This is a genomic window from Ruegeria sp. AG1 (genome assembly GCF_056541705.1).
This window is the reverse complement of the sequence record NZ_JBQFYU010000001.1, coordinates 1-57,671: the sequence shown is the minus strand read 5'-3', so window position 1 is coordinate 57,671 and position 57,671 is coordinate 1. Positions and strand designations below refer to the sequence as shown.

The following is a 57,671-nucleotide window of genomic DNA, read 5'->3' as shown; positions in this document are numbered from 1 at the left end:
CGCTGATGCTTGTCGGGCATTTTCTTGGTGGCGGTCCCGGCTGGCTGTTTTTCCTCGGCGTGCCCGCGGTGACACTGGTGATCACATTCCTGTTCGTGTTTCCATGGGTTTGGGTCCATATCGGCCTGCGCAACCAGCAAAACACCGCCCGCTACTATCCGATCTCCGAAGCGCAGCAATTCATCAACCCATCCGCCAGTGTTCTGGTGATTGAAAACAACGGCCACGCGCGGGCGCACTCCGACGCCCAGCTGATGCGCCCTCATCTGGCCGGAAACGATAAGGGGTTGGGTGGCGACGACATCGTCATGACCTATTGCGCCATGGCCAATCTGGGGCAGGCCTACAAACCCGAGATCCACGGCAAACGTCTGGATCTTGAAGTGATGGCCCAGCACGGCAACAACTTGATCCTACGCGACAACACCACCGGAGAGCCGATCCAGCAGATCTATGGCCGCTTCGACAGCGACGCCTCGAAAACAGCAGCGATGCAGCCATGGCCCACTTTTCGGATGAGCTTTCGCGGGTTTCAGAAGGCCTATCCAGATGGTGAGGTCTTTCTGAACAAGCCCTCCTCGAACCCGCTTCTCAGGTTGTTCGACACCTTTACTGAAACGGTTTTCTCCTCGGGCATCGCCAAGCAGCACCAAGAAGAAGCGCCCGTCATGGACAACATGAGCCACAGCGACAACCGTCTGCCCAACAAAACCTATGTCTGGGGCATCACGATCGGTGACGACGCAGTTTGCTGGACCGATGATTTCCTGGCTGAAAATAAAGGGCTGATCAACGCCACGGTTGGCGGGCGTGACGTCGTGGTTTCCTACGACCCAATCTATGAAAGCGTTGGCGTCTGGTACAATGACAGCGGCGCGCCCATCACCCATGTCGATTTCTTCGGACACGCGGATTGCGGCCAACTGACCCGCGTTGAAACCCTTCGATCGGGCATGTTCTGGCATGTCTGGGTCGAGTTCTTCCCCGGCACGGATATCAACCGCTCCGGCCCGCCCCACACCACACCTGACCCCCGCCAGACCCCCGCCCAAAGCGAATGAGGATTGTTGAAATGAAAACCCTATCCAGCCTGTCGGTGCTGCTCTGTCTATCGGCCACGATCTCAACCGCTCAGGACGCGCCGATCATCCATGATGCCGAGTACTACATCCTCGAAGCGCAGAATGCCGAACAATGGGCCGCGGACAATGCCGAGGTTGATCAGTTGCTCGAAGACTTCCGAAACTCGAACGACGGCAAGCCACCCAACATCATCAATATCCTGATTGACGATATCGGCTTTGGCGATCTGGGTATTCCGGAACTCAACGCAGTGCGCGGCTATTCCACGCCCCATATCAACGCCTTCTCGGACGAAGCGATGCGAATGGTGCGCATGTATACCGAACCCTCCTGCACACCCACACGGGTTGCGATGATGACCGGGCGGCTTCCAGTTCGGATGGGCATGGGCGACACCACCGTGGATATCGCCGGGTTCGGCCTGCCCGCAGACGAAGTCACCTTGGCCGAAATTCTGTCGGATGCGGGCTATGCGACGGTGCATGTGGGTAAGTGGCACATGGGCGACATCCCCGAGGCCTGGCCCCATAACCAAGGCTTCGATTGGGCGGGGTTCCCGGTTCACCAGCAGGGCCAACTGACAATCTATAACGATGATGCGATCAAGGAACAGGTCTCGGTCGGGATAGCGGATTTCGATGACCGTTTCGTACTCGACGACTTCTTTCGCCCCGACCCCGCCGCTATGGTCACCGGTCTTGAAGCTGAACGCGGTGGTCTTGCGCGCGAAGTTGACATGACCGCGGGCGAGCGCTGGACCGCCGAAAAATATGACGAAATGAACCAGCGCTATCAGGATCAGACGCTTGAAAAAATGCGCGAGCTGGCTGGCGGGGACGCGCCTTTCTTCCTGCAATATTGGCCACTCATTCCGCTGGATAACACGCGCGCAGGTCGTTCGGGGCCGCAATCGCCGAACGGAGGGCTCTATGTCGACAAGATGCAGCAGCTCGACAGCTGGCTGGGCGATATCTTCAACGAGATGGAGGCGCTTGGCCTGGCCGACAACACCATTGTCATTGTGATGGGCGACAACGGCCATTTCACCAAGTATTCGCCGCAATCAGGTTTCACCCCGATGGTTTTCGCCGGTGGCAAGGGTGATGTGTCCGAGGGCGGCATTCGGGTCGACAGCTTCATCCGCTGGCCCGGTATGATCGAGGCCGACGGCATCGTCGGAGATATCGTCCACGTCTCGGATCTCTATACCACGCTCGCGCGGTTCGCCGGGGCCGAGAGCGGTATTCCTCGGGATCGGTTGGTGGACGGGGTCGACCAATCCTCGCTGCTGCTGTTGGGCGAGACAAAAGGACGGCGCGATCATCTGATCGTCTATTCCGTCCACACACCCCGCGCGGTCATCAAGGATCAACTAAAGCTGCGCATTCCCGGAGCCGGAGAGAGCGCGATTCTAGCCGATTTCTTCGATGTTTACCGCGATACCCACGAAAAATACCCGGTGTCGACCGAGGTTGGAGCTTGGGGCGGGCAAGAGTTTGTCCGCATTCTGGGGCGTCATCTAAAACGCAAGGAAAAGTATCCAGACATCGAACCAGCCCGTGGTGTTCCCTATGAAGGCATCGAAAACCTGCGACCTGAAACCGAAGCCGCTGTCGAGGCATTCCTGCTCAAACAGTCTTCTGTTGGCAGATGATCGTATATCCGGACACTGACGCCTTGAAGCAAGGTCGTCGCGAAATTTGAAAGTAAGGAGATTCACCTATGGCAATCAGATCCACTGCCGCGATAGCGGGCGCCACGGCCCTGTCCTGTCTATTGTCGAGCGCAGCATACGCTCAGTCCCTGCCTGCACCGGGTCAGACCGAAGAGGGCTGGCGACACACTCTTGGCTTTTACCTGTTCACCCCGCTCCGCACGCATGGAACGTCAACCGTCTCGGGCGTTTCAGCCGATATCGACCTCGATCTTGGCGACGTGCTGGATGTTCTCGATTTCGCAGCGGCCGGGCGGTATGAGGCCTGGAACGGGGATTTTGGGATCATCGTTGATGCCAATTATGTAGGTATCGGAGAGGACACCACCCTCTCCGGCCCTGCTGCCACTGCGGTGGATGTAGATGTGCGCCAGAAATGGTTTGCGGTCATGGGTGCTTACCGCGTGGCGGATGGAACTTATGGTGCCAACAACCAGCGCTACACCGTCGATCTGCAAGGCGGCATTCGCTACAACTCGATCCGGCAGGAAATCAGGTTCACAACCCCGGGTCCAACCAATCCACCGACCCAAGGCGGTGATGAAGGCTGGATTGAGCCCGTCGTGGGTGCCCGGGGCATGTGGCGTCTCAACGACCGGTGGACCACCATTGCGTCGCTGGAACTTGGAGGGTTCGGGGCGGGAGGCAACGATCTCCAAGTCGGCGCAAATATCGGCTTTGACTACCAGCCGTGGGATCGCACAGCGATCACCTTTGGCTACAGATATTTCAGCGTCGACTACAGTGATTCAACGTCAACCGGCCCCTTCGCCTATGATGTCACGCAGCAAGGGCCCTATGTGGGGCTAAAGGTCTTTTTCAACTAGATCCAACCGCCTTGCCGTGCCTCGTTCTTGCCGGGCTTGATCACTCTATGCTTAGAACCAGTTTGCCGGTGGTTTCACCGGCTTCCAAACGACGGTGCGCCTCGGCGGCTTGGGCAACGGGTAGGACGGTCACCTGTGGGCGCAGAACACCCGCTTGCAACAATTCAAACACCGCTGCCATATCTGCGCTGAACTGATCTGGGTGGTTGACGAAATAGGTGTATATGTCGCTCACCCGGACCGAGATCGACTTCTGAAGGTGCTTCGCCAAATCCTCGGCAAAATTGCCTGCGGGCGGACCGGCAAGGAACCCGAACAGAACTGCCGTGCCCAAAGGCACCAGAACGTCGAGGTCTGATTTGAGGGTTTCACCCGAGATCGGGTTCAGCGTCAGATCCACGCCGCGCCCTTCGGTGAGGTCCAGCACCCGCTCGGTGACATCCTCGGTGCGATAGTCAATGACGTGATCGGCACCTTGATCCTTCGCATACCCTACCTTGTCGGTGCTGGTCGAAGCGATCACTGTCATGCCAAGATGCTTTGCGATGTGCAGGGCCATGGTGCCAACACCCCCGGCTGCCGCGTGAACCAGAACAGATTTGCCAGCTGCCGCGCCGCCCAGATTGACCAGCATATGGTAGGCGGTCATACCATTGACGGGGATTGCGGCTGCGGTTTCGAACTCGACAGTATCGGCCAACCGGGAGACATAGGGCGCAGCGATCACCGAATGGTTGCCGTATCCACCGGCACCAATCGGTCCCATCCACGCCACGCGGTCCCCGACAGAGAATCCTTCGAGCCCCTCGCCCAGCGCCTCAACCACTCCGGCCCCCTCAACCCCGGGTACATGAGGTAGCTCGGGCATCATCCCCTCGGGCATTCCACCGCGACGAATGATCGTGTCGATGAAATTGACTGCCGCGGCTTTGTTGCGGATCAGAAATTCCCCGGCATTGGGGGTTGGGGTCGCACGGTTTGTTTCGCGCAAAACATCTGGTTTGCCGGTCTGGGTGATTTCAATAGCGAAAGGCATGAGCTGTCTCCTTCTGTTGCGCAGAAGGTAGAGGTCACGCTATCGAATGATAATGGTTGATATCAGGAGAAATAATCCCAAAAATAGAATAATGATCTACAACGACCTTGCCCTGTTTACCGTCGTCGCAAACCATCTCAGCTTTTCCAAAGCTGCGGGGCGTCTGGGGATCCCGCTCAGCCGTGTCAGCCGAAGGATTGCCGAGTTGGAGGACCATCTTGGCACCAAACTGTTTGAGCGAACGACGCGGCAGGTGCGCCTAACGGAAGAAGGCCGCCGCCTTCTGGATCGATGTCAGGACCCGATCGAGGCTCTGCAAGGTATCGCAGGTTTTACCGACGACACGAGACGCCATAGCATCCGCATCACGGCACCTCCGCTGGCCGCGCGCACGACCATTGGACCTCGGTTGTTGGATTTTGCGACACAAAATCCGGATGTGGCGTTTGAGATGACCACAACCAACGTCATGCTGGACTTCTTTCGCGACAATATCGATCTGGCCTTCCGCCTCGGCCCCTTGACGGATTCCAGCCTTGTCGCGAAACGGCTTTGGTCCGTTCCCTACTGCTTTTGCGCAGGACAGGGCTTCATTCGAACGCGCGGGTTGGACAGGTCGATTTCCAGACCAGACTTTCTTGCTTTGCCCGCCCTGAATGCTGGCCAACCCTGGGCGCTGGAGAGCGGGGAAACACTGCACCCGAAGCACATCGCCCACAGTTTGACCGACCTTGATGTCATTGCGCAGGCGGCCCGTCGCAACCTGGGTGTCGCGATGCTGCCTTCAGATATGGTAAACGGCGAACTGCAACGGCTTGAGGTCACGGATGCCCAACCAATGACACGGGACATGTTCGCCGTCTATCCCGGCCGCCGCCTGTTGCCCGCGCGGGTCAGGAAGCTGATTGATTTCATGACGCCCGGCTGAACCTACCAATCAATTGCGACGCCATCGCGAAAGAACCCTCCGGTCGGGCCACCTTTCGGTAAGGTCGCTGCCCAGACAACGCCCCTGGCACCCTCGGAAATCGGACGTCCCCCGCCCCCCATATCCGTGGCAACCCAACCGGGACACAGGGCGTTGACGAGAATGCCCTGAGGTTTCAACGCGGCAGCGGTCTTGAGCGTCAGCGCGTTCAGAGCAGCTTTGGATACGCCATAGCCAGGCGTTCCGGCCGACATGCTGGTCAGCGACCCCGCCCCAGAGGACACGTTGACGATCCGGGCTTCCGTGCCTTGTTTTAGCAGTGGCACCGCCGCAATCGTGGTCTCCCACGGGCCGAAAAGGTTCGTATCAAACGCGCGACGCACCCGGTCCAAATCGGCGAGGTGGACCTGTTGGTCGGTGTCGTAGTCCACACCAGCGTTGTTCACCAAAACATCAAGGCGGCCATAGGCCGATTCAACCATCAAGAAGAAGGCGGCCGCGACAGAGTCCGGACTAGAGACATCCAGTTGCAAGGCTTCCGCCCCATATCCGATCTCATCCACAGCAGCCTGCCCTTTTGCCAAGTCGCGCGCACCCATCAGAACTTTCATCCCATGGTCTCGGGCCAATTGGCGGGAGACTTCTTTCCCAATACCGCGGTTGGCTCCGGTCACGAGTGCGATGCGCTGACTGGTCATGATCCCTCCTTCAATTCGCCTCGGCAGCGCGCTGGCCGGCAAGAGCCACAAGCCCACGGTCACCGGATTCCCAGATTGCCGTCATGGTCATGGATGTGACAACCCAACGGTCGTCTGATTTCTCAAGCTCATAGTCATAGCGGCCACCCAGCACCCACAGACCATCATCAAAACGATGGGTTGCTGTGAAATCAGCCTGTGCCGTGGCGGATGTATCGGACAGGGAGGTGATGGTGTGATTGGTCACCATATGGTGCGTAGCGTCGAAACCAGGAATAAAGGCGGACCAGCTCGCCACAAGCTCGTCGGCGGGTTGTGTGACCGGGTCTCCGCCCCAGAGGCTGGTATAATCCGTCGTGACGGTATCGGAAAACGCGCCGCGCACGCGGGTCCAGTCGTGGCGGTCAGCACCTGCCGCGATATCGGTGATTGCGGTCGAGATATCGGCTTTCTGCTCGGCAAACGCTGCGGTTCCGATCATTGAGACGGCCGCAAGGGTCGATGTGAGTTTTCTACGCATAAGAATGCTCCGAATAGTTGAGGGTGGAAGCCAAACGATTGCTCGGCGTCCTAACAGGGCTTAGTTGCTCGAACCGGCGCGAAAATGGTCAGCGACGGTATCGGCCGCGCGGGTGACATCCTCGGGGTTGTCGTAGAAGTCGAACTGCGTGACTTCCTCAAGCCACTGCGCAGTTGCATCGCCTGCGAAACCGGCAAGGAAGGTCTGAACACCCTGTGGGATCGCAGCGCTTTCCGAGTGCACAATGGCCAGTGGTTTATCCAAACGCTGCGGATTGTCGGCGGGGTGATAGGTCAACCATCCTTCCCAGCCCGCATTGTTCCACTTGTCGTCATACTCCGGGATCCCGCCCCGGTCGGCCTCATAGTAGTATCCGCCGATCGGCATCAGCACGCCCTCGGCACCCTCGGGGCCTGCGGCGGGGATGATCTGACCACCTGCGGCCTCGGCAGCGTGGGACACCTCGATCAGCCCGGCGACACCTTCTGCGCCGCCATAGACCGCTTCGACGATCTCTTCGTTCTGCAACCACGGTGCAACCAGACCCAGCCGCTGAACCAGCGGATTGCCAGAGACCGCATCGACCATGTACCCGGCCGAGGCGCAGATCCCCAGACCGTTGATGTGGTCGGCATCTACTTCGGGCAGGGTCGCAACGAATGCGATGGCCGCTTTGATGTCCGATGTCTTGGCCTCGGGGCTTTCAACGAAGCGTACGTTGTTCGGCAGATCGCCCGATTTGCCCCAACCGCGGAAATCAAAGGTGAAGGCAGCAAAGCCGCGCTCGGCCATTTCTCGGGCATAGTTTGCGGGCATCTGTTCCTGAACAGAGGTCCAGGCCCCGGTCACGACGACAGTCGGCAGAGGCTCGGCTCCGCGCTCTTCCGGCAGGTACAGCGTGCCGGACAGCATAGCGCCTTCGTTCTCGAAGGTAACGGTGCGGGTTTCGACCTGCGCAACAGCGGCTGTCGAAGCCATAAGCGCTGCGGCGGTGTTCAGAGCGAGGGTATTCATAGCGATATCTCCCAAAATCTGTCTGGATGGGCACAAGCCCGATGACACCAGAGATATGCTGCGGTCAGCAGGGATACTTGCACCGGACTGCCGCGTTTTTGAAAGATCCTGCTTTAGACGGCATTTGCTGCGCGGAACGCGCGCGGGGTCTGCCCTACCACCTGTTTGAAACTGCGCGTGAAATGCGCCTGATCCGAAAATCCACAGGCCAAAGCGATATCACCCAGAGGGCGCGTGGGGTCTTCGATCATCTTCATCGCCTGCTCGACCCGGTAGGCCATGACATATTGCATGGGGGTCGAACCCAGCGTTTCCTTGAAAACCCGCGCAAAATGCGAAGGGCTCATGCCCGCCTCAGAGGCCAGTTGATCGACCGTGATCGTCTGGTCCAAACGGTCCTGCACGTAGGCCAGCACCCGTTGATAGTGCTGAGAAGTAAAGCGCGCGGACAACTCGACCTCTTCGGTACGGCGTTTGCCGTTTTTCTGGAGCAGTTTGACGAGAAACACCCTGCTCATGGCTTCAAACATCACAGCTGAGGACATGTCATCCGTTGCCAGCGCATCGCGCAGAATGACACCTGCGGCACACAGGTCAGGATCGGAAAACTGCGGTTGGTCGTGAAACTGCTCCGGCGCCAGAAGCATACCGAGTTCCGACTGCGCAAAGTGCTGGACCTTGTCCGGATGCAAGGTGACTACGATCACATCGGACTGCCCGTACCACCGCCAGCCTGACCGCATACCTGCCGGGGTCACGATGACTTCATCTTTGCAAAAGGTGAAATCCCGCAGCGTGCCGTCCCGCCAGTTTTGCACGCGATGTCCCTTCTCCTGCAGGTTCAGAAGGACGTGGTGTTCCGAAAACACCTCTTCCGGCATCCGATCAGGTTCGGCCCGAAAATACCGCACAGACATTAAACCAGCCGCCGACGGGCGCTGCATCTCATCACTGTTCAGCAAAGGTTCTGAGGGTAGATATCAGCGTATCTTAGGGGCAATGAGCGGCTCCGGCTTGCAATGCTCGATATGTGAGGCCTGCGCGTGCAGGGTCAAACACTATGCTGGTGCTTTATGTGGTCGATGAACAGCCTCAGAGGAATCATGGATTTATACTCGCGTGGGAAATACATGAAAATACCGGGGGTTGGGCCCAAGTGGTCCTCAAGAACTGGCGTCAAAACTCCGGTATCAATCAGTGGGGCGACATAAGCTCTGAAAGTATAGGCTAACCCTAACCCTCTTTTCGCCAGATCGACGGTTGCAGGAAGGGCGTTCGCGATCAGATTGCCCTTCACATCGACTGTATATTCCTCCTCGCTTGATTGAAAGCTCCACGGGGCAATCTGGCCTGAGGATTGAAACCTGTAGCGGATACAAGTGTGCCCCAGCAGATCACGCGGCGTTTTCGGGATGCCCCGAGCCGCCAGGTAATCCGGGCTGGCGACGACGGTCACCGGAAGCGGCGGCGTCAACCGCACTGCCACCATGTCCTGCGCCACACGATCCCCAAGACGAAATCCAGCGTGCAGCTCTTCGCCGAGTATGTCTGACAGCGCATCGGTTAAAGACAATTCCAGTTCGATCTCAGGATACGCGGCGCAAAAACTCTTGAGGATCGGACCCACGTAAAGGTGGTAGGCAAACTCCGGCATCGCCAGTTTCAAAGTGCCCTGCGCGGCGTGACCGGTGCTGCGCGCGCTTTCGACCGCCTCGGAGAGTTGATCAAAGGCAGGCCCCGCGCCGCGGATCAGGGCGCGCCCGGCCTCGGTCAGGCTGATTGAGCGCGTTGTCCGAATGAAGAGCGCAGTGCCCAGCTGGTCTTCCAACGCTTTCAATTGATGGCTAACGGTCGATGGCTTGATACCCAGCGCCTCGGCCGCAGCACGCAGCGATCCGTGGCGCGCGATGGCGGTAAAGATTTCAAGCGTGGCAAGTGGCAGGCGCATAGAGTTCCCGAACAAACTTACTATTCGATATCATACATGAAAGAAGTGCCAACAGGGTGAATTATCACGCCCTATCGGGATTATTATCTTCGTGTCATCGTATTCAGGAGGACACAAGATGAACACTCTGACCAAAGTTGCTGCCCTCACCGCTGCTCTGATCACAGGAGAGACCGCCATGGCCGCATCCCCCGAAGACAATATTAAAGTCGTACAAGACTTCTTCGCCGCCTATGGTGCCAGTGATCTGGACGGTATCGCAGCCGTGATGGACGAGAACGTCAAATGGCACGTTCCGGGCCGCCACCCCTTGTCGGGAACCAAGACCGGTCGGGACGAAGTTCTGGCCTTTTTCGAACAACTGGGCACCGCTGGTTTTCAGGCAGAACCCATCTATTTCGGGGCCGACGAGACCCATGTGGTTGATATCCACCGTGGCTGGTCGAACGCCGATGGCAAACCAAATGTCGATACGACCTGGGCGCTCGTCTATCGGATCGAGAATGGCAAGATCGTCGAGGCAACCAACCTGTCCGCCGATCAGGACGCGGCAAACACGTTTTTCTGGTCCCAATACTCGTTGGCTCCGGTCCCTGAGCGACTGGCCAAGTAAACCATCAACAGGTGATTCAAGTGACCAATTACCCCGAAATCCGCGGTTTCATCGCCGACTGGTTTGCCCGGTTCGACAGGCTGGATCCGATCGACGCGTTCCTGCCTGACCTCCACCCAGATGTGGACTGGGACATGCCTGGCGTCGATGCCACTCTCAGCGGGCATGATCGCGTGCGGGCTTGGTATCGTGGCCTGCTTGAAACCTTGCAACGTCCAACCGAGCATCACGTTAGCAAGATCGAGATCACACCCGGCGCAGCCCAGTTCGAAGTTCTGTTTCGCGCCACGACCGTCGCGGGAGAGCACATTGAAGCCTGCGTTCAGGAAGACTGGCGCTTTGAAACCCGACCCGATGGCCGCCCGCTGATCACCCATTATTCCGCAACATTCCTGCAAGAGGCAGATACATGAAAACCCTCGTCCTCACCGCCCATCCGGACCTGAGCAAATCGCGCATCAACCGCGCCTGGTTTGACGCACTTTCAGAAGCCGCCGACGTGACAACCCGCGATCTGACCGCCATTGGCGGCAGTGAGATGCGCTTTGACATCAAAGCCGAACAGACCCTCTTGCTGGCCCATGACCGGATCGTGTTCCAGTTTCCATTCTACTGGTATTCCGCACCTCCGGTCATGAAAGCCTGGATGGATCAGGTGCTGAACTATGGTTTCGCCTACGGGCCGGGCGGTGACCAACTGAAAGGGTTTGAGTTCCTCATCCTTGTCTCGACCGGAGGTCCCGAGCACAGCTATCACGCGGGCGGATACAACAACTTTACAATGGCCGAGTTTCTGAAACCGTTCCAACAGACGGCGAACCTGGCCGGAATGACGTATCTAAGGCCTTTCGTGGCCCATGGCATGGCGTTGGCAACTCGAGAGCAGATTGAAGAGAACGTGCCCCATATGCTGGCCTATTTGAGCGATCCCGAATTGGACCCCAAGGTGAGACAGGCCCGTTTGCTCAAACAATTGGAAGACAACCCCTCACTGGCAGCGGCGGTAAGCTGAGGTCGACCGATCCTGCGCTGGACAGAAAACACAGGTTTTTCAGCCAGCGCGGGTTCTCCGATGCCCAATGAAAGGTAGACTATCAGCGCGGAACAAGAGTGTGAGACAACGATGGCCGAGACTGATCACCTGAACCACTGGTTGATTTCTGATGGTCGCATGTTGGGCGACGAGAGGCTTATCGTCAAAGGCTATTGCGAAGGATTGACCGCGCTTGGCGTCCCCCTCGCCCGCGCAAGGATCGCGCAGAATTATTCGAACCCTTTGCTCAGCGCTTGGGGGATCATCTGGACACCCGAGGAAACCCGCCGCTATACCGTACCGACCACGGTTTTATCCACCAGCGCGTGGCACGGCAGCCCGTTCGAATATGTCGTCACCCAACGGCGCCCACTACGCAAACGCCTGACCGATCCGGACGTTCTGGCAGAGCATCCGGTCTATGCCGAGCTGGCCGAAGCAGGCGCCACCGATTTTCTGGCCATCCCGCTGGAGCACGGCAACGGCTCGGTTCAGGGCACCAGCTTTACTTCAAACGCAGATACTGGGTTTTCGGACGCGCATATCCGCTACATCGAAGACACGCGATACGCACTTGCCGCGGCTTTGGAACCCATTGCGATGCGCCAGTCGCAAAAGAGCCTTCTTCGGACCTATCTGGGGCACGGCCCCGCCGAAGAAATTGACCAGGGGCACATAAAGCGCGGAGAACACAGAACAGTTTCTGCCGCAATCCTGTTTGCGGACCTGCGGGGCTTTACCCAAAAGGCCTCAACCTGGTCCGAGGGCGATTTGCTTGCCATGATGGGTAAGTATTTCGAGATGGTTGTGTCGCCCATCCAGGAAGAGGGCGGTGACGTTCTCAAATTCATGGGGGACGGCATACTAGCCGTTTTCAACATTGATGATGACGCAGAAGCCTCGTGCCGATCTGCGGTGCGGGCGGCAGAACACGCCCTGACCAACCTGCGCGACTACAACGAGACAGCCCCCGAAAAGGGAAACGAGCCCATCGAGTTCGTCGTCGGCATTGATTTCGGTCGCGTCACCTTTGGCAATATCGGCAGCCCTGATCGCTTGGATTTTACGGTCGTTGGTCAGGCTGTGAACGTGGCCAGTCGCGTTCAGGAACTGTGCAAGAAACTGGACGAAAAGATACTGGTGACTCGGAGCGTCGCAGAGCACATGAATGGTAGCAAACAGTCAGCTGGCTATCATTCTATCCGCGGCTTGCCGAAGAATATCGAGGCTTTTACTATCGGAACATGACGCATTAGAAGCCAACTATTCGCCTAGCGCGGTTGTTTTTGTGGAACTTATCGCGAGAATTCATCTTTTACATAAAGCAGATAGGTGCGCCTGTACATGTACACCGGTCGGAGGAAACTGATAGGCGCGCTGATAGAACACATCCCCGTGGATTTAGAAAAAAATACAGATGATTGATTCTGAGTGTGGGGTCCGGTCTGAAACCGAGTCTTTGCGATTTCCAACCTCTTGAATATTATACTCTTCTTAAAAGCCGTCGGCATCGAACCTCAATGCTATCCGGGTAAGATGCGAGTCTTGTGAGTGTCAAAGACGAAAAATAGGCTGTAGGAGGTGGCCAGAAACAACATAGAATTTTCGGCTTTGTGTTAGAGGTTTAGCAACTAGGACGCCGTATATACTAGAAGACCACCGGCATCTGGAGAAGGACAAATCCCACTTCATTGATGCGTTTCTGGAGATCGCTTTTCCTAATCTGCAACACATGTGCTGAACTGCTCAGTACCTTAAAAACAAACCAAAAACTGATCAAGAGTATTGACGCTCACACTTTTTCGAATTCTCTGGTGGCAACCCGATGGAGTTGGATCGCGCGGCAACAGTTTGAGCTTATTCAACTGTTTCAACTCAGCGTATGGAAACCCCGGACAAATTGGCCGCCGCCGATCCGATACTTCAAGCGAATCGCTGTAACCGTATTGATCTGAAAACGCAGCTGATCACGAGGCGGTCGTTGACTCGTGGATGAAGCAAACCGGCTCAGGAAGTGAAGGGCTAGTGTTCAAACCCAACGCATTCGCCCTGTTGGCGACAAAGGTCTAATCCAACCCGCAATGAAGGTACGGGGACGAGACTATCTTCGGGCAATTTATGGCCCGACCATGACATGCCCGATAGCATCGAACGCATCCGCCAACGCGGACTAGTGCGCAAAATTTTCACTTCCCGAACGGGAATTTATAAGCGGCTTTGCAGGGCTGTATAGATTTGTCGAAGGACTTCCTCTTTCCAAGGTGCATGAGTGGGCATGGGCAGTGCTTGCGCTGGAAAACTAAACTGGCGCCCCAAGACTATAGAATAGATAAGTACCTTACTGGGACAGAAACGCATTCGTTGCTACAATCAACCTGCCAGGGCAGAAGGTGAATTAAGATCTCGAAATGTTTTCGCAAAACCTTATCCGGATAGGGTGTGAATTCAGGCTGTCGTCAACGCATAGGTGTCAGCGTGACATTCAATTTTCATTTTTATATGATGTCCGAAAGAAGCCCAAAACGGACCTAGTCCAACCGCCCCTTATCGTTCAATTCGAAGCTATTATCGAGAAGGCTCAGCTCCGGTCTGAAAAAGCGTGCAAGCGAGAAAAACCTGCGGTCTGGATCAGTTGGAAGCCAGTTGCTCTCCTTGCCTTCTGGAGCGGTTGGGCCGAAGTAGATACGACTGACCCGTCATCGTTCACTTCAACATCAGGCATGGCGGAATCTATGGTGCTGGGATTTATGTCCCGGAGAAAAGACGCGGTGACCAGATCGTAGGCGGTTATCGACCAGAAATCCCGAACGGGAACATTGGCAGGCACAGTCAACTTGTAGCTTCTGCCGCCGTCCAGCTATTTCTGGTCCGGCGTTTCGGCAAGATCTAGATAGTACGTTGAAGTTCCGTAGTTTTTTATGCTGTTGATGATCGCGGAGTACAGTGCGCCGCGGGCATGGCAGTCATAGTAGGATGGGTACTCACAACTCCAATCAGTCTAACGCCACCCGTTCGGGACCAGCGCGGACCAACGTTTCCCTTCAAATACAAAGGGATTCAGCGCACGATGATACTGATCGATCATGTACTCTAACGCCTCTGATCCTGCGGCGTCGTAGATGGCTTGCGTATCCGCACTAGGTTCAAAGGGTTAATTTCGTTTGATACCAATCCGCGCGAGCGCGTCCATCATTGTAATGTCACGGTCAAGCACAACTTCTTCACCGATTATCTCATGGATATGGCCTTATATGCCGCCCTACGTGGCACGCGTCATTTCCAAGTTCACCCCATGAACGTCGACTTATTGGGTTGATACCTCACCGCCTGATTTAGACAACGGGTAAACCTTGATCTTTTTGGTGAGCGCCGTGGCTTTCATAAGGTTTTCTTCGGTGCCGCCGCCGGCAAGGATCGGACGAAGCACGGCAAAGCTAAAGTTTGTGTCCTGTTCATAGACCAGAGCGTTCGGAAGCAGAGGGCCGTTGTACCCCTGCTGCACCAGCAAATACATTGCTCCTGAACCGCGGTCCCGAACGTTGGAACCGACGTCGTCCAGAGGGCGTTGCCACGCTTCCACAATTGTGCCGAAGATTCCGATACCCTCTTCGGATGCAGGCATTTCAAAAACGATCGTGCCGTCTTCGATAGTCCAATGGCTGTGGAAGTAGGGCGTCGTGTTATTCGGTGTTGCAGTCTGGAAACGCCAATCCTAGGCTTCTGAATTATACCCAATGTCATTGGGACCAACCCCTGCATTGGCAAGTGCATCACGATAAAGCTTGAAATTCATCAGTGGCATTGCCCAAACGGCTGCGTCGATAGCTCGATGATAGGTCATCCGCTCGGCAGCGGTTGCATTCGCCAGATCGAACTCACTTGATTGGGCGGTTGTCGCAGCGGCTAGGCTGAAAGCAAGTGCCTTCGCAATTGCGATGTCTTTCTAGCGCATCATGGAGGAGATCTTTCCAAAAGTGTCCACATCTGATGAAGCCAGTTTCCCATTTTGGTCGATCTTAGAAGGGCTGCAAAAATGAGTTTTCTATTCTCGCATTGCAGTAAAGTCGGCTCATTGGAGTGATCGCCATTTTCTACTACGAGGCGCGCCTAGCACAGCTGTTGCCAGCACTTAAACATGCAAAAATAAACATAAGTCTAGATTTGATGGGTCCTCCTATGCTCTCCTCAAACGCTATAGGAGTAGGGGACTTCAAATGAAACGACTGCGCAGATTTAGACTGGTCTGGTTATTACTTTGGTGCGTTGCGGTGTCGTCGAATGGATTTCCTGTTGTCGCTCAAGTCACTGAACCTGAGCAGGAAGTTGTTGTGCTGGAAAACAACAACTTGTTGGAAGAGGTGGTTGAAAAAACAATCCCTGCAGATGACTTGGAAATCCTACTCGTCCCGTTAACGGCTGAAGAGTTATCTGACGTCGCAGGTAGTTGGCAGGGTTACGTGCGATCGCAACTCGAAGACGTCGCACAAATCAACCTGCAGCTTCGGTCAGCAAACGGAGAGCAAGAGGCCAGCTTACGGTCCCAATTGTCTTCCTTAAGTGCATCTGGATCAGATTTTCTGAACAACTACCGACTGGTGCTTGAAGCCTGGACTTTGAAAGGAGCAAAGGCGGAAGAGCTCGAGCCTCATACCGACTATATTCTCGCATTGAAAGCAGGCGCTCTTAAGACGACCGATCTTCAAACGCTTTTTCAGAACGCCTGGACTTGGCTGTTTTCCTGGGATGGCGGCGTTGGCGTGCTGATGGCCGCCCTGGGCGTTTTGTTGGCTGTCTGGGCCATGATGTTTATCGCAAGAATGGTGAGACGGATCACCGAACGCGGCCTCGGCAAAATTCCGACGATTTCCAGGATGCTCAAGCGCTTCATAGCCACAACGGTTTACTGGGTTGTCTTTGTGCTTGGCATACTCGTCGTCTTAGCTCTTTTCGGAGTCAACGTCACGCCGCTGTTTGCGGTGCTTGGCGGTTTGTCGTTTATTCTCGGCTTCGCTTTGCAGGAAACTTTGGGCAACCTTGCAAGCGGTCTGATGATCATGGTTCTAAAGCCGTTCGATACAGGCGACTATATTCAGGTCGGGGGTTCATCAGGTTTCGTGGACGAGATGTCAGTTGTTTCGACCAAGATCAGAACGTTCGATAACCAGATCATAGTGGTGCCAAACAGCAAGATTTGGGGGGATGTGATCACCAATGTGAGCGCATCTGAAGAACGTCGAGTCGATCTGGTTTTTGGCATCGCCTATTCGGACAACGCAGCCGAGGCAATTGACGTTCTGAAAGACTTGGTAGCCCAACATGCGCTGTGTCTAAAGACACCGGAGCCAGAAGTTTTTGTGGGCGAGTTGGGTGACAACTCTGTCAATATCTTTTGCCGACCGTGGTCCAAATCAGACGATTATTGGACAGTCTATTGGGACCTAACAGGGCAAGCAAAGGAGCGGTTTGACGAAGAAGGTATTTCGATCCCGTTCCCACAAAGGGATGTTCACTTGATACCTGTGGAAGGAGCAAACTCATGAGAGCTTTTTCAGTTTGGTTCGTATCATTTCTTCTCTTGTGCAATGTCGCGTTTGCCCAGTCCGAGGAGATCCTCGTTGCACCCGAAGAAAGAGACGATCCCGAGTTCATAGCGCCTGTTGTTGTCGACGGCTCGGAGTTGTTCATGGTTCGAGGATCGAGCGCGTTGCCTGCCATTGAAAGGGCGGCAAAAATCGAAGAGCGAATTGCTCAGGTCGCCGATGCGTCTCAACGCGACACGGTCCAGATGCAGATTTCGGATGCCGAGTTTGGAAAATTAATCCGCGCGGATGGACAAATGGTTACGATCACCACGCAAGCGGATGCTGAACACGAACAAATGGCAATTGAGGTTCTTGCGGGGCTTCAATCCGAAGCGATCGAGGCGGCAATCCTCCAATACCGAGAAGGTCGGTCCAATGAGGGTAGAGTGGGCAGTGCCATGGCGGCATTTGCTTGGACGTTAATCTTTGCTTTGGCTTCGTATGGGTTTTTTGCAAAACGTAAAAAGCTATTGAAATACATAAGAAAAATCTTGGAGAAGAGGGCAGAAGGCGTCGAGCAAGCCACCAAGTCTATCTTAAGGAGCCGGGCTATCGCGTCGATCATCGTCTATTCAATTCACATCTTGATGTGGGTCCTTTTTCTGTTCTTCTTCTACTACTATCTTTCTCTGGTCCTGCTTTCTTTCGCCGAAACACAGGGCATTGCTCAAATCCTTTTGAAGTACGTCAGTGAGCCGCTTATCAGCGTTGTCTTGGCAATTATGAGCTACATTCCAAACCTGATCATGCTCGCCATCATCGCCGCTGTCACAAGAATGGCCATTCGTGGCATCGATCTATTCTTTGAAAACCTCGAGAATGGTGCTTTCAAGATCAAGGACTTTGAAGACCATTGGATTGCGCCTACGAAAATGCTGGTCAGGGCATTGATCATCGTGATCGCGCTCGTATTCGCTTACCCTTACATTCCAGGGTCTGATTCACGAGCTTTTCAGGGTCTGACCATTCTCGCAGGTATCATGGTTTCGCTCGGGTCAAACACGGTTGTTTCAAATATGATGGCGGGCCTGTTTGTTATCTACAGACGCAGTACCAACATTGGCGATCGCATTCAGGTCGGCGACAAGATAGGGGATGTCACCGAAATCAAGCTGATGGAAACACTCATCAAGTCGATAAAAAACGAGATGATTAGTATTCCAAACTCGCAATTGTTAAATTCCGAGGTTGTGAATTACTCGCGCAAAGTGGATGGGCGAGGACTGCTGGTTCACACCTCAGTCGGGATCGGATACGAGGAGCCTCCGAAGAAAATCAAAGCTATGCTTGTGGAGGCAGCGCTTCGAACTCAAGGCTTGAAAAAGTCGCCGGAGCCCTTTGTCCTTTGGACGCAACTGGCTGACTACGCGATCAATTATGAGATCAATGCTTATACGTCGCGTGGATCGAGCTTACCCAAAATCTTGTCCGATCTTCGCGAGAACATAGTCGAAGTGTTCAATGAAAACGGAACACAGATCATGACACCGTCATACATAGCAGATCCGCCTGAACCCAAAGTTTCCACAGAAGAATGGAACGGCAGGCTTGCTCATGAAGTTGAATAGAGTTTTGACCAAACGGCGATACGCGATTCATAATAAATTCTAAAACTGCTATGTAATTATGTGTTAGTTGCTAAGGTAGTCTCATGAACGCGCTTACCAGAATCACCAGAGGGATCCGAACCGCCTTTAAGGATGGCAGAGTGAAAGGCCTTCTGGCCTTCACGGTCGGAATGATTCTATGGGCCTCGGTCTTTTACCACTTTGTAGAAGGTTGGAGTTGGCTCGACTCAATCTACTTTTCTGTCGTTACAATTTCGACCGTAGGTTTTGGTGATTTTTCACCTGAAACCGCAGTGGGGAAAATCTTCACAATGTTTTACATCATTGTAGGGCTGGGCGTTTTTGTGACTGCTGCGACAACCGTGGCTGATACAATCTTATCCCAAGACGACAAGAAAACAGACGAATAAACTGCACCTGGTTTCGTCCAACCGAGTTCGTGCGTAGGCATAAGATTGTCTGCGCATTTCAAACCGTGTTGCGGATTCACTTTTGTCTTCAAATCGATAGGTCATCACCCCAATCTCAAAAAAATATACATATAACGTTTTTTGAGTATAATATTCTGAAAACAAACCCAGGGGGATGGAATGGAAAAAACTCAGGACGCGAAGATTGTCGATCTAGCGATACGACTGCTGTTTCTCGGACTATTTCTCTATAGCGCATTGGTCATGGTGGCCCCGCTCGCAAGCGTGGTCATCTGGGCAACCATCCTTTGCGTGGCGCTCTATCCGGTGTTTGATTGGATGCAATCCAAATTGGGAGGGCGAAAGAAGCTTGCAGCGACGATTTTGGTTTTGTTGGGTCTTGTTCTGACCCTGGGGCCAGTCGCAACAGCGGTTTCCGGTGCTGCGGAATTAGGGTCCGATTTTGCGGAACAGGCCGACAAAGGTGAATTGAAAATCCCCCCTGCGCCAGAAGGTATCAAGGAACTACCGCTGGTCGGCGGGAAAATTGCTGATGTTTGGGGCATGTTCGAGCGGAATCTGGACGGTGCGCTTGCAAAATACGGCACCCAAATTCTTGAAATCACCAAGTCCCTTTTTGGTAAGGTTTTGGGGATCGGAATTGGGCTTCTTGGCCTTGCCCTGTCGGTATTGATAATGGGGGCTTTGTTCAGTCCCGGACCAAGTATGGTTCAGGGCCTTCAGCGCTTTGCCAACCGTGTATTTGCGCCGCGTGGTGGTGAATTCGTTACTCTGGCAGGCGCAACGATCCGAAATGTCACTAAGGGTGTAATTGGTGTCGCCGCCATTCAAGCCGTCGTCGTTTGGATATTGTTGGTGCTGTTTGGGATAGGCTCGGCCGCTACGCTGGCGTTTGTCTGCCTGATCCTCTCGATCATCCAGATTGGACCCGGTTTGGTGCTTATACCAGTGATCATCTATGCATGGAGCTCCATGTCCGGAGGTGCAGCTTTGATCTTCACCATCCTAGCCATTCCCGTGACCATAATGGACAGCTTCCTACGCCCCGTCTTCATCTCAAAAGGCCTTGAAACGCCTATGCTTGTGATCCTCATCGGGGTTCTTGGAGGCATGATGGCCTATGGCTTGATCGGCATTTTCATGGGACCCGTATTGTTTGCGGTCTTCTATGAGTTGTTCAAAGTCTGGATTGACGCACCGCCGGTTAGCGAAGACGCGGCTGAAGGAGCTGCAGAATGAGGAAGACGATCTGGTCGACATTAGCCGTCATTCTCGTTTTTCTCGTCTGGTATCTGGTCGCTGACAGAAAGACACCGTTCACAGGAAATGCCAGAGTAAAGGCCGTGGCGACCCAGATCGTTCCGCAGGTCACTGGGACGGTGACCGAGGTTCTTGTTCAAAACGGTCAGGTGGTCTCGGCAGGAGATGTTTTAGTTCGCATTGATGCCAGACCGTACGAAATTGATCGTGACAAAGCCCAAGCCGATCTCGAGGCAGCCACTCAAGAGGTGGGAGCCTCGTCAGCGGAAGTAAGCGCTGCGCAGGCGAAATTGGCGAGGGCGCAGAGTGATCTCGATACCATGCGCCTCCAAACGGAGCGCGTATTTGCGCTCGAAAAGAAAGGACTGATTGCTGTCTCAAAGGCTGATGATGCGCGAGGGCAGCTGGCGGAATCTGAGGCAAACTTTGAGAACGCAAAAGCGGATCTGGAAAAAGCAAAGCAGAGGCTCGGTGACGATGGGGTTGAAAACCCGAAAATCCAGCGCGCGTTGGCTGCTTTGGCGGATGCGGAACTGAACCTTGAATGGACTGAACTGCGTGCTCCGGCAACAGGCGTCATCTCGAACCTGCTGATAGCCCCCGGTACGTATGCCCGATCCGGGCAAGATCTGTTGACGTTTCTGGATGCAACGGACGTCTGGATCGAGGCGTATTTTACTGAGAACAACCTGGGAAGAGCGTCGATAGGGTCTCCGGTGGATGTGGTATTGGATATGCACCCTGGTAAGATTGTCCCTGGCGTCATTGAGAGCTTCAGTGCCGCTGTGTCTTTGAGTGGTGGTGATGAACCCGGGCAATTGGCAAGCGCACCAAGTACCAAGGGGTTCTTGCGAGAGCCTGAAAGGTTCCCAGTTAGGATCGTCTTACCCGGTTATGAAGCTGGAAGTGCTGAAGATGACCTTCGCTTTCAGCTGAACGGGCAAGCAGATGTGATTATGTATCTAAGTGACAATTCGTTACTGAACCTTGTAGGCCGTACCTATATCCGCGTGGTTTCAATTCTGTCCTATGCGTACTGAAGACCAGCGCTCTGTCGCACGGCTTGCTCTGGGTGTGACCGGCGTCTTCTCCTTGGGCTTGTTTCTTGGTTGGCCACTCGCAGTCGTCGGGGCGGTATTCACTGCACTGTTTCTGCAAGCGCCTGCCGCATTGCCTTTGGCGGCGTTTGGCAAGCTGTTTGTCTTCTCAATTGGATTGATGTTCATTTCGTTCCTGGTGTCCTCAATCTTCTCACCATATCCCGTTGTGTTTCTCATCCTCGTGGCGATTGGAATAATCCTGTCTTTCGTTTGGTCGGTTTCTGGTGCCGGAGTATTGCCGGGTGTCATCGCTCTTATGGGGGCGTTGATGATCCCGAACTTGGTTCTGCAATCGCAGGATTTGGCCTTGGTGCTCGTGTACTGGATACCGCTGAATTTGTTTTTTGCAGGTTTCGTATCGACACTGATGTTCGTGCTAATTCCCGCTGAACCTCCGACGGCCGCTCAGAAGAAAGCAGCAACGTCGTCAGACTTTGACCCACATCGCCGCATCGTCAGGATGTCACTTGTCACAGTTCCGTTTGCTATGGCGTTTTTTGTTTCCGGCGCATCCGCATTGCTGGTTTTGTTTTTTGTCGCGCTGCTGAGCCAGCAACTCGCGGCGATGCCTGCGGCGGGCAAAACCGTAGCGAAAGCAATGCTGACGGCTAACCTTCTTGGGGCGGCAGTCTCCATCATATGTTACGAAGTAAACGTAATAGCCCCGGTCATTCTCACTTCTATTCTGCTGTGTTTTTTCTTTTGTCTGACCCTCGGAGCACTTGGAAAATCACAAGCCCCGCTCGCCGCCGCCGCTGGCTCTGCAATTACGACCGCTTTGATCGTCTACGGTGGGTCAATTGCGCCTTTTTCCGACGAAGCTGACGTAAAGAGTATTACGCGAGTTCTGCAAGTCGCCAGCGCTGCGATCTTCGTAATTGTTGCCTATGTCGTGGTTGACGAATTCTGGCCTGAAAAGAAACGACAGCCTGCATCAGAGGCCTAAAGTGGAACCGTTAGACAATTCACTCCACAGAAGGTTTGAAGGTTTTTTTTTAAGTCGCGTATCATGACACAGAATGCAGACTTCAAGGATGCATCTAAACTCGGGAAGTTTACTTTCCGCTTTTTACGAATTGCCACCGGCCCGCTTCGCGTGCTGGCTACTCTGGACCTGAAAGTTGCCGTTCGTTCAAGATGCAGCCAAAGTTCAAAGCGAGCCCTTAGAAGACGGTCATTTTTTGACCGCAGGCATCCAATTTCGCCAGTCTCGAACGAATGATATCTATAGGGAGCGTCATCATGAAGCGGTTTTCGCGAACATTCCTACTGTTGCTTTCTCTTCTCATTGGGACTGTCGCCGCAGCTCAGGACAAGCCCAATATAGTCTTTATTTTTCTCGATAACTTTGGGTGGGGTGAGCCAGGGTTCAATGGTGGAGGAATAATTCGCGGCACCGCCACTCCGGAAATGGATGCTCTGGCCGCTGAGGGATTAAGGCTTACGAACTTCAACGTGGAAAGCCAATGCACGCCGTCCCGCGCTGCGACCATGACGGGACGGTATGGCATTCGGAGCGGAAACCATACAGTCCCACTGGGAGGCGGCGTTTACGGACTGACCCAGTGGGAAATCACGATGGCCGAGATGCTCAAGGAAGCAGGATACAACACGGCCATGTACGGCAAGTGGCACCTTGGATGGACCGAAGGGCGCTATCCAACGAATCAAGGATTCGACGAGTTTTACGGTGTTGAAACCACGGACGTTACAGTCTGGCGCACGCTTCCGGGATTTGCTGAAGCCAACATGGAAGAGCCTGTCGTGATGCAAGGTATTGCAGGCGAACCGGCGACCGTTGCGCGGGACTATGACTTGGACTACCGCGGCGAGATAGATGGCGACCTGACGAAAAAGGCCGTCGATTTCATTGAAGCTAAGAGTGCCGAAGACGCGCCATTCTTCATTTATCTTGCCTATACGCAGACCCACTATCCAAATATCGCGTCCGAGGAGTTTGATGGCGCAACTGGAAACGGCGTCTGGGCCGATATCTTACTTCAGACAGATACGTACATCGGGCGCATCGTTGATGCGATCGAGGCGGCAGGCGCATCCGACGAAACCGTGGTGATATTTACTGCAGATAACGGCCCCGAAGCTCTTCCGGTTGGAAACGCCAATGTCTCGCCGGTTCCCGCGGTGCATGGTACTGCGGGGCCTTGGCGCGGCACTCTGTTCACCAGCCTCGAAGGAAGCATGCGCGTGCCCTTTGCGATCAAGTGGCCGGGGAAGATCCCCGCTGGTTCAGAAAGCAATGACGTTGTCCACTCGATGGACCTTTTTCCAACACTGGCCGCATTCGCAGGCGGCAAAGTGCCGGACGACCGGGCTTTTGATGGCATCGACCAGTCCGAGTTCTTTCTGGGCGTCCAGCCGAGATCGAACCGAGAAGGCGTGATTGTCTACATGGGCGAGCAGATATTCGGTGTAAAATGGAAGGATTGGAAAGTTCTGTTCAAAGAGAACACAACGGCCTTTGGCGCGACGGAGTCTTTCGACACACCAAGGGTCTATAACCTTCTGAATGATCCACACGAGCGCGAAAGCGTTCTCTTCCCGCACACATGGGCGGCCGAAAAGGCGCTGCCGCAGTTGCAGGAACACCTTGCTACATTCGAGGAGTTTCCTCCGATCCCCCCAGGAACGCCGGATCCCTACGAACCATCCAATGACTGAGTGGTGGCGAAGTCCGCTCTCGGGCCACTAGCAATCTGGTTTTGAGTGTCCGGAACGTGCGACTCGCAACTTGCTGCATGAGCGACGGACGAAAGCGCGATCAACACCTGCTCAGGGCTCAAAGTCGAGCGCGGATCAGACACCGTATAGGACCCTGCCCTATAATCCGAAGTTCTTTGCTGCCGTTCTACGGTAAGAGGGAATGCTGCGATGTGGCCCGTTGAACTAGCCATTCGCTGCAAGCTCAAGGTTGAGCTACCTTCAGCGGTCGACGGAGCAAACTTTGCCGACCTTCCCACTTTGCAATTGAACGACCGCTTTCGGATTTCGAGACAACCCTTCGTCTTGGCCGTTCCAAGCGAATGGGGACGTTACCCTCGCTCTGGCAGCTTGTCATTGGCATTCGCTAGCGGGCATTCCGCGGCGCTCAGACATCCGATTCCGATGCAACCGACCCTTGGTCGATACCACACGATCCTTGGGGAGAGCGTCAAACGCACTCGCAAGTTCCACCAGCGCGGTTTTGGCTGATTTGGCGAAAGCTTTGACCATGGCCTCGAGCAGAAATCAGTTAGCCAGCATTTCCGATAGTTCACCTGCTCCTTTTTGCAGGATGTTCAGAAAGGACAGCAGGCTGGTGACGTCGTGACGTTGGGTTGGAGCATGCACTGAAAGTGTGCCTACCAATCTACCCTGTCCGTCGCGAATGGGCACAGCGATGGCCGTCATTCCGGCCATGAATTCCTCATCATCTGTCGCGTAACCGTTTTCAGCGATTCTGCAGATTTCCTCGCATAGTGCATTAGGGTTCGTCAGGGATTGTTCGGTCTGAGGTTGTAAATTTCCTGCGGAGAGAAACCCATCCAAGGTCTTCTGACGAAGGGTAGACAGGTACATTTTGCCGCTAGCTGTGCAGTGGAAGGGCACCTGAGTACCGATTGGCAATTGGATGCGCAGCGGCCATTTCGTTTCAACCCGGTCGAGGTAGATCATCCCTTCCCGGTCTGGGATGGCTAAGTTACAAGTCTCACCAACCTTTTCAGCGACGCTGCGCAAGATTGCCAATCGCGCCGTACGCAGGTGTTCGGAAGACATGGTATTGACCGAAAGCGACCGCAGCCGGCGCCCAGGACCAAATGAGCGGCCATCCAGATCTCGTTGCAGGAAACCCTCGGCCTCTGCAGTTTGCAGCAGACGGTGGATTGTAGGCTTCGCCAGTCCCAATGTCTCAATCAGGTCCGATGGTTTGACGGCGACCCCGCGCCGCGCCACCTCCTCAAGGATGAGAAGAAGGCGCAGGTTGGTCGGGATCTGAGTTTCTTTGTCTTGTGTTTCCGTCTCGGCCATCCCGCAACATTCTAGTTATTTGGCAGCAGGATCAAGGCCAGATCGGGCACAAGCGACACCAAGATCCATACCGACAGCAAAGCCACCAGATAAGGCACCGTGTATCGCAAAAGCCGGAAATAGGGTACGCCGGTCACTCCTGATGCCACATAGAGGTTCAAACCGTAGGGCGGAGTGATGAAGCCGATAGACGCGCCCACCAGGAAGATCACCGAGAAATGGATCGGATCTATCCCGACCGAAGCCGCGATCGGCGCGAGGATTGGCGCAAGGATGATCGTCACCGGCAAGCTTTCCAACACCATACCCGAGAAGAAGACGATCACCATTGAGGTGAATAGAACCGCGTGGTAGCCGCCCATTGAAGTTACAAAATTCCCAATGGTTTCTTGCGCCCCCAGCAGCGACAGGATTTGCTGCATCACCACTGAAATTGCGATAAGCGGGGCAAGGATACCTGTGATCTGGGCTGACCGGATCACAATTGAGGGGATCTCGGGGATCGTAAAGCCTTCTACCACGAACATCTCGGCGTAGCTTTTTTCGGTCGGCGGAATATCGTTCCGTGCGCCCATGATCCGATTGATCGGATAGCTGACCAACCCGGCGATCACACAGAAACCAACGGTCACACCCGCCGCTTCGGTGGGTGAGAACTTACCTGTGTAGATGCCCCACAGAACCAGCCCGATGGCGAAGAAACCCAGCCATGCGCCGAACGCGGTTTTCAGCACCCGGTTCAGTTGCAGCGGGATCAAGTGGCCCCAGCCGTTCATTCGGCAGATGATCCAGCAGGCAAACTGCATACCAAAAACCATCAACGCACCGGGCAGAATACCCGCGACGAACAGCTCCGAAATCGGCAGGTTCATCAGGAACCCATAGACAATGAAAATAATCGACGGCGGAATGATGATCCCCACCGTGCCCCCCGCCGCCGCAGTGGCCGCGCTGAACCGCTCATCATAACCGCCCTTGACCATCTCCGGGTGCAACATGGAACCAATGGTGGCGGTCGTGGCCGAGTTGGAGCCCGAGATAGCGGCAAACAACCCGCATGCCCCTAGAGAGGCCATCGCCAGCCCGCCGCGTATCCAGCCCAGACAGGCATAGGCGAAGTCGCTGAGCCTCCTCGCGATGCCGGATTTGTTGATCAGGTCTCCGGTCAAGATGAACAGCGGCATCGCCAGCAGGGCAAAACCCTTGTTGAAGACGTTCAGCAACTCGGCGCCCATATTGTCGAGCGTCAAGCCAAGGACAAACGAACAACCGATAACCCAGTAGCCGATGACCAGCAGAACCGGTACGCCCAACATGAATAGAAAAGTGACCCCAAGCGAGATCAGTGTGACCATGGTTCCATCTGTCATTAGTCTGCTCCGATCACGGCCTGCTTGATGAGCGGCTCGCCTGTTTTCCAATTGTGCAGATCATCCGCGAGGTTTTGAAACACGCGTCCAACCATCAAGAAGAAAGACAGCGGTGCAGCCAGAAGAAACCACCACTGCATGACGTTGTCGGTACCCAGTACGATCTGGAAATTTGACGCAGACAGGGCGACCAGTCGGGTTGTGGTGACAATGACGATCACCGCGAAAATAAACCACAGAACCGCATCAAGGATGAGGCAAGTGAGTTGCCCTGCCCTCGGCATCGCGGTGCGGAATTCACTGAAACTCAGATGCGTACGAAGGCGTACGTTGTAAGACGCCCCGAACCACGCCATGACCATAAATAGCAGTGGTGGAATGGTCGTTGACCATGGCTCTTGGTCGTTAAACACGAAGCGGTCGATCACACCCCAGAAGATGATCAGTGCAATGGCAAGATACGAATAAACCATCACTGATCGTTCCAGATGGCGTTCAATGAAGGGCACCTTTCGATAGATCAGCATGACCAGAAGCCCGCCAAGTGCGGAGGCAACTGCACCCAGAACCCAAGCAGCGTCAGATTCCAGAGCGGATTGAATCTCGAACGAATCCTGGCTGAGAAAGGCGCTGAAGATCGCGCCTATGTCTGCCCATAACGACATGTACCCCGTCCTCCCAGTCGGTGTGTTTTTTTGGAACCGGCCCGTTTGAGGGCCGGTTCACATCAGCTTATCAGGCTTGGCCCATCCACCAACGGCGCGGCTCGACGTTTTCCGGCAGGGTATCGGCCGGAATTTCACGCGCGATGTCGTAGATCTCCTGATACGTATCGATGCCGCCTGCCCATTTATTCAGGCGTTCACGCCACTGCGCCCAAGGCTCAGGGTTGTAGTTCGGAGCGCACATCTCTTCGGCCAGTTTGATCTGATCGTCCGGCAGGAAGGCCGGGCGGACACCGTTTTTGGCAAAGATCGTGTTGGGAAGCTGCGGCTCTGAGAAGCCAACTGTGTTCAACAACGCAGCCTCATTCGCACCTTGGATCAACGCCTGAGTGAAGTAGGAAGACTCCATCACTGCGTCCTGCAACTCGCCTCCGAGGCTGTCGAAGACCTTGGCCGACATCGAGGTATGCTCGGTGCCGCAGAAGAACTTCAGGTTTACCGACTGCGAAACCACCGGCGCCATATTTGCGTAAGCCACGGCGGAGGCCCAAGTTTCAGCCCCGTCAATCAGACCTGTTTTCAGAGCGTCCAGTGTCTCTTCCCAGGCCACCGGAACCGGGTTCAGGTTCAACAACTGCATTGCAATCCGGCCCAACTGCGTGCCGGTCACGCGGTTCTTGGTGCCGAACAGCTCTTCCAGTTTGGTTACTGTGGGTTTGTCAGCAAAGGTCGAGCCCATTTGCAGGCCGCGCAGTTCGCAATGGGTAAACAGGAACTTCAGTCCATGCCGTTTCTCCAGGGGGTCGCGGAGAATGCGCTGGCTCGCCGGGCTGTAGAAGAAATGGTACTGCGCCGCACGGCTTGGGAACATATAAGCGTAGTCCAGCACGTTCAGATAAGGCGCACCTCCAGCCGAGTTCTGGGTCGAAGCGGCGTAGATATCGACGATTCCCTGCTGGGTTTTTTCAACACAGCTAAGTTGTCCGCAGATCTGATTGTCGCCGATGAACTCGATCCGAATCTCACCATCTGTACGTTCTTCCAGATCGCGCGCGAACTCGATGGCCCCGGCACGTTCGATCAGAAGGTTGCGAGTATTGAAGCCTGAAGCGCCAAACTTAAGCGTGTGCTTGGGCTCTTTTGAGAACCGTTTTTCGTACGTGGATTCAGCTGCTTGCGCCAGGTTGGCCAAGCTCATCGCTCCACCGAACCCACCCGCTGCCAGCAGAGTCGAACTCATACCGTAACGGCCCGCCACGCGGAAGAAATCCCGCCGCGAAATACCACTTAGTTTCTTACCGATCTCCATTGCTTACCTCCCTGATCGCAATTATTGAGACGTTTTGTATCAAAAAAGGCTAGTATATTTCTTACATCTTGCATAGAGTTTTTTCGACGGCGTGAGGAGGAGGCAGTCATGGAAGTGGATTATGCGGTTGTGGGCGCCGGGTCTTCGGGCTGCGTCATTGCCAACCGGCTGAGCGCTAATCCTAACACGACCGTTGCGCTACTTGAGGCAGGTGGCCGCGATACAAACCCATGGATTCACATCCCCGTTGGCTACTTCAAAACCATGCACAACCCATCGGTCGATTGGTGTTATCGCACCGAACCTGATCCTGGTCTGAATGGTCGATCCATCGACTGGCCACGCGGCAAGGTACTGGGCGGGTCATCCTCTTTGAACGGTTTGCTCTACGTTCGTGGGCAGAAAGAGGACTATGATCGCTGGCGGCAAATGGGCAATGCGGGCTGGGGCTGGGACGATGTCCTGCCCCTTTTCAAGCGCTGCGAAGACCAGGAGCGAGGTGAAGACGAGTTCCATGGCGTTGGTGGGCCCTTGTCCGTATCCAATATGCGTATTCAACGTCCGATCTGTGACGCGTGGGTGGCCGCAGCGCAGGCGGCGGGCTATCCGTTCAACCCTGATTACAACGGCGCGGATCAAGAGGGGGTGGGGTATTTCCAACTGACCACCCGCAATGGCCGCCGGTGCAGCGCTGCCGTTGCCTACCTGAAACCCATTCGGGATCGCCAAAACCTAAACATCATTACAAACGCGCTCGTAACGCGCGTGGTTCTGGACGGCAAGAAAGCAACCGGTCTGGTGTACCGGGATCGCTCTGGAACGGAGAAAACCCTCACCGTCCGGCGTGAAATCATTCTGTCCGGCGGAGCGATAAACTCGCCACAGATCCTGATGCTTTCAGGGATCGGAGATCCGGACCACCTAAAAGAAAACGGCATCGAACCGCTGCACGCCCTACCAGGTGTCGGCAAAGGACTGCAGGACCACTTGCAGGCCCGATTAGTGTTCAAATGCAATGAACCGACACTGAATGATGAAGTCCGCAGCCTGTTCAATCAGGCGCGTATCGCCCTGAAATACGCACTGTTCCGTGCTGGTCCTATGACCATGGCCGCCAGTCTTGCCACCGGGTTCATGAAAACCCGCGAGGATGTAGAGACACCCGACATTCAATTCCACGTTCAGCCTTGGTCCGCCGACAGCCCTGGCGAGGGTGTTCATCCGTTCTCAGCCTTTACCATGTCGGTCTGCCAACTGCGCCCTGAAAGCCGGGGCGAGCTACGTTTGAACGGCCCGGATCCATCTGAATATGTCAAAATTTTACCGAACTATCTGTCCACGGAAACGGATTGCCGAACCATTGTTGACGGTGTGAACATCGCTCGCAGAATAGCTAAGCATAATCCTTTGGCCTCAAAGATTTCAGAGGAATTTCGGCCAACGGCTCAGCTGAGTTGCGACGACTATGAAGGTACGCTGGACTGGGTAAGATCAAACACCGCATCTATTTATCATCCAACCGGCACTTGCGCGATGGGAAGCACCGAAGCATCGGTCGTAGATGCAAAACTAAAAGTACACGGCATAGCCAACTTACGAGTGGCCGACTGCTCGATCATGCCGGAAATCGTCAGTGGTAACACCAACGCGCCAGCCATCATGATCGGAGAGAAGGCTAGTGATTTGATACAGGCGGATGCGTGACCCAAAAATGGAGGGAAAGGTGTTTGATCCCTCAGTTTGGCTGTTTGCTCTTCTCTCTGTAAAAGAAGAAAGACTGACGTTGTACCTCAAGTCATTTACTTCAGCGGCATTTGTTTTTTTTGGGGGGGGGTTGAGAAGGTCGAAATAACTCGAAAACGTAAATCCACGCCCAGAGTCCCGCTGTTTCAACAGTCCGCTTAATTGGCACGATCGTTGATCCGCTAGACAACTTCGCTCAGTGGTACGGTTCGGTCCTGCGGCGGGCTCGTATCGAATAACAATAACGCGGACGCAGCTTCCCTTGGACGGTGCTCCATAAATATCGGCAGTTGTTGTTCGGCGGTGTCCTCAATACTGTTTCCAAATCGAGACTCAAACTTGCGGCAGAGTCAAAAAATCTTCGGCGCACAGTCTCAGCGTTGAGATTGGTTTTCACAATCGCTTCGAATACTTCTGGAACATCGTGCTGAACCAAGGAAATTGCCTCAGATAACAAGTCAAATCTCGTCGTTGCCATGCGCGTTGGCAGCGGTCCCATTTTCAGGCGCACTTTGGCGATGAGGCGCGAGAGTCTCTGGACAACAGCTGCTTCTTAGTCATGTTCTTCTGGTATCTTCACGACAATAGTCAGAACAAGAAACTTGCGAAAAAAGCAGCCAGCCTAAACTACCACCTTCCTTGAACGGGGCAAACTGCAGTTTTCAGACCCTCAATACCTTGCATGGCACTCTGAGGCCCGAACAAGGGATGAGATGCTACGATGCCTACATGGTTCGGTAGCAACCGTATCAGATTTACGAGGAAACCAATTTACTGAGCCAACATCAACAATCAGCGCGCCGGATTTGCAAGCAACCGCGAACTCGCTGACAACGTCCTCAAATGAGGAGACAGATGCCGAAATAAGAGGCGATCAGACTGCGATACATCGCACAACGATGCCAGACGTACTCCGAGTTGCTTTGCTGCCTTGGCAAGGGCCAGGGAGGGATCATGGGCCGATATCTCGAAGTGCTGGCCGATATGAAGGGCCGCAAGTTGTCCAAACGCACCAAACCTCACAACGCCTAACGATGTGTTTTGACTTCTGCTATTGTTTTTCATTTTGCTACCTTTGTATTTTCCACCCAGCACAAGGTCGTTTGCACGTTGACCACTGTCAGGGACAGCGGAAAACCAATGCTGAATTGCCCGCAGCTATCGAAGTTGAGAATAGTAGTTCTGCGATGCAAAGAACGAAGTCAACATAACGTTAGCGATTGAGCGCGCGAGAGAACCCTGTCAACGATGTCGCTTTCTGTCGACCATTGGCTGTGGCAAATAATTCTTGAGGCATGGGCTGCTCCCCAACTTTCTCTGCATCCTGAACGAAATTCGGCTTTTGGGACTCTGAATATCCTGCTCCAATGCAAACTTCGGCATGTAGGCGGACTTTACGGTTCCATACAAATTCACCTGCTAGGTGCACTTTCAAGTCAATCAAACTTAACAACTAGACTCCACGTCCAGGAGCACAGATAATAATAGCTGTAAACTCCCACCTATCGCCGGATCGTCCTGAAGAGCGATGCACATCTATCATCTCAATTAACGACCCGTCTTTTCTAAGACGAGTTAGTGATTTCACATCAGACTATCGCCACTTCTTAGCGCAGGCCTTGGCGGTAACCTCACCTCCTTTCGTGTGGCTAAATTCATCCGCCTCCAGAACAGAAAAAATCCTTTCAAGCAACGCTGCGAAGGCATCATGGTCAGAAATGGGTATGCCCATATCCGACAGCGCACAGAACGCAGGTTCAGAGAAGTATCGGGCGACACTTTGAAAATCATGCCTATTCCAAGAGATCACATATTTGCCAAAGAGCTATTCAAATTCTTTTTGGGCTAAATCAGTTGCGACATGTATGAGCTCTTCAAGTTGCGTGGATCGGAAATTGATGAAGAATGCAACATTCGCCAAAATGGGTTCACTCCCATCATTTGGTCATCCGCCGCGTAGATCGACCGTAGCGCTAGCCGTCACAGGGAGGACGGCCCTAACCGGACATTGAACAAGTGTCATGTATTCTTCAGCGCAGCTGATTGATGCAGGCTTTAGCCCCACCGGCAAACCGCGCTCCAAAATCATCCCATGTGGTTTAAACCTGTCCTGGAAGCCATAAAACGATTGCAGGGAAAGCAACGAGCATTGCGATGGTCGCAGCGTCCGCCAGAAAGAAAGGCGTCACACCTTTGAAGACATCCTGAACGCTTAGATCATCACGTACGCCAGCAACTACAAAGCAATTCAGCCCGATAGGTGGGGTGATCAGGCAAAACTCGGCCATTTTGACAACCAGAATGCCAAACCAGATGGCACACATGGGCCCGGACATACCGAAGGTGCTCTCGGTTGCGCTAACGGCCTCACCACCATTCAACGCCATGACAGCAGGGTAAACGACCGGCAACGTCAACAGCAGCATACCTATCGCATCCATGAACATACCCAGCACTGCATAAGCCAAAAGAATACAGATCAGGATCAGCATCGGAGACATCTCAAGCGAGGTAATCCAGTCGGAGAATGCACTTGGCAACTCAGCGAAACCAAGAAAACGAACGTAAACCAATACGCCCCAGATGATCGTGAAAATCATGACGCTCAGCTTGGCGGTTTCCAAAAGCGCGTCTTTGAGTTCGGCCCAGCGCATGCCCCGATACAGCGCCATCAGGAACACCACGAATGCTCCAATTGCGCCGCCTTCGGTTGGCGTACCCCAGGCATCGCCGCCGAACGGGTTGTAGACAAAGAAAATGATGGTGACGACGACAATCATGATGGGCAGTGCGGGCGGCAACGAGAGGAAACGTTCTTTCCAAGTAAATCCGGTCACTGCGGGACCAAATCCTTTGATCACGACGGCCATGCCGATGATCAGCAAGCCATAAATCACAGCCGAGAACATGCCCGGGATGAATCCGGCCAACAGCAGTTTGCCCACGTCCTGCTCGACGATAATCGCGTAGATGACCAGAATGGCCGAAGGCGGGATGAGCGAGGCAAGTGTGCCGCCTGCAGCGACGACGCCTGCGGCAAAACGCTTGTCATAGCCGATCTTCAGCATCTCGGGGATGGCGATACGGGCGAACACAGCGGAAGTGGCGACCGAGGCCCCGGATACCGCCGCGAACCCAGCGGTTGCGAAAACAGTCGAAACCGCCAGCCCGCCGGGGACCCATGCCAGCCAACGCTTCGCGGCTTCGAACAGGGCTTTGGTGAGGCCCGCGTAGTAGGCGAGGTAGCCAATCAGGATGAACGTCGGGATAAGGCTCAACGCCTGGCTTGAAATTTTGGAGTGCGGCACCTGCCCCGCTGTTTTGACGGCCACAGTCACAGCCTTACCGAACCGCGCCGGGTCGTAACCAAACTTGGCCCAGAAGATCCAGATCAGACCAACCATGCCAGCTGTCGCGGCGGCGAAGGCCACGCGCATTCCCAACACAACAAGAACAAGCATACCGCCCGAGACGATCAGACCAATATCAATGGGTTCCATCAGATTTAACCTCAGTTGTCGTGGCCCGAGACGTGCTCGGCTTCCATCGCAGCTTGAGTGGCTGCATCGGCTATTAGCGGGACGGCGATAGGTGCCTGGTCGGGGTGCCTGATCGCGCGACCGTAGGCCCAGAGCTGTAAAGCAAGCCTTAGGCAAAGCACGCTGAAGGCAACGGGGGCCAACAGCTTTGCGGGCCACAGCGGGATACCTATGTCGATCGAGCTGTCGCGGCTCCAGAGTGGCGCACCAAAGTCAAAGCTGCGTGCGAAATGCGCCCAGCTTCCCCAGATCAACAAGATGATCAGCGCCAGAATGACAACGGTTGTAGTGAACTCAACGATATAGAGCGTCCGGCCTCTAAGCGCTCCAACGACCATGTCCATTCGTATGTGGCCACCATCACGCTGCGCATAAGAAATGCCCATGAAGGCGATCAATGGCATCGCCTGCTCGATCCAGTCCACGTAACCGGGAAGTGGCGCATTGGCGAAGTTCCGGCCACCAACGGAGACCACGGCCATGACCATCAGCGAGAACACTGCAAGACCGCTGATCAGAGCCAGAAAGCTCTCCAGTTTATAGAGGCGTTGATCGAGAATGCTGAGACGGCTGTCGTCGGACAGCACTTGGGATGACCCGGCCATCTTTGTACTCCGCTGTCAGTGGAAAAGGCACCCGACGCCAGCTTGGCCAGCGCCGGGTTGTGAGTGGATTAGCTGCCGTTTGCGATCTTGCCAGTCACAAGGTCATAGAGCTCCTGTGCTGGCAGGCCACGCTCGGTGTTTTCTGCAATCCAAGCCTCGGCCGCGGGGGCGGCAGCGGCTTCCTTGAACGCTGCGATTTCTTCATCGCTGAAAGTGACCCGTTCGATGCCGCGTTGATCCAACTCAGGGCCCCACGCCCCCATCGTTTTTGTCTGGTAGTGGCTCACGTAGTGATCCAGTGCCTCGTCCACCGACCCCAGCAGAGCGTCGCGGTGTTCGTCAGATAGATCTTCCAGCGCCAGCGTGTTCACCACGACAGGGCAGTTGACGGTGCCGGGGTTAAGGTTCGTCGTCCACCAAGTGCCGTTTTCAATAGTGCCGAAGGACATATGCGCGTGTGGCGCAAAGCTGACCGCTTTGACGATACCGCTGTCCATTGCCTGACGCACTTCGGATGCGGACATCGAGGTCGGAACGGCCCCAACCGTCTCCATCGCCTTGCCGATACCACCTGTCGCCCGTACGCTCAGACCTTCAAAATCCGACAGGGATTTTGGTGCTTCACCCACGCCGACAAGGTTGTACTGCGGCAGTGGCGAAGGCATCAGCAGAGTCGCGTCCCAACGGGCTAGATCCTCGACAACGGCCGGATGCTGATAAACGGCCATCGACAGGTCGACTTCCTGTTCAAGGGATGTCACGCCCAGAAACGGCAGTTCCAGAACAGTGATCGAGGGATTCTTGTCGCGGTGATAGCCCGCGCAGAACTGGGCCATTTCAAAAGCGCCAATCGAGATCCCATCAAGGTTTTCTTTGTTTTTCGACAAGCCACCATAGCTGATGTTGAGTGTGAACTCACCGCCCGTCTTTTCGTTCACCAGTTCGGCAAGTTTCTCGACGTGTTCAGTAAAGGCACGACGCTTGCCCCACAGGGAAACGTTCCATTCGACAGCCAGTGCTTCGGATGCAACGGTCAGCGACAGGGCAGCAATGGCTGCCCGGTTCAGATGTTTGCGCATAGTGGCTCCTCCCAGATCACGCAATTCGTTTGGGTGGAGTATTCAGGAGGCGCTGCAGCCTGACTATGAAGGAAAATGCGGGCAGAATTCAGGATACCCTGCGGGATTCCGCAGGGTGGTTTCACTTACAACAAAGCTTCTTTGTCGAGACCGAGCTTGACGATCTTTTCGTTGAGTGTCCGACGCCCAATCCCAAGCGCTTCGGCGGCGGCGTCCATGCGGCCTTTGTGCGCCTTGATGGCTTTACCGATGAGCTCGCGTTCAAACGCAGCCACCGCTTCGCGCAGTGTATCCGGGACATCGTCAATATGCTGGTCGCTTTGGATCGCCTGCGCCACCGACCCTGCTCCGCGTCGCGCCGTCAAAATACGCCGCTCGCAGACATGGCGCAGCTCACGCACATTCCCAGGCCAGTCATGTGCAAGCAAGGCAGTCAAGTCGTCCTGATCGAGTTCTGGCGCGTCTATCTCATAAACCTGCGCGTATTCGTTCAAGAAATGCGTTGCCAACAGAACCAGATCGTCCCGTCGTTGTCGTAGCGGAGGTAAGGACAGAACGACAGTATTCAATCGAAACAACAGGTCCTGACGCAGGCGGCCTTCCTCAGCTGCCAGCACAACATCTTCGTTGGTTGCCGACACGACTCTGAAGCTGACCGGCACCGGCGACACTGCGCCCACCGGAAGCACCTGCTGTTCTTCGATGACCCTTAGTAGCTTGGCCTGCGCCGCTGGTGGGCACGAGCAGATTTCATCCAAAAACAAAGTTCCGCCCGAAGCCGCCAAAAGCCTTCCATCGGATTCACCCGCGACGCCGAACATTTCCGCTTCAAATGTTTCGGAGGACAATGCTGCGCAATTCAGCGCCAGAAACGGTGCCTCCGGCGAGCGCCCCAAATCATGTAAAGCATGGGCAACAAGCTCTTTCCCGGTGCCGGTATCCCCCTGCAACAAAACCGCAACCGAAGTATCGGCAAGATCAAGTACCTCTTGTCGCAAGTCTGCAATGGCGTCTGTTTGGCCCAGCAGGATGCGGTCAAGGCCTGACAGTTTGAATAGTCTGTCTTTAAGGCGGGCATTGCTTTTCCGCATTCGGTTTTGTTCAGCCGCATGCCTCAACACCGTCAACAATCGCCTAGGCTCATATGGCTTTTCGATAAAACCATACGCCCCTTCCTGTATGGCCTGAACCGCCATCGGGATGTCGCCATGTGCCGAAATCAATACCACCGGAGGCGCCACATGCCTGTCCAGACTGGCCAGCAATTCAAGCCCCGACATACCGGGCATACGAACGTCGGACAGAATGACATCGGGCGACGCGCTAGCCAGATACTCCGTCACCTGGGCCGCGCGCGATAGGGCGTTAACAGTCCAGTCAGCAGCTTCAAGCAACTCGACAAGAGATTGTCGCATCGATTTGTCATCATCAACGACCAGAACTTTGAAGGCTTGCTGTTGGGTCATTCGTCCGTTTCTTCAGTATCTGAGGCCATCGGGAAGGTGACGCGGAAAATTGTTCCTCCACCATCGGGGTTTCGGGCCGTCATTGTGCCATCGTGATCTTTGACAATGCTGGTGGAAATCGCCAGCCCTAAGCCCATCCCTCGCCCGCTCTCTTTTGTGGTTACAAATGGCTCTTGCAACTCAGCCAGCGTTGCCTCGCCCAATCCGTGACCGTTGTCCTGAATTTCCAACACTGCCTCATCATCAGAAGCCGTGATAGAGATTTGGATTTCAGGAGCATCCGCTTCGTCCGTAGCATCTATGGCATTTCGCAAAAGATTGGTGATGACCTGTTCGACCCGCAGGGCACTGCCCCGGATAAAGACCGGAACGGTCGGCGCATCAACTGTGATTTTCACCCCACCCTGCTCGATGTTTGGCGCAACCAGAGCCAAAGCGGCATTGACCGAAGTGCATAAGTCTACGTCGTCGAACGCCTCATTCTCTGACCGTGCAAAGAACCGCAATTGGCGCGTGATCCCTTCCATCCTGTCGACCAGGCTTCCGATTTTTTGCGGTAGCTTGTCCTCACCGGGAGATGAGATCTCTGCTGCCACCAAGTGATTGCGCATCGCAGCGATGGGCTGGCCCAGCTCATGCGTGACAGACGCAGAGAGTTGCCCAAGGGCCGCCAGTCGGCTTGCGCGCTCCAACTCGCTTTGGGTGCGTTTGAGGCTCCGCTCGGCTGTCTTGCGGTCGTCGATTTCGATGGCAAGCCTTTCATTCGCCTCGCGCAGCTTTGCTTCTTCTTCTTCGGACCGCGCCAAGGCCGCGCTTACGCGTCTCGCGCGTTGTATCTGGAAGAAGATAAACGTGAGCCCCGCCAAAAGGACAAAAATTGCAGTGACAAGCCAACTGCGCGCTACGGCCTGATTGTCACTCGCAAAGTAGTGAAGCGACCAGCCATGAGGTAGATCCTTAGCTGCAAGATGCAGGCGCTTCGTCCCCGCAATTCTGGCCTGGTCTCCCGGCAACTCAACCCAATCCAACGCATCTAAGTCTCGCCCCGGAAACTGCCTGGCATCTCGAATTCGCTCTCGCTGTGGTTCCGACAATGGCGTCAACGCGCGATATTGCCAATCCGCGTTCGAAGACAGCAGAACGACGCCGTCTTCATTGGCCAAGAAAACTTGTTCACCCGAGTTTTTCCAACTGTTCTGAAGATCAGAGAAATCGATCTTAATCGCTACGACACCTGTTGGAGCTCCTCGGTCGTTCAGCACTGCGTTCGCAATGAAGTAACCCGGCAAACCCGTTGTGGCCCCGATGGCGTAGAAGCGGCCCTGTTCACCAGAAATGGCGCTTTGGAAGTACGGGCGGAAAGCGTAGTTCTGGCCGACAAAGCTCCCTTTGTCGCGGTAGTTCGATGCGGAAATCGTTATCCCGTCTTCGTCCATCAGGTAGATCGCGTCCAGACCTGCCTGTTCGGCAAAATCCTCAAGGCGTCGGTTTAATGTTCCGGTGCCATCGCCTTCGGCTGTTCCAATTACAAAGGAGTCTTGTGACAGCACATACGTAAGGTGGGAAAATCGTTCGAGTTCGCTGTTCACCGAGCTTTGGTAGAGAGAGAGCCGGCCCTGAGCTTTCGAAAGCTCCTCCGAAACGAAGTATTGGTAAGAAACCAAATAAAGTCCAATGCTGGAGGCAATGGCTACTAAAATACCTACAATATAAGAAGCTGATCGCATTGACTGCCCATGAACTGCGACAGCATAGGATCACAGTAGGTTTTAGCCGTCCATCCCAAGAGTTCTAATCGGACATTTGGATGCTCAGTCCTAACAAGAATGACCGAATGGTTTGAGGACGCGAAGCAATGGGCAAACCTGCCGAAACAAATATTTGCACTCCGCAAGCAGATTTAGGCCCAAAGCTGACGCTTGAGGTGTTCGAACTATGATAAACCATATCCGTTGAACGCGGGCATTCACCGCACTTGTAGAATAGGGTCGCTATACTCGTGGCTGCCATTTTTCCTCAATCAGAAAAATGGCAAGTCCAGGGTCGGAACCAGTTTGAGATGAAAGCTCAGAGGCCGGTAGACGGTACAAAGCTGTGCAGCTCGAAAGTTCTCTTTCCATCGGCGTTGAACTTCTGGATTGAGTCCCCGACACGTAGAACTGTCATACAGCGATAGCGCCCCTTGTCGGCTGCCATGGAAACGCAAACCTTATCCGTATCGGTGATGGCAAATGCGCCGGCACCGTTCCATCCACCGTTCGTAAGTTCTCCGCTCACGATATTGTTGGGGTCATAGAAAAAGCGAAATCTCTTCTCTCCAGAGGTGGCTGTGACAGTATTTCCGATCAAGAGCTCTGCGATCTGATCGGCATTGAGGCGCTCGGCACCGTTATCCAACGCCGCCTCAAGATCCGTTTCAGCCAATGCAGTGCTCCCCGCCAGAGCGACCGAAGCCGCGATGCAAAGTTTTTTCAGTTGGGCCATATCCAATCTCCTTATTATTTTGAGTAATGCTACGGAACACTAACCCCCGGAAACGTTACGCCGGGCGAACGCGCCGGGCTTGATCGGAATCTGATTTTTTCTGACATTCATCTGACAATCCGCAAACTTCGTTGAGCCAAGGACATGGCGGAGTGTAGGTTTGAGTATGTACCGTTTCTTAGAGTTCCAACTTGATCCGACACAGGGATTGAACCGCAGTGGCCAACCGGTTGCTTTGGAACCTCAGGCCCTGCAATTGCTGGAATTTCTCGTCAGGAACCGAGACAGGATTGTTGGCAAGCAAGAGATCATTGATGAGATTTGGGGCGGCGCTGCGATCACGGATGCCGCGTTGAACACGCGCATTCGATCCGTGCGCAAAGCCTTGGGCGATACTGCGGCAAGCTCAGACTACATCAAGACCTTTCCAAAGCGCGGGTTCCAATTTGTGGCCCCGGTTGCATCGGATGAGCCGCCGGAGCGCACTACCCACGCGCCCAAACGCGGCGTTCTTGTTGCGGGCGTTCTGTTGGCTTTGGCAATCGCTATGCTGTCGCTCTCCATATTTGCTGACCGGCAGCGATTGCCGGACACCGGGAAACCCTCTTTGGCCGTTGTGCAGTTTGACAATATCGGGGACGAAAGAACGGGTCAGTATTTCGTCGATGGTCTCACCGACGACCTGATCGCGCATCTGTCGCGGAACCGGGAACTCTTCGTTGTGTCCAGCGCGACGATGTTCTCGTACGCGAAGGATAAGGCAACCCCGATCGAAATCGCACGCGACCTTGGGGTTGGCTATGTTGTCCGCGGCAGTGTCCGCCGCGCCGATGGTCAGATGCGCATTAGCGGAGAGCTTATTGATGTCGACAGCGCCGAAACCATCTGGGCCGAGGTTTTTGATCGTCAGGTAACGGATGTCTTTGACGTTCAGGACGAGATCAGCCGGGCCATCACGGGTCAGTTATTGCCTGAGATATACCAGTCCGGCGAAGCACGGTCGCAGGAAAAACCGACCGAGGACATGGGTGCATGGGATCTGTATTTGCGCGGTCGGGCGCAGCAGGCCGTGTTTTCGCAAGAGGCACAGCAGGACGCGGTGACGTTTGCGCAGTCCGCTATCGCTGCGGATCCGGAATTCGCAGCAGCGCACAGCCTGTTAGCCCGCGCGCTGGGAACGATATTCTTCTTTCAGTGGTCAGATACGCCTCAGGACACGTTGATTGCCGCGACTGAGGCGGCCAAACGGTCAATTGAACTGGACGATCAGGACGCGCAGGCACATGCGGCTCTTGGTTATATTTACCGATTTACCGGAGAGGCCGATCCAGCCATCGCAAATCTCGAGCGCGCTGTCGCGCTCAATCCCAATGATGCGCGTATACGGCTGGAATTGGCGCATACTTATGACTGGTTCCGCATGCAGGACCACGCCCTGCCCGAGATAGAGATGGCAATCCGGCTAAGTCCACGCGATCCGATGCTGCAAAACATGTACTTCTACCAAGGGCACATCCTGTTTCATCTGGAGCGCTACGAAGAAGCGCTTGACGCAGCCCGGCAGTTGGGCGCGGTGGCAACAAGCAATACTTGGCGGCTGTTTCACCACCTGTTGAGCGCGGCCACTCTTGCCGAGATGGGCAGACAAGACGAAGCCCAAGAGGCCGTTAACAATGCGCTTGAGATCAACCCCAAGCTGTCAATCTCAGCGATGCGCAGGCAATTCGCAGGATCAAAAAACCACCCCGAAAACCGACGGATCTGGTTGGCAAGTTTGCAAAAGGCGGGCGTGCCCGAATAAAAATCGGCGCCAGACTTGGCACTACTCTGTGCCGTACCGCGCTCCGTCGGTCAGCCTGCACTATCCTGAAGCGGGGCAAACCGCCCCTCGGGCATGTCCACAGCTCTGTAGGCTTCGACGAAAGGCAGGATGTGTTCATCCGGGCGCGCAAAGCGCCGATACATCCAGACAATGTCAGCAATTTTTATCCCCGGACGAGTTTTGTTCAGCCTCTCCCGCGCGGCAATGGCGGCGTCGCGCGGACCCAGTTCAGCCAGAATTGCGACTTCGATTGAGACCGACCACCAAATGTCCGGCTGTGCCCCTTTGCGATAAGTGCTCAGCGCTGTTTCATAATCCCCGTTCAGGAAATGATACTCGGCCAGCGCCTGATACCAGTTTGGGTCTGCTGCATTTGGGTCTAGCGCGATTGCATTTTCGACGAGCGCAGCCCCCAAATCCAGACGCCCGGACCAAATGAACTCATAGCCGATCTGCCCTTGCAGATACCGATCTGTCCCCAATGTCAGCGCCGTTTCAGCGGACGAGAAGAACCCGTCAAGATCACGTTGAATCTGGAGCACAAGCGCCAGAAGGAAGTGAGCACGCGCAGAATACGGGTTCAGTGAAACCGCGTTCCGCGCCGCCTCTTCCGCGCGTCGGATTTTCTCATCTTGGGTCCCTGGATACAGCCCGGTAAAAAGCTTCACATCCGTTAGCAGGGCCTCGGCCAATTGCGCCCACCCGCGCCAATACTCGGGTTCGTCTTCTACAACCCGCAGGATACAGCCGCGGACGCGCTCTTGAATATCTCGTCGGTTTAGAAAACCAACGCGCAGCAGGGAACATTCATAAGACGAGAGATGTTCCGGAGGTTTCGCGCGCGCATGACCTGCGTGAATGCGCTTGATAGCCCCGCCCGCGTCACCCACAGCCGAGGCTACTTTTTCGGTAATGTTCAGCTGAACGTCCAGAATATTTGAAGTCGTGAGGCTTTCGTCATACGCCCCCGACCAGACCTGAAGGCCTGACGTTGTGTCTATCAGTCGCGCTGTCACGCGCATCCGATCTGCAACCTGGCGGACAGAACCTTCCAGCGCATAGTCCGCGCCGAATTTCTGACGGATACTGAGCGGGTCACTTTCGTCCGGCCCAACGGAATGGGTGGATTGGCGAGATAGGACGTTGAGGTCCTGGTAGTTCCCCAGTTCGACAATGATGTCTTCGCCAATGCCAACAGCCAATAAATCGCGGGTGTCCGTATTGCTAAGGTTTTGAAATGGCAGAACCGCAACAGTCGGCCCTGTTGGCTCTGTCAACAGAGCAGAGTCATCAAAGGTCATGGCATCAAGCGGGTCGTGACCAAAGCCGATCCACCACGTTAATAAGCTTACAACGCTCAGACCAACCAACACCGCTGCACCAGTCATAAATGGAAGCTTGTTTGATCGCCGTTTGATGGGGGCGCTCTATCAGACATAACTCGGAAAACACGAATCGGTTCAGCGATGTTCTTTAGGTTTTTCAGACCGAGATCCTCAAATCCGGCATCCACCTTGCCCATTGCCTGCTGCGCGACACTCTCAGAAATCGCGACACCGCCTGGATCAGCCAGACCTTCAATGCGAGAGGCAACATTCACCCCGTCACCATAGAGTTCCCCATCAGCGATCATGACATCACCGAGGTTTATCCCGATCCGAAGTTGCAATCGTGACCCGTTGGCGAGGGTCGGAGCAGCCTCAGCCATTGCCTGCTGGATCTCGACGCCACAGTTTACGGCATCGACAACCGAAGCAAACTCGACAAGGGCACCATCCCCCATCACCTTGACGAGCCGCCCGTGACGTCTTGCGATTGCGGGATCAAAAACCTCTGAACGCAGAGTTTTGAGAGCGGACAATACCCCTGCCTCGTCGCTGCTCATCAACGACGAATACCCAACGACATCGGCAGCCATGATCGCGGCGAGACGGCGCTGCATGGAACCCTCCTGCTAGTAGTCTAACGGATGTCAGTGAATCTCTACAGTGCATGCCCTTCAGGCAATCCAACTAATTTGGCGGGAAGGGAACAGGCTAACTGTCAGCTTCGCCTTGACAGCTCCAACTATTTGCACCCGCAGCGAAAGTCAGTTTTCCGCCTAGGTGCCGCTGTCTAAGCCACTAGGCCTCATGTGCCGCGGTGGTTCGTGGAAATGAACAAATCAGCTAGCTAGGCCGATAACCCACTATCAATTCCGCTGAATTTGGTGAAAGTTGCGTTCTTACCCGACAAAAGTTGGCCTTCTACCCGGATAAGTTGCGATTCATACCGGACGACACATTCTGGAAAAGGTGGCTGGGGTGGTAGGATTCGAACCTACGATACACGGTACCAAAAACCGCTGCCTTACCACTTGGCTACACCCCATCGGTGAGCGGCTGTCTACGATTGTTGCTGGCAGGGTTCAAGAGGATTCAGGTAAAAAAGTGGGCCGTCTGGAAAAAATTTTGGTCGCCCTTGCTGCTGCGTCCGCGGTGGGGTTCCTTTGACCTGTTTTCGACACCGATATCGCCAAGCGCCAGTCTCGGGATAGACAAACAAGGGCACTAAGATCCCTCGGAACTTAGGTCCTGTGAGTTCGAATTCAGGCCTGGCACTGTCACCTTTGCTGACCTCGGTGCCCGGACGGCTTACGTTGAATTTGGGAGCCCATGGCGGAACGGATACTGCGAAAGCTTCAATGGCCGTGTCAGGGACGAGCTACTCAACGGCGAAATCTTTACAACCTGCGCAAAGCACAAATCCTGATCGAACAATGGAGGAGACACTACAACACAAAACGCCCCCAAAGTGAATTTGGGCTATCGTCCGCTAGCGCCCGAAACCATCGTAGCGATGAATCACAGGCCGATGATGCACTATCAATCAACTTGGACCAGTCAGATTAGGCTGCACACTAAACAATGGGCCGCTCAGGATCGCCTCAAGGGTGATGCGACGTCAGACCCGGCTGGGTTGCGGATCTCCATTCGTGAACCGAATGTTAACGGCCTGTTTTCTGCGTGTTCAACCGTGTTCTTTAATACTCCTGTATGAATCCTTGCCTGAAAAGTCTGATGGCCGAGATACGCAATGAAATTCGGGGGGTAAATGGATGTTGGACCTTGCTTTGACCTTTTCAGCTACTTCAGTTTGGGTTGCCGTTGGTTTCTTGTCAGGGTTTTCTTTTTTATTGACTTGAAGGAACCGTTTGGCAGATGCACGAGCCCTCAACCCCTTACACCGCTGCAATGAACGCATTTCAGTTAGAAAGCGAAGACGCCGACGGCTACGCGGCGATGTGGGCCGCTTGTCAACTCATGGCTTTGCTTGAAGATAGGCCGGAACTAATGAAGGAATTTGCGGACTTGTGGGCGAAAAAGTGGAAACTCAATACACATTCGCACTTTGACGCAGACCCCATGTAGCACCTTTTGCAGCGCGAAATCTGAGTTTTGGAGTCTGACTAGTACGGGGAAAATACCGGCCCGTCCAGCAAGGTCCTGTCCCACTCAATAAAGTGGATTTACAGCGGCCATTTGCTCCACCACGTCACGAATAGGGAAAGCCCACAATAGTCGCAAAGGCTCCCAATATGCCCGTCAGCCAAGCGAATGGGGTTCGGACACCGCGATCGCCTTAGGATCTGCAGAGAATAATTAAGATCAGTATTGTAGCACTTGATAAGAAGCGCATTCGAGGCAACGAACTCGAAATGATGGAAGCATTCGTTGAGAGTGGCAGCTTTGGATGAAGAAAAGACAATCGACTAAGTAGCGAACGCTTCGACGCTCAACCTAAAGCGCGGTGTGGGTAAAATGAAGGTCGAGGAAAGGGAACTCGCAAAATACCTGAGTACAAACAATGTATTGAGAGAGGTAATTGGTAGCGGAGGAGCCCATCTAATTTCTCGTGTGTTAAACCTGAAGCATACGTAACAGCATTTTGTTACAGGGTTTATCTGATCGATGGTTGCCGGAGCCCCAAGAAACTTAGGTGCTGCATCACCTCCAATAGTGGGGGCGAATGTGAGGCAGATGATGATGAAGTATGCTCATGAGTAAATTGACAGACCCGAAGGCCAAAGCAGCTAAACCGGGCGCGAAGAAGATCAAGATGGCCGATGGGAACGGCCTGACACTGATCGTCCACCTGAAGGGAAGCAAGACGTGGGTTCTGCGCTATCGCGTACACGGCAAGCCCAAGGAAATGACGCTGGGCAAGCATCCTGCGACAACTTTGAAAGACGCACGTGAGCGCGCTCTGGAGCAGAGGAGTATCCTTCAAGACAGCTAGGACCCGGTTGCCGCAATGATCAGCGCAAGCGTGGAGCTTGTTCCGAGATTGTTAGACCACTGATCGGCAGACAGAACGAAGTCTGTCTGCTGGCCAAATCATCCTCCGGTGCGCGCCCTAAATTTGCTTTCAAGAGGGAGCGGCCAATTGAGCAAGTTGTCATTCAGTGTGCAGTACAAATTCGCGTCTTTCTCGCCGATCGCTAAGTCGCACCATTTGAGTGCTGTCGTAATCGGTCACTCCTGCCGCGTTTCGGTGCCTCATTCGTAGTATCTGAAAACGCATGCTTTGTCCGCAGAGCAGTCATCGACCCTCCTTGCAGCAAAGGTCTGCATAGAGCCTTAAGCGGAAGTTCAACTGACCTTTGGTCACTGACGTATTCTCCGTATAGCGAACTCGGCTAGAGCAATTCGGTTCGGTCGATACTAAACAGGTCTATCGCCTTTCACGGTCACACGTCGCCCTTTTCGCTCCGCGGGCCAGTAGTCCCAGATAGCACGATGCATACAGCACCGGTTGTCCCAGAAGGCCATGTCGTTAAGCGACCACCTAAACCGGATTTGATAGTTGATTTGCTCAGCATGCTCGAAAAGCATGTTGAGGATCGCGTCGCTTTCCTTATCCGACATGCCCAAGATCTTTGTTGTAAATGTTCGGTTTACAAATAGCGATTTCCGGCCCGTTTCCGGATGAGTCCTAACGATCGGGTGCACTGCTTCGGGGCAATCAATTTCGCTGTCTTTTTGTCCCCGGTCGCTATAGCGGCCTTTATAGATATGCTCTGAACTGTGAAGCGCAGATAATCCGTTGATCATATTTTTTATCGGTTCAGAAAGATCGTCGTAGGCCGCATACATATCACTGAACATGGTGTCCCCGCCGCAGGGAGGGGCGATATGGATTTGTAGCATAGTTCCAAGGGGCGGCGTCTCGTCGCAAGAGACGTCAGAGTGCCAGAACTCACCGTTTGCTACTTTGGAATTCTTGGTTGCATGGATTTCGAATATCTCTGGATATCCTTCCATCGTTGGGGCTGCGGGGTGCGCATGAAGCGGTCCAAAACGTTTCCCAAATTCGATGTGCTGCGTAGGCGGTATTTCCTTCTGCTCTTTGAAGAACAGAACCTGGTAGGTTTGAAAGGCGTCGCAGATCTCCGCGAACTGATCGTCAGGCACAGGCTGGCTCAAATCGACTCCGTAGATCTCGGCGCCAAGGTTTGGAGCGAAGGGTTTGGCAACGATGGAAGTATAGGCGTTGGATTTGGGAGCAACCATAAGCACCTCTGGGTTTGATTTCTTTGGGCATGCTATGCGCAAGTTACACACCAACAAAAATGAACAAAAACGAAATTTCTTTGACAAATTGGTGAAACACTTTCACATATCGATCACGGATTAGGCGGTAGCGAGGTTATCGGAATGAGCATTCGGTCACTGCGAACTCTAATAGCAGTTCATCGACATGGTAGCTTCCGTGCCGCGTCAGAGGCGGAGCATCTAACTCCGTCTGCGGTCAGTCACCAGATGCGGATTCTGGAGGTCACGTTGGGGCTCGAATTATTTGACCGATCAGCCAAATCGCCCAAACTTACTCATACCGGGCTAACGTTCGTCGGTGAGGCCGCTGCGGTGGTTGCCGCATATGATGGTTTGGCGGAAAGGGTGAAGTCGAACAACGAACTCTTTGGTGAAATAACTTTGGGTGCCGTTCCAACGACCCTGACTGGACTAGTGCCGATTGCGCTAGCGAGGCTAAAGTCCGTGCATCCGGATATCCATGTACGGATTGTACCAGGTTTGACTAATCAGCTTTTGCTACAGTTAGACCGCGGGCAGATTCAAGCGGCGATCATTTCCCGACCAGATGTTCTGCCAAACACGTTGGAATTCTCTGAAATTGTATCCGAAAAATTAGTGCTGCTTGTCTCGGAAAACACTCCAGATTTACCTCCGAAAGAACTGCTTGGTGAGTCACCGTTTATTCGTTTTACGCGTGATGCGGTTGTAGGAAGGCAAATCGAGACTTGGCTGCAAAGAAAGGCCATTGAAGTCAAAGACGCCATGGAACTAGAGAGCCTTGAAGCAATCTCAAGTATGGTGGCCGCTGAACTTGGCGTTTCAATCATACCGGACAGCCGCTTAGCTGCATATGACCACTTGCGTCTTAAAAGGATCCCCCTTGAACAGAACGGACCTAAGCGCATTGTTGGTTTGGCAAGTATGACCGCGTCGCCACACACTAAAATGATCGACGCAGTTACGGCGGCGCTATTGGAAGCAGCAGATAGCCAACGGGTTTATTCGTGAGTTGGCACTCCATTTGGTATCCACAAGATGTTGTCGACCACTTGAACTAAGAAAACTGGAAGTCAAAATTAGGCTTGGGTCAGTCACTAGCATGCAACTTGGAGAAAAACAGCTTCGAGCCTACAGAGAGCACTCATCCGATGTCGTTGTGCTGTTCTCCAAAGTATCTCTGACACTAGCCGCACGTTAAATTCAGAGATGTAGAGGCAACGTACGGCCGGAAGAACAGCATTGACGCTCTTAATTTGCATTCTAGTTCGCTGTTTACCCTTGCAAAAAGCAGACTGCCTTTGTCATCTAACATTTTAACTTTACAGTCACTTGCGGTCCAAGAGTAAGGTACCCAAGTTGCTGGTTCGTCGGTAGTGAGTGACGTTGAACCAGTTTAGTCTTGACGGCTTTAAACGCTGTCTGAGTGGGGCCTCGAGTGCGCTAAACTATCCCCACCTCGGCCTCGCGAGGTTTCAGACGCCGCTTGAGGGGTTCCCGATGAACATAGTACCAGCTATCCAACCATCTCTGTCGGACGTCTTTTTAGCGCCTGAATTGACTATGAACTTCGACGTTTTCTGCTGATGAAACGTCCAAAAGTATCCACCAAAAAGAATACCAGATTCTTATGCTTCGGGAGGTTAGGAGAAAAAAGAATGGCGACTCGTGGTTAATGACTGTGTAAAAAACAAGCTGGGTCTACCACGATGATCAAACTTGGGCATGCTATTGCCACTGCGATGACTGCCGTAGAAATTGCGCCGCGCCGGTGGTTGCTTGGTTCGGTGTGCCGATAGAAAACTTTGAATGGACTGCTGATAAACAACGTACTTATTAAAGCTCCAAAGGCGTTTGTAGGCACTTCTGTAGAACTTACGGGTCACCAATTGGGTTCGAAGCCGATCACTATCCACGTGGTATGCACCTCCACGCCGCGTCGCTCGAATGCCCGGAAGATTTCGAGCCGACTTTTCACGTTAACAAGCAAAGCAAGTTGCCTTGGTTGCAAATGACTGATGATCTCGACGCGTTTGAAGGCACATTGTTAAACACCCCTAACGACCCGGACGGATATCAGTAGATTGGGAAGCCAACTAGTTTTCCATATGGCAGGTTTGTTCGTAAAGAAGCCGTTCACTGAATTCAGCCCAATGGCCGCCTTGAGCCTGAAGCGGCCGTTCCCGCTCCATTTATTTGCTGCGTATACATCCGTCGGGTTCGGGTCGGTTGCAAACCTTCGAGGTTTGGCTGGCGAATTCACAGCACGCGGAATTTCACGCCTTTTGCTCTTGCGACTGTTGCTGACGCAGCATCCATTTGCAGGTGCCGCATAGGATTTGGTTCGTGAGGTGCTTTCTCTCGTCGCATGGGTTGCGCAACTATGCGGCCCCAATTCGGCACTAGAGAGTTGTTCACTGCCAGTGCTCCACTACGGCTTTGTCGCAGCTTCTCAACCTCAGCACGAAGCACAGAAAGTTCCTCTATGGTTTTCAATTGCCAGATCCCAATCGAGATGGTCAGGTGGAAGTATCTGAACAACATCGTGAAGAGGGGCCATCGCTTCAAGAAGAGACGCACTCGGCCGGTGTTAGGGTTCAAGACCTTCACTTCAGCGGCGGCTAAATTGGACGGGATCGAAGTGACGCACATGATCGGCAATGGTCAGCTTACGCCCGAAATCTGTCCGTTTCGTCAAATTTGCGGAATTGGCGGAATAAGCCGAGGATTCAGTAGCAATTCTTCGTTCAGTAAGAAACTTTTCAACAGATCTGCAGAAGAGTCGCTCTCTTTTACACAGATACAGGGCCGCTCGTAACGATCGGCAATCACTCTAGGCATCAGAATTTGATGCACACTGACGTTGTCGACCAATTCAAAACTCAACGTCAGGTTTACGTGTGCAGATCTAGACAAATATGCTAATATGTCTGCCATTATCGCTGTGAAATTTTGACCATTCAGATAATCAGTCTGAACTCTATGCATTCTTCAGCCGACCATCTGCTGATGGGCCTATTTCGAGGAATTTTAAATGACCGATACCGAACAGAATACCCCCGTTCAATCAATCGAAACCAAAGTGACCGTCTGCAACTGGCAGGGTGTTCCTCTGGATGCCGAAGCTCATGTGACCATCGGTGACCACAGCCTTGTTCGAGAAGACGAAACGGCGACCTACGCGGGCCGCCTGCCAGCTGGTGAATATGATCTTCAGGTGTCAGACGGTAAGCTTGTATCACCGTCGCGTACCGTGTTGGTCGGCGCCAGTCCGAAACATATTGTCGCCTACATCGGAGAGCCGGGCTGGCCATTTTACAGGCTTGGTGAAAATGCCATCCCGTTTCCGCCGCCCGGTCCGCTGCTGGCCGTGGCGTTCCCCGATCGCAGCCCCGATCCCAAAGAGGCGCAAGAGCTGCGGGGGCGGTTGGCCGAGGAACTGCCGCTTGACCCTGTTCAATCATATGGCGCCCAGCAGGACTATGATGGTGATACGCCGACGGATGACGCGATATGGGTGTTCAAAATAACCCGCAAGGACAGCTCGCGCCTGCGGGCCGAGCTTCACAGGAAAATTCTTGAAATCGTCGGTGAACGTGGGCGCGTCGGGGTACCGGTGGATCAGGAGCCCGGCCGGGCTGCGGTCATCGACAACCGTTTTGTTTTGCGGTTTCAGGATGAGTTGGAAGAATATGAGATCGAACGGCTTCTTGCTGAGGTCAAAGCCACAACGCGGCGGCGGCTTTCGGTGCTGCGGCACGCACGGCTAGTAGACTTTCAGCCCGCCGACTACAACAAACACCTCGAACAGGTCGAAAAGCTGCATGCGGCCGGTGTACTGGTCTATGGCGAGCCGGACATCATGGCGGAATTCGCAGATGACGCCTTTCCGGAAGACCCACCGAACGATCCGACTTTTGGCAGTCAGGCCAATCTGACGCTGCAGAATGTCGATCTGGCCTGGCAAATGCTGGATGCCAGCGATCCTTTGCGAACGCTCGGCAGCGCTGATGTGGTTGTGGCGTCGCTTGACCGCGGCCTCGACACCGATCATCCCGATATCGGAGGTACTCTGACGGACGGGTCCGGTCAGGTGCTGCGCTGTTACGACTTTTCCGGACTGCGTGAATGCACTGTGCCTGGCTATACCCCGGACACCTCACACGGAATGGGTGTCTACGGCATCATAGCCGCGCTGACCAACAATGGTGACGACATTGCCGGCATCGCGTCCAACACGCGGCAGATCGTGATGGAGCGGCCAAATCTGACCAGTGTGAACTACTCTGACGTTTTGTTGTGGGCCGCAGGGTTTGACACCGGAAACCCAAGCCCAGGCTGGCCTGCCGAGCCATTGGCGGACGGTGCCGACATCATCAGTTGTTCGCATGGCAGGGATGGCCTAGCCCTATCGGGCGTTATGGATGACACCTTTCAGACGCTTGCCAATTCAGGACGGGGCGGGCTGGGCACCATCGTCATTTATTCAGCCGGTAATGCCAACACGCTGATCACGGGCTTCAGGACATGGGCAGCGCATCCAGACACGATTGCCGTGGCCAACTCGAACTTACCAAATGCAAGCGGTGTTGAATCCAAGGTCGGCTCCTCGAATTTCGGGCCCGAAATAGACCTGTGTGCGCAGGGGGACGGTGCGCCATCGCTCAACGCATCCGGAGGTGAACAGTCCTTCGGCGGCACCTCCGCCGCTGCACCTACGGTTGCCGCCGCAGCAGCATTGATCTTGTCAGCCAATCCGGTTCTGCGACGTGAGGAAGTGCGGGATATTCTGCGTGACACCGCGGTCAAAATCGATCCTAACAACGGAAACACGACCGGGCGTTGGCGGGATATCAACGGGTTGATTTCGACAAATCCTGGTTACCTGGGCCCCAACTTCTCGCAGTTCTACGGGTTTGGACGGCTGAACGTATCCGCAGCCGTTGAAGAGGCCGGTTGGCGCCTCACGCTGATAATCGCGGATCAGGGCGACTTTGGAAACGTCTGCGCCAACGGCTTCCGAGACCTCATGCTCACGCTCGTTAACAGTGGGGTGAACACAATCCCGATCAGCGACATCCTGTCATCCTCTCCGCATTTTGTCGTTCCCAACGTTCTGAACTTTCCTTTCGCGATTGACCCCGGAACCGCCGTGGGCGTGCCGATCCGGTTTCAGCCAGGCTCGCTTGGTGCCACGAGTGCGACAATCACGGTGCAGGCCGGCCCCTTTACCGCAAGGGCAATCGGCGTGTCGGGGGACTCGCGACCTCCGCAGCTTGACCTAATCATCGTGAACGGGGGAGAGTTTGGAAGAGCCTGCGTCGGAGAAGGCGTAGACAAGCCGCTCAGTATTCTGAACAGCGGTCCATGCCCGCTAATGGTCACGAATATCTCGTCCTCATCGGGCGATTTTCGTATTGCCGAAGTTCGGAGTTTCCCGCTGACGATTGCCCCGGGGACGGCCGTGGAAATCCCGGTCCGATTTGCGCCCACAAGCTTTGGGTCAAAGTCCGGGACCATCACGGTGACCAGCAATGATCCATCCGGGCCAAAGAGTGTATCGGTATCCGGGCTTGCGCCTTCAGGCAAGCTGACGGTCACTGGGTCGACTTGCATCGGCGGTGTCGCCGAAGGATGTATGGGCGAGCGCATGATCGCAATATGCAACACAGGTGACTGCCCGCTTTCGGTCTCTAGCGTCGATCTGAAACGACCCAGCAAAGTCTGGAGCTTGGTCAACAATCCCTTCCCGGCACGGCTACATCCGGGTGCTTGCCTGAATGTGCTCATCCGCTACCTGGCCGATGAGAAATGTCCTCGGGCCGCAGAGTTGGTCATCCAAAGCGATGATCCGGAAATGCCTGAGAAGGTCATGGATCTAATGGCCTATACAAGCCCTAAACCCAAAAAGTTCGCCTGTATAGGTAGTTGTGATTGTGACTGCAAAACTGAACGGGATTGTGGTTGCGACATTCAGTGCCTTGACGCGTGCTGTTCAGATGAAGGCGCATCCGCCTGACGGACGGGCCGAACACAACCAAATCAAGGGTTCTCTGAGCCTCAGAACCCCGGGGCAGCGGCGTGCTGGCCGGGGAGGCCCACAATGGCACATCGAGGCGAGCGGGGCGTCTACATGGTCACCATTGCTACGAGCTATGTTCTTTAAAGTTTGCTATGGCCGCAGACAGCAATCGGCTTGCTTCATAGAGTTCTCGCCGTGGGGACATCAATTTAGGGGGAAGAGCACCAATCTGCTCCGAATGCCGATGGCGATCGCCAGTCTTGCTTCAGCCTCTCGAGCGGTTTTCAGCGAAGCCGTAACTTCCGCAAAGTAAGACATGGATTTGTCCGTTCCATTAGTTCGCCTGTAATTCAAGCTTGCGAGACAAATTACTCATCTGACACCATATCCAACTTCGGGTAGTCTTGCTTGTAAGTCTCGCGTAAGCGGCCGCATTTTAGCACCAGAGAGTTGCTCACTGCCTGTGGTCCGCTGCGGGTTTGTTGCGGCTTATCCACCTGAGCACGAAGCGCAGAAAGTTGCCCTATGCTTTTCAACTGCACGTATCTTCACAGAGCCTCCTGCAACCGCTTAGAATCCTACAAACTGATTTCACCTTGAGAAACGGCCATCGCAACACGTTTTGAAGTAACGACAATGTCTTCGATGGTTTCCAAGCAGATGTCTCCAGCCAGTTGCACGGAATCAGATCGTCCTCGCGGTCGAACCGGGTCGATGAGCCATTGCGCAATTGCGGGATTACCATCTTCCAGTTCGTCAGAAATTATTTCTTTGGCGCGTGTAAGCGTCTGTTCAAGACTTTCGCCCGCCAATTTTGATGCCCGAGCCTGAACCCCAATCGATCCTCGTGGTCGACCGGGCGACTTTGGCGGTTTGTGCCCTGGTAGGAACTTTCCGTCTGGACCGCGTTTGGGCTTTGGCTCGCCGTGAGTCATTAAACCGTGATTACCGTTATTTTTACGTCAATAATGCTGACATAATAGCTTGACTTTGCGTTCTTGTCATCTGTCTTGGGGTTTGAGCCATGCGTTACAGAGTTCATGAGCGAGGCTTCTCGCTCCTTCGAATGAGGAACCAAATCGGCTTTTGCATTCCCGGTAAAGAAATCGAGGCGTGAGAACTCCTTCAAAACTGTCTGGTATCACATGCTCAAGGCTCAGTTCCCTTGAACCTAGGCAGGCGCTACACCTTGGATGCTTCCACTCAAGTCTCAATTCTCGTTTCTCAAATTTGGATGTGCGCGGTTCGATTTGCATGGTAACTCTCGCTTCCTCAACGAGATAACGAATTCGGAAGCAAGTCAGATCAACAACAGCGGCTATGAAGAACCTTGAATACCATTCATACGCTGAATATGTGGGGGTCTATATGGGGCTCTGGCCCCGGTCACCTTTGAAAGGCACTTTGTTTTAGGGCGTTTCATGAGGGGTGTTTGGTAGCGGAGGAGGGACTTGAACCCCCGACACGCGGATTATGATTCCGCTGCTCTAACCAACTGAGCTACTCCGCCATGAGTGAGAGGCGATTTAAGGGAGCGGTCAGGGAGGGTCAAGAGGGAAAACACCCCCAACTAGCGGATTCTTTCAGTTCGTCGGCTGCCCCTCCTGCGGCAGAGCAGCATCCGCCGAAATCCCAGACGCAACACCGGCGATGAAAGCGGCGCAGCGGTCAGGCTCGGTGATCAGGATCATATGCCCTGCCCCGTCAATCACCTCATATCCCAGCCCAAAGCGCTCCATCGGCGGGCCGTGGTGAGGGGCGGACAGGATTGCATCCTCGGTGCCATAGAGGATGGCACCCGGCGTCCGGAGCGCATCATATCGGGCCACTTGCTCGGAAATGCTAAGATCAACGCCGATAACATCCTCGGACGCCGTGACAAAGGCCGAGGGGCGCAGGCCAAGTGCGCCGCCCGCGCGATCCAGAAAATCCGAAGGCGGCGTTTCCGGGTCGAACACTGCGCCCAATGTATGCGGTGCGGTTTTTGCTGCAATGGGAACGGCCAGCGTGTTGCCAATCAAGCGACGCAGCCATTGCGTGCGAATCTCCAACGGTTTGAAAACCGCTGGCGTTCCCGGCAGTTTTTGGGTCAACGGGGCAAGCAGCGCCAGCCCGCCTACCCTTTCGGGAAAGTCGAGCGCCATCGCGAGCGAAACCGCCCCGCCCAGCGAATGCCCAACCAGAATCGCACCAGAGACTTCTTTGGCCTCAAGAAACTCGGCTATCATCCGCGCCTGTTCTGGCAGACGGGCCAAATCGGCGCTGTCTCGAGTGGAATACCCGCATCCCGGTCGATCAAGGGCGATGACGTGGTACTCCTCGGCCAGTTTGTCGACCAGTGCGTAGGTATAGTGCTGCAATTGACCCGCCAGCCCGTGGATCATCACGATGGTTTGCGCGTTCGGGTCACCTTTTTCAACGTAGTGAATGCGCCCACCGCGCACCGGAAGGATTTGTCCCATCTGTGGAACGGTTTTCAGCCCTTCCCGCATCAGGCTACGGGTCCATAGGTTCATTGCCAGCAGAAACACTGCGAAGACGGCCAATAGAATAAGAAGCGTCGTCATATCAAACCTCGCTGCCTGCGGTTGGAACCGGGGCGTATTGCTCTAACCCGGATTGTGCCATGCGTTTTTGAAATTCTGCAACTGTTCCGGGCCACAGAGTCGTGTTGCGCCCCTCGGCGTCTTGATACCAAGACGAGCACCCTCCGACCTGCCAGACACTGTCAGTGTGACGGTCCTGCATTTCCTTGGTAAACGCGGCTTGCCGTGCGGGGTCGGGAACAACCGCCTCCAGCCCTTGGCTTTGGATCCCGTCCAGAACGCGGCCGATATGGCCGACCTGAGCCTCAATCATCAGCACGACCGAGTTGTGGCCGAGGCCCGTATGAGGCCCGAGCAGTATGAAGAAATTCGGAAATCCTGCGATGGCTGTGCCCAGATTGGCCTGCATCCCCTTCGCCCATGCATTGCGCAATGTCTGCCCATCTGTCCCCGTGATATCGAGGCGTTCGACCATATCGGTGACGTGAAAGCCAGTGCCCCAGATCAGGATGTCAGCCTGCGTTTCGCTGCCATCGGCTGCGATGATCCTGTCTCCGTCAATCGAACGGACTGCTTGCGATATGACGTCGACATTGTCGCGCGCAAGCGCCGGATACCAATCGTTCGAACTGAGGATCCGCTTACAGCCAATCCGGTAATCTGGCGTCAGCTTCTCGATTTCGGCAGGGTCTGAGATCGCGCGTTCAAGCTCTTTTCGCCACAACTTCATGGCATATTGCACCATTCGCGGTTCACCGCGGAACACCCGATGGCGATACTCGAAGATCGCGAAGATCAGCTTGCGCCGCAGTCGCGGCAACAAAGGAATCCGCGCGTAAAGCCTGCTAACCCAAGGCGCGATCGGGCCGTCAGGACGCGGCAGAACATAAGGCGCGCTGCGTTGGAAAATCGTGACATGGCGGGCCGTTTTGGCGATCTCTGGTACGAATTGCACCGCCGAGGCACCCGTTCCGACCACTGCTACGCGCCTACCCGCGATCGAGACGTTGTGATCCCATTGCGCAGAATGAAACGTCGGGCCCGGAAAACTGTCGGCCCCTGCAATGTCCGGAATACTGGGATGATGCAACGCACCGATGGCCGAAACCAGAAACCGCGCCGACCAGCTCTGCCCCGACTCCGTCTCGACTTGCCAGCGCGCGCCATCCCATTTGGCCGACTTCAACTCCTGCTGAAAATGACAGAGGTCGTAAAGGCCTTCATTGCGCGCAACACCCTGCAAATAAGCCTGAATCTCGGCCCCTCCCGCATAGGCGCGGCTCCAGTTCGGGTTTAGATGCGTGGCCATCGAATAGAGGTGCGAGGGGATATCGCAGGCAACACCGGGATAGGTATTCTCGCGCCATGTCCCGCCGATATCACCTGCCTTTTCCAGAATGGCGATGTTGCGAAGGCCACGTTTGCGCGCCTCAAGCGCCATGGTCAGCCCGGAAATCCCGGCCCCGATGATTTGCATATCGACATTGTGATCCACGCCCCACCCCCTCTTCAAGACGACCAGAGTGTATTGGCAAAGACTATAAGTGCAGGCGCAGCCCTGAACAGCGTCCCGTTGGGTAATACTACCAAACTAGCACCAATTTACGTTGAGCTTCACGTGTCTCTGTGTCGTTTTCGGTGAATGCGATCAGCCAAAACGCCCCTTTTCGTCAATGAGGCTCGCAGAATCCGTCGTCATTGCGACCGAAAAGGTCGGAATCCGGAGCACCACACACGCCAAGAGTGTCTAGCCTTTCCAACCAACCCACTTATCCAAAGGCGCCTTTTCGGTGTCCGTTTAACATCGAAATCACAAGGAAAAATTCAAGGCGCGACAGAACCTGAGTGGGTCAGGATTTAAAGCCGCGCGCCTGAACGACCGGTGCGTTCACCGCAATAACATAAGAGAAGAGCCAGCAAAAAGAACGGCCTTCCACCCTATCAAATCGACAACACGGAGGAAATTGATGTCGATTAAAGAACCGTTTACGGATTTGGACATTAAGACCGCGGATAGCGGTTTTTATGAGAATAACAGCGTTCCGATTGCGCTGATCAGTAAGGGTG

Annotated in this window: 43 protein-coding genes, 2 tRNA genes and 5 pseudogenes (1 of these 50 running past the window's edge); 24 read left to right on the top strand and 26 right to left on the bottom strand. The window is 54.4% G+C overall.

Going from position 1 to position 57,671, the window contains the following annotated elements:
• From ACR0B5_RS00250 to ACR0B5_RS00240, 3 genes are all read left to right on the top strand, one after another.
• Positions 1–1,061 carry the 3' portion of a DUF3179 domain-containing (seleno)protein gene (locus ACR0B5_RS00250; protein WP_480537611.1) on the top strand. Its footprint begins 175 nt before the window's first position, so only the last 1,061 of its 1,236 coding nucleotides appear in the window; the start codon falls outside the window, past its left edge; the stop codon is at positions 1,059–1,061.
• 11 nt (positions 1,062–1,072) lie between these two features.
• Entirely contained in the window at positions 1,073–2,737 is a 1,665-nt protein-coding gene (locus ACR0B5_RS00245; protein WP_480537609.1) for a sulfatase-like hydrolase/transferase, read from the top strand.
• Between the two features lie 68 nt (positions 2,738–2,805).
• Positions 2,806–3,624, top strand: coding sequence for a hypothetical protein (locus ACR0B5_RS00240; protein ID WP_480537607.1), 819 nt, complete (start codon positions 2,806–2,808; stop codon positions 3,622–3,624).
• Positions 3,625–3,664: 40 nt separating this feature from the next.
• Here ACR0B5_RS00240 and ACR0B5_RS00235 read toward each other — a convergent pair whose 3' ends face one another.
• Complete coding sequence (locus tag ACR0B5_RS00235) at positions 3,665–4,660, bottom strand: quinone oxidoreductase family protein (protein WP_480537605.1); 996 nt, start codon at positions 4,658–4,660, stop codon at positions 3,665–3,667.
• Between the two features lie 91 nt (positions 4,661–4,751).
• Here ACR0B5_RS00235 and ACR0B5_RS00230 point away from each other — a divergent pair, with 91 nt between their 5' ends.
• On the top strand, positions 4,752–5,588 hold the full coding sequence (locus tag ACR0B5_RS00230) for a LysR family transcriptional regulator (RefSeq protein ID WP_480537603.1): 837 nt from the start codon (positions 4,752–4,754) through the stop codon (positions 5,586–5,588).
• Between the two features lie 2 nt (positions 5,589–5,590).
• Here the strand turns inward: ACR0B5_RS00230 and ACR0B5_RS00225 are convergent, their stop codons facing one another.
• The 5 genes from ACR0B5_RS00225 to ACR0B5_RS00205 form a co-directional block, all read right to left on the bottom strand.
• The gene (locus tag ACR0B5_RS00225; protein ID WP_480537601.1) at positions 5,591–6,286 is read right to left on the bottom strand and encodes an SDR family oxidoreductase; all 696 of its coding nucleotides are present in this window, start codon (positions 6,284–6,286) and stop codon (positions 5,591–5,593) included.
• Between the two features lie 10 nt (positions 6,287–6,296).
• Positions 6,297–6,806 (bottom strand): nuclear transport factor 2 family protein, encoded by a 510-nt coding sequence (locus ACR0B5_RS00220; RefSeq protein WP_480537599.1) that lies wholly within the window; start codon positions 6,804–6,806, stop codon positions 6,297–6,299.
• A gap of 60 nt (positions 6,807–6,866) precedes the next feature.
• Positions 6,867–7,820 (bottom strand): alpha/beta hydrolase, encoded by a 954-nt coding sequence (locus tag ACR0B5_RS00215; protein WP_480537597.1) that lies wholly within the window; start codon positions 7,818–7,820, stop codon positions 6,867–6,869.
• A 113-nt stretch (positions 7,821–7,933) separates the two neighbouring features.
• Positions 7,934–8,764 carry a helix-turn-helix domain-containing protein gene (locus ACR0B5_RS00210; RefSeq protein ID WP_480537595.1) on the bottom strand — a complete coding sequence of 277 codons (831 nt, stop codon included), beginning with the start codon at positions 8,762–8,764 and terminating at the stop codon, positions 7,934–7,936.
• 107 nt (positions 8,765–8,871) lie between these two features.
• The gene (locus ACR0B5_RS00205; RefSeq protein ID WP_480537593.1) at positions 8,872–9,768 is read right to left on the bottom strand and encodes a LysR family transcriptional regulator; all 897 of its coding nucleotides are present in this window, start codon (positions 9,766–9,768) and stop codon (positions 8,872–8,874) included.
• 118 nt (positions 9,769–9,886) lie between these two features.
• Here ACR0B5_RS00205 and ACR0B5_RS00200 point away from each other — a divergent pair, with 118 nt between their 5' ends.
• The 5 genes and pseudogenes from ACR0B5_RS00200 to ACR0B5_RS00180 all read left to right on the top strand — a co-directional run bounded on the left by ACR0B5_RS00200 (position 9,887) and on the right by ACR0B5_RS00180 (position 13,717).
• Complete coding sequence (locus ACR0B5_RS00200; protein WP_480537591.1) at positions 9,887–10,381, top strand: nuclear transport factor 2 family protein; 495 nt, start codon at positions 9,887–9,889, stop codon at positions 10,379–10,381.
• Between the two features lie 20 nt (positions 10,382–10,401).
• Positions 10,402–10,794 (top strand): nuclear transport factor 2 family protein, encoded by a 393-nt coding sequence (locus ACR0B5_RS00195; RefSeq protein WP_480537589.1) that lies wholly within the window; start codon positions 10,402–10,404, stop codon positions 10,792–10,794.
• Positions 10,791–11,393, top strand: coding sequence for an NAD(P)H-dependent oxidoreductase (locus tag ACR0B5_RS00190; RefSeq protein WP_480537587.1), 603 nt, complete (start codon positions 10,791–10,793; stop codon positions 11,391–11,393). Before ACR0B5_RS00195 ends, ACR0B5_RS00190 begins: the two co-directional genes overlap by 4 nt.
• Before the next feature lie 111 nt (positions 11,394–11,504).
• A complete protein-coding gene (locus tag ACR0B5_RS00185) occupies positions 11,505–12,662 on the top strand; it encodes an adenylate/guanylate cyclase domain-containing protein (protein WP_480537585.1) in 1,158 nt (385 codons plus the stop codon).
• 794 nt (positions 12,663–13,456) lie between these two features.
• Positions 13,457–13,717 (top strand): annotated as a pseudogene (locus ACR0B5_RS00180) (hypothetical protein).
• 225 nt (positions 13,718–13,942) lie between these two features.
• Here ACR0B5_RS00180 and ACR0B5_RS00175 read toward each other — a convergent pair.
• Positions 13,943–14,271 (bottom strand): annotated as a pseudogene (locus ACR0B5_RS00175) (DUF1214 domain-containing protein).
• Between the two features lie 447 nt (positions 14,272–14,718).
• Positions 14,719–15,102 (bottom strand): annotated as a pseudogene (locus tag ACR0B5_RS00170) (DUF1254 domain-containing protein); the annotation flags it as partial.
• Positions 15,103–15,628: 526 nt separating this feature from the next.
• Between ACR0B5_RS00170 and ACR0B5_RS00165 the strand changes: the two are divergent.
• From ACR0B5_RS00165 to ACR0B5_RS00135, 7 genes are all read left to right on the top strand, one after another.
• Positions 15,629–16,954, top strand: coding sequence for a mechanosensitive ion channel family protein (locus ACR0B5_RS00165; RefSeq protein WP_480537583.1), 1,326 nt, complete (start codon positions 15,629–15,631; stop codon positions 16,952–16,954).
• Positions 16,951–18,564 carry a mechanosensitive ion channel family protein gene (locus ACR0B5_RS00160; protein WP_480537581.1) on the top strand — a complete coding sequence of 538 codons (1,614 nt, stop codon included), beginning with the start codon at positions 16,951–16,953 and terminating at the stop codon, positions 18,562–18,564. Before ACR0B5_RS00165 ends, ACR0B5_RS00160 begins: the two co-directional genes overlap by 4 nt.
• 140 nt (positions 18,565–18,704) lie before the next feature.
• Positions 18,705–18,974, top strand: coding sequence for a potassium channel family protein (locus ACR0B5_RS00155; RefSeq protein WP_475220604.1), 270 nt, complete (start codon positions 18,705–18,707; stop codon positions 18,972–18,974).
• Between the two features lie 180 nt (positions 18,975–19,154).
• On the top strand, positions 19,155–20,234 hold the full coding sequence (locus tag ACR0B5_RS00150) for an AI-2E family transporter (RefSeq protein ID WP_480537579.1): 1,080 nt from the start codon (positions 19,155–19,157) through the stop codon (positions 20,232–20,234).
• On the top strand, positions 20,231–21,295 hold the full coding sequence (locus ACR0B5_RS00145) for an HlyD family secretion protein (protein WP_480537577.1): 1,065 nt from the start codon (positions 20,231–20,233) through the stop codon (positions 21,293–21,295). Before ACR0B5_RS00150 ends, ACR0B5_RS00145 begins: the two co-directional genes overlap by 4 nt.
• Positions 21,285–22,301, top strand: a complete 1,017-nt coding sequence (locus tag ACR0B5_RS00140; protein WP_480537575.1) for a DUF2955 domain-containing protein — start codon at positions 21,285–21,287, stop codon at positions 22,299–22,301. Before ACR0B5_RS00145 ends, ACR0B5_RS00140 begins: the two co-directional genes overlap by 11 nt.
• 296 nt (positions 22,302–22,597) lie before the next feature.
• A complete protein-coding gene (locus tag ACR0B5_RS00135) occupies positions 22,598–24,034 on the top strand; it encodes an arylsulfatase (RefSeq protein WP_480537574.1) in 1,437 nt (478 codons plus the stop codon).
• Positions 24,035–24,601: 567 nt separating this feature from the next.
• On the opposite strand, the gene ACR0B5_RS00130 is transcribed toward ACR0B5_RS00135, so the two are convergent.
• From ACR0B5_RS00130 to ACR0B5_RS00115, 4 genes are all read right to left on the bottom strand, one after another.
• Positions 24,602–25,381, bottom strand: coding sequence for an IclR family transcriptional regulator (locus ACR0B5_RS00130; protein ID WP_480537572.1), 780 nt, complete (start codon positions 25,379–25,381; stop codon positions 24,602–24,604).
• 11 nt (positions 25,382–25,392) lie between these two features.
• The gene (locus ACR0B5_RS00125) at positions 25,393–26,751 is read right to left on the bottom strand and encodes a TRAP transporter large permease (RefSeq protein ID WP_170380872.1); all 1,359 of its coding nucleotides are present in this window, start codon (positions 26,749–26,751) and stop codon (positions 25,393–25,395) included.
• Positions 26,751–27,416 carry a TRAP transporter small permease gene (locus ACR0B5_RS00120; protein ID WP_170555588.1) on the bottom strand — a complete coding sequence of 222 codons (666 nt, stop codon included), beginning with the start codon at positions 27,414–27,416 and terminating at the stop codon, positions 26,751–26,753. The genes ACR0B5_RS00125 and ACR0B5_RS00120 overlap by 1 nt, the downstream gene beginning before the upstream one ends.
• A 70-nt stretch (positions 27,417–27,486) precedes the next feature.
• Positions 27,487–28,725 carry a TRAP transporter substrate-binding protein gene (locus ACR0B5_RS00115; protein WP_480537569.1) on the bottom strand — a complete coding sequence of 413 codons (1,239 nt, stop codon included), beginning with the start codon at positions 28,723–28,725 and terminating at the stop codon, positions 27,487–27,489.
• Between the two features lie 108 nt (positions 28,726–28,833).
• Between ACR0B5_RS00115 and ACR0B5_RS00110 the strand changes: the two genes are divergently transcribed.
• The gene (locus ACR0B5_RS00110; RefSeq protein WP_480537567.1) at positions 28,834–30,429 is read left to right on the top strand and encodes a GMC family oxidoreductase; all 1,596 of its coding nucleotides are present in this window, start codon (positions 28,834–28,836) and stop codon (positions 30,427–30,429) included.
• A gap of 2,138 nt (positions 30,430–32,567) precedes the next feature.
• Here the strand turns inward: ACR0B5_RS00110 and ACR0B5_RS00105 are convergent.
• From ACR0B5_RS00105 to ACR0B5_RS00080, 6 genes are all read right to left on the bottom strand, one after another.
• Positions 32,568–33,968: a TRAP transporter large permease gene (locus tag ACR0B5_RS00105; protein WP_480537565.1), complete on the bottom strand. Its 1,401-nt coding sequence runs from the start codon at positions 33,966–33,968 to the stop codon at positions 32,568–32,570.
• Between the two features lie 11 nt (positions 33,969–33,979).
• Positions 33,980–34,612, bottom strand: a complete 633-nt coding sequence (locus ACR0B5_RS00100) for a TRAP transporter small permease subunit (RefSeq protein ID WP_480537563.1) — start codon at positions 34,610–34,612, stop codon at positions 33,980–33,982.
• Positions 34,613–34,680: 68 nt separating this feature from the next.
• Positions 34,681–35,691 carry a TRAP transporter substrate-binding protein DctP gene (dctP, locus tag ACR0B5_RS00095; RefSeq protein WP_480537562.1) on the bottom strand — a complete coding sequence of 337 codons (1,011 nt, stop codon included), beginning with the start codon at positions 35,689–35,691 and terminating at the stop codon, positions 34,681–34,683.
• A gap of 125 nt (positions 35,692–35,816) precedes the next feature.
• Entirely contained in the window at positions 35,817–37,157 is a 1,341-nt protein-coding gene (locus ACR0B5_RS00090) for a sigma-54-dependent transcriptional regulator (protein ID WP_480537560.1), read from the bottom strand.
• Positions 37,154–38,884: a sensor histidine kinase gene (locus ACR0B5_RS00085; RefSeq protein ID WP_480537558.1), complete on the bottom strand. Its 1,731-nt coding sequence runs from the start codon at positions 38,882–38,884 to the stop codon at positions 37,154–37,156. The genes ACR0B5_RS00090 and ACR0B5_RS00085 overlap by 4 nt, the downstream gene beginning before the upstream one ends.
• A 340-nt stretch (positions 38,885–39,224) precedes the next feature.
• Positions 39,225–39,641, bottom strand: a complete 417-nt coding sequence (locus ACR0B5_RS00080) for a hypothetical protein (RefSeq protein ID WP_480537556.1) — start codon at positions 39,639–39,641, stop codon at positions 39,225–39,227.
• A 166-nt stretch (positions 39,642–39,807) separates the two neighbouring features.
• On the opposite strand from ACR0B5_RS00080, the gene ACR0B5_RS00075 reads away from it, so the two are divergent.
• The gene (locus tag ACR0B5_RS00075; RefSeq protein WP_480537554.1) at positions 39,808–41,442 is read left to right on the top strand and encodes a winged helix-turn-helix domain-containing tetratricopeptide repeat protein; all 1,635 of its coding nucleotides are present in this window, start codon (positions 39,808–39,810) and stop codon (positions 41,440–41,442) included.
• 50 nt (positions 41,443–41,492) lie between these two features.
• Here the strand turns inward: ACR0B5_RS00075 and ACR0B5_RS00070 are convergent, their stop codons facing one another.
• The 3 genes from ACR0B5_RS00070 to ACR0B5_RS00060 form a co-directional block, all read right to left on the bottom strand.
• The gene (locus ACR0B5_RS00070; RefSeq protein ID WP_480537552.1) at positions 41,493–42,764 is read right to left on the bottom strand and encodes a tetratricopeptide repeat protein; all 1,272 of its coding nucleotides are present in this window, start codon (positions 42,762–42,764) and stop codon (positions 41,493–41,495) included.
• Between the two features lie 83 nt (positions 42,765–42,847).
• Positions 42,848–43,405 (bottom strand): adenylate/guanylate cyclase domain-containing protein, encoded by a 558-nt coding sequence (locus tag ACR0B5_RS00065; protein ID WP_480537551.1) that lies wholly within the window; start codon positions 43,403–43,405, stop codon positions 42,848–42,850.
• A gap of 353 nt (positions 43,406–43,758) precedes the next feature.
• A tRNA-Gln gene (locus ACR0B5_RS00060) sits at positions 43,759–43,833 on the bottom strand.
• Between the two features lie 309 nt (positions 43,834–44,142).
• On the opposite strand from ACR0B5_RS00060, the pseudogene ACR0B5_RS00055 reads away from it, so the two are divergent.
• The 3 genes and pseudogenes from ACR0B5_RS00055 to ACR0B5_RS00045 all read left to right on the top strand — a co-directional run.
• Positions 44,143–44,214, top strand: a pseudogene (locus tag ACR0B5_RS00055) (hypothetical protein); the annotation flags it as partial.
• Positions 44,215–44,696: 482 nt separating this feature from the next.
• Positions 44,697–44,873, top strand: a complete 177-nt coding sequence (locus ACR0B5_RS00050; RefSeq protein ID WP_480537549.1) for a hypothetical protein — start codon at positions 44,697–44,699, stop codon at positions 44,871–44,873.
• Between the two features lie 628 nt (positions 44,874–45,501).
• A complete protein-coding gene (locus tag ACR0B5_RS00045) occupies positions 45,502–45,741 on the top strand; it encodes an Arm DNA-binding domain-containing protein (protein WP_480537547.1) in 240 nt (79 codons plus the stop codon).
• 425 nt (positions 45,742–46,166) lie between these two features.
• Here ACR0B5_RS00045 and ACR0B5_RS00040 read toward each other — a convergent pair whose 3' ends face one another.
• Complete coding sequence (locus ACR0B5_RS00040; protein WP_480537545.1) at positions 46,167–47,015, bottom strand: TauD/TfdA dioxygenase family protein; 849 nt, start codon at positions 47,013–47,015, stop codon at positions 46,167–46,169.
• Between the two features lie 144 nt (positions 47,016–47,159).
• Here ACR0B5_RS00040 and ACR0B5_RS00035 point away from each other — a divergent pair, with 144 nt between their 5' ends.
• The 3 genes and pseudogenes from ACR0B5_RS00035 (at position 47,160) to ACR0B5_RS00025 (ending at position 53,055) form a co-directional block, all read left to right on the top strand.
• On the top strand, positions 47,160–48,047 hold the full coding sequence (locus ACR0B5_RS00035; protein ID WP_480537544.1) for a LysR family transcriptional regulator: 888 nt from the start codon (positions 47,160–47,162) through the stop codon (positions 48,045–48,047).
• Between the two features lie 718 nt (positions 48,048–48,765).
• Positions 48,766–48,876: pseudogene (locus tag ACR0B5_RS00030) on the top strand (GFA family protein); the annotation flags it as partial.
• Between the two features lie 1,194 nt (positions 48,877–50,070).
• A complete protein-coding gene (locus ACR0B5_RS00025) occupies positions 50,071–53,055 on the top strand; it encodes a S8 family serine peptidase (protein WP_480537542.1) in 2,985 nt (994 codons plus the stop codon).
• Between the two features lie 581 nt (positions 53,056–53,636).
• On the opposite strand, the gene ACR0B5_RS00020 is transcribed toward ACR0B5_RS00025, so the two are convergent.
• From ACR0B5_RS00020 to ACR0B5_RS00005, 4 genes are all read right to left on the bottom strand, one after another.
• On the bottom strand, positions 53,637–53,870 hold the full coding sequence (locus ACR0B5_RS00020) for a hypothetical protein (protein WP_480537540.1): 234 nt from the start codon (positions 53,868–53,870) through the stop codon (positions 53,637–53,639).
• Between the two features lie 621 nt (positions 53,871–54,491).
• Positions 54,492–54,568: transfer RNA gene (locus ACR0B5_RS00015), tRNA-Met, on the bottom strand.
• A 73-nt stretch (positions 54,569–54,641) separates the two neighbouring features.
• Positions 54,642–55,625: an alpha/beta fold hydrolase gene (locus ACR0B5_RS00010; protein WP_480537538.1), complete on the bottom strand. Its 984-nt coding sequence runs from the start codon at positions 55,623–55,625 to the stop codon at positions 54,642–54,644.
• Position 55,626: 1 nt separating this feature from the next.
• On the bottom strand, positions 55,627–57,099 hold the full coding sequence (locus tag ACR0B5_RS00005) for a flavin-containing monooxygenase (RefSeq protein ID WP_480537536.1): 1,473 nt from the start codon (positions 57,097–57,099) through the stop codon (positions 55,627–55,629).
• Positions 57,100–57,671 lie beyond the last annotated feature (572 nt).

Coding starts and splice junctions, on each gene's coding strand:
- ACR0B5_RS00145 (WP_480537577.1), top strand. CDS start 20,231: ATGAGGAAGACGATCTGGTCGACATTAGCCGTCATTCTCGTTTTTCTC.
- ACR0B5_RS00105 (WP_480537565.1), bottom strand. CDS start 33,968: ATGGAACCCATTGATATTGGTCTGATCGTCTCGGGCGGTATGCTTGTT.
- ACR0B5_RS00120 (WP_170555588.1), bottom strand. CDS start 27,416: ATGTCGTTATGGGCAGACATAGGCGCGATCTTCAGCGCCTTTCTCAGC.
- ACR0B5_RS00200 (WP_480537591.1), top strand. CDS start 9,887: ATGAACACTCTGACCAAAGTTGCTGCCCTCACCGCTGCTCTGATCACA.
- ACR0B5_RS00220 (WP_480537599.1), bottom strand. CDS start 6,806: ATGCGTAGAAAACTCACATCGACCCTTGCGGCCGTCTCAATGATCGGA.
- ACR0B5_RS00230 (WP_480537603.1), top strand. CDS start 4,752: ATGATCTACAACGACCTTGCCCTGTTTACCGTCGTCGCAAACCATCTC.
- ACR0B5_RS00210 (WP_480537595.1), bottom strand. CDS start 8,764: ATGCAGCGCCCGTCGGCGGCTGGTTTAATGTCTGTGCGGTATTTTCGG.
- ACR0B5_RS00080 (WP_480537556.1), bottom strand. CDS start 39,641: ATGGCCCAACTGAAAAAACTTTGCATCGCGGCTTCGGTCGCTCTGGCG.
- ACR0B5_RS00110 (WP_480537567.1), top strand. CDS start 28,834: ATGGAAGTGGATTATGCGGTTGTGGGCGCCGGGTCTTCGGGCTGCGTC.
- ACR0B5_RS00185 (WP_480537585.1), top strand. CDS start 11,505: ATGGCCGAGACTGATCACCTGAACCACTGGTTGATTTCTGATGGTCGC.
- ACR0B5_RS00215 (WP_480537597.1), bottom strand. CDS start 7,820: ATGAATACCCTCGCTCTGAACACCGCCGCAGCGCTTATGGCTTCGACA.
- ACR0B5_RS00140 (WP_480537575.1), top strand. CDS start 21,285: ATGCGTACTGAAGACCAGCGCTCTGTCGCACGGCTTGCTCTGGGTGTG.
- ACR0B5_RS00010 (WP_480537538.1), bottom strand. CDS start 55,625: ATGACGACGCTTCTTATTCTATTGGCCGTCTTCGCAGTGTTTCTGCTG.
- ACR0B5_RS00240 (WP_480537607.1), top strand. CDS start 2,806: ATGGCAATCAGATCCACTGCCGCGATAGCGGGCGCCACGGCCCTGTCC.
- ACR0B5_RS00035 (WP_480537544.1), top strand. CDS start 47,160: ATGAGCATTCGGTCACTGCGAACTCTAATAGCAGTTCATCGACATGGT.
- ACR0B5_RS00050 (WP_480537549.1), top strand. CDS start 44,697: ATGAACGCATTTCAGTTAGAAAGCGAAGACGCCGACGGCTACGCGGCG.
- ACR0B5_RS00130 (WP_480537572.1), bottom strand. CDS start 25,381: ATGGCCGAGACGGAAACACAAGACAAAGAAACTCAGATCCCGACCAAC.
- ACR0B5_RS00115 (WP_480537569.1), bottom strand. CDS start 28,725: ATGGAGATCGGTAAGAAACTAAGTGGTATTTCGCGGCGGGATTTCTTC.
- ACR0B5_RS00025 (WP_480537542.1), top strand. CDS start 50,071: ATGACCGATACCGAACAGAATACCCCCGTTCAATCAATCGAAACCAAA.
- ACR0B5_RS00165 (WP_480537583.1), top strand. CDS start 15,629: ATGAAACGACTGCGCAGATTTAGACTGGTCTGGTTATTACTTTGGTGC.
- ACR0B5_RS00235 (WP_480537605.1), bottom strand. CDS start 4,660: ATGCCTTTCGCTATTGAAATCACCCAGACCGGCAAACCAGATGTTTTG.
- ACR0B5_RS00150 (WP_480537579.1), top strand. CDS start 19,155: ATGGAAAAAACTCAGGACGCGAAGATTGTCGATCTAGCGATACGACTG.
- ACR0B5_RS00245 (WP_480537609.1), top strand. CDS start 1,073: ATGAAAACCCTATCCAGCCTGTCGGTGCTGCTCTGTCTATCGGCCACG.
- ACR0B5_RS00190 (WP_480537587.1), top strand. CDS start 10,791: ATGAAAACCCTCGTCCTCACCGCCCATCCGGACCTGAGCAAATCGCGC.
- ACR0B5_RS00100 (WP_480537563.1), bottom strand. CDS start 34,612: ATGGCCGGGTCATCCCAAGTGCTGTCCGACGACAGCCGTCTCAGCATT.
- ACR0B5_RS00225 (WP_480537601.1), bottom strand. CDS start 6,286: ATGACCAGTCAGCGCATCGCACTCGTGACCGGAGCCAACCGCGGTATT.
- ACR0B5_RS00125 (WP_170380872.1), bottom strand. CDS start 26,751: ATGACAGATGGAACCATGGTCACACTGATCTCGCTTGGGGTCACTTTT.
- ACR0B5_RS00160 (WP_480537581.1), top strand. CDS start 16,951: ATGAGAGCTTTTTCAGTTTGGTTCGTATCATTTCTTCTCTTGTGCAAT.
- ACR0B5_RS00065 (WP_480537551.1), bottom strand. CDS start 43,405: ATGCAGCGCCGTCTCGCCGCGATCATGGCTGCCGATGTCGTTGGGTAT.
- ACR0B5_RS00205 (WP_480537593.1), bottom strand. CDS start 9,768: ATGCGCCTGCCACTTGCCACGCTTGAAATCTTTACCGCCATCGCGCGC.
- ACR0B5_RS00090 (WP_480537560.1), bottom strand. CDS start 37,157: ATGACCCAACAGCAAGCCTTCAAAGTTCTGGTCGTTGATGATGACAAA.
- ACR0B5_RS00070 (WP_480537552.1), bottom strand. CDS start 42,764: ATGACCTTTGATGACTCTGCTCTGTTGACAGAGCCAACAGGGCCGACT.
- ACR0B5_RS00085 (WP_480537558.1), bottom strand. CDS start 38,884: ATGCGATCAGCTTCTTATATTGTAGGTATTTTAGTAGCCATTGCCTCC.
- ACR0B5_RS00045 (WP_480537547.1), top strand. CDS start 45,502: ATGAGTAAATTGACAGACCCGAAGGCCAAAGCAGCTAAACCGGGCGCG.
- ACR0B5_RS00135 (WP_480537574.1), top strand. CDS start 22,598: ATGAAGCGGTTTTCGCGAACATTCCTACTGTTGCTTTCTCTTCTCATT.
- dctP (WP_480537562.1), bottom strand. CDS start 35,691: ATGCGCAAACATCTGAACCGGGCAGCCATTGCTGCCCTGTCGCTGACC.
- ACR0B5_RS00075 (WP_480537554.1), top strand. CDS start 39,808: ATGTACCGTTTCTTAGAGTTCCAACTTGATCCGACACAGGGATTGAAC.
- ACR0B5_RS00040 (WP_480537545.1), bottom strand. CDS start 47,015: ATGGTTGCTCCCAAATCCAACGCCTATACTTCCATCGTTGCCAAACCC.